55 protein-coding genes and 1 tRNA gene (1 of these 56 running past the window's edge) are annotated in these 55,429 nt (G+C 65.8%); 28 read left to right on the top strand and 28 right to left on the bottom strand.

Going from position 1 to position 55,429, the window contains the following annotated elements; all coding sequences use genetic code 11:
- Positions 1-8: 8 nt before the first annotated feature.
- From NMQ09_RS06555 to NMQ09_RS06535, 5 genes are all read right to left on the bottom strand, one after another.
- Positions 9-884, bottom strand: a complete 876-nt coding sequence (locus NMQ09_RS06555) for an aminotransferase class IV (protein WP_255193721.1) — start codon at positions 882-884, stop codon at positions 9-11.
- Positions 881-1,528 (bottom strand): anthranilate synthase component II, encoded by a 648-nt coding sequence (locus tag NMQ09_RS06550; protein ID WP_255193719.1) that lies wholly within the window; start codon positions 1,526-1,528, stop codon positions 881-883. The genes NMQ09_RS06555 and NMQ09_RS06550 overlap by 4 nt, the downstream gene beginning before the upstream one ends.
- Complete coding sequence (gene pabB, locus NMQ09_RS06545; RefSeq protein ID WP_255193717.1) at positions 1,521-3,137, bottom strand: aminodeoxychorismate synthase, component I; 1,617 nt, start codon at positions 3,135-3,137, stop codon at positions 1,521-1,523. The genes NMQ09_RS06550 and pabB overlap by 8 nt, the downstream gene beginning before the upstream one ends.
- 90 nt (positions 3,138-3,227) lie before the next feature.
- The gene (locus NMQ09_RS06540) at positions 3,228-3,872 is read right to left on the bottom strand and encodes a helix-hairpin-helix domain-containing protein (RefSeq protein WP_255193715.1); all 645 of its coding nucleotides are present in this window, start codon (positions 3,870-3,872) and stop codon (positions 3,228-3,230) included.
- 103 nt (positions 3,873-3,975) lie between these two features.
- A complete protein-coding gene (locus tag NMQ09_RS06535; protein WP_255193712.1) occupies positions 3,976-4,776 on the bottom strand; it encodes a shikimate dehydrogenase in 801 nt (266 codons plus the stop codon).
- Positions 4,777-5,006: 230 nt separating this feature from the next.
- Here NMQ09_RS06535 and NMQ09_RS06530 point away from each other — a divergent pair, with 230 nt between their 5' ends.
- On the top strand, positions 5,007-5,951 hold the full coding sequence (locus NMQ09_RS06530) for a calcium/sodium antiporter (protein WP_255194563.1): 945 nt from the start codon (positions 5,007-5,009) through the stop codon (positions 5,949-5,951).
- 44 nt (positions 5,952-5,995) lie between these two features.
- On the opposite strand, the gene NMQ09_RS06525 is transcribed toward NMQ09_RS06530, so the two are convergent.
- Both NMQ09_RS06525 and NMQ09_RS06520 read right to left on the bottom strand, forming a co-directional pair.
- Positions 5,996-6,514: an HTH domain-containing protein gene (locus NMQ09_RS06525; protein WP_255193710.1), complete on the bottom strand. Its 519-nt coding sequence runs from the start codon at positions 6,512-6,514 to the stop codon at positions 5,996-5,998.
- A 3-nt stretch (positions 6,515-6,517) separates the two neighbouring features.
- Positions 6,518-6,745 (bottom strand): helix-turn-helix domain-containing protein, encoded by a 228-nt coding sequence (locus NMQ09_RS06520; RefSeq protein ID WP_255193708.1) that lies wholly within the window; start codon positions 6,743-6,745, stop codon positions 6,518-6,520.
- A gap of 291 nt (positions 6,746-7,036) precedes the next feature.
- Between NMQ09_RS06520 and NMQ09_RS06515 the strand changes: the two genes are divergently transcribed.
- Entirely contained in the window at positions 7,037-8,356 is a 1,320-nt protein-coding gene (locus NMQ09_RS06515) for a D-aminoacyl-tRNA deacylase (RefSeq protein ID WP_255193706.1), read from the top strand.
- Between the two features lie 155 nt (positions 8,357-8,511).
- A complete protein-coding gene (gene ftsZ / locus NMQ09_RS06510; RefSeq protein ID WP_255193704.1) occupies positions 8,512-9,642 on the top strand; it encodes a cell division protein FtsZ in 1,131 nt (376 codons plus the stop codon).
- A 148-nt stretch (positions 9,643-9,790) separates the two neighbouring features.
- Here the strand turns inward: ftsZ and NMQ09_RS06505 are convergent, their stop codons facing one another.
- Both NMQ09_RS06505 and NMQ09_RS06500 read right to left on the bottom strand, forming a co-directional pair.
- Positions 9,791-10,126, bottom strand: coding sequence for a 2Fe-2S iron-sulfur cluster-binding protein (locus NMQ09_RS06505; protein WP_255193702.1), 336 nt, complete (start codon positions 10,124-10,126; stop codon positions 9,791-9,793).
- 115 nt (positions 10,127-10,241) lie between these two features.
- Positions 10,242-10,811: a hypothetical protein gene (locus tag NMQ09_RS06500; RefSeq protein ID WP_255193700.1), complete on the bottom strand. Its 570-nt coding sequence runs from the start codon at positions 10,809-10,811 to the stop codon at positions 10,242-10,244.
- Between the two features lie 327 nt (positions 10,812-11,138).
- On the opposite strand from NMQ09_RS06500, the gene NMQ09_RS06495 reads away from it, so the two are divergent.
- The gene (locus tag NMQ09_RS06495) at positions 11,139-11,807 is read left to right on the top strand and encodes a hypothetical protein (RefSeq protein ID WP_255193698.1); all 669 of its coding nucleotides are present in this window, start codon (positions 11,139-11,141) and stop codon (positions 11,805-11,807) included.
- A 114-nt stretch (positions 11,808-11,921) separates the two neighbouring features.
- Here NMQ09_RS06495 and NMQ09_RS06490 read toward each other — a convergent pair whose 3' ends face one another.
- Positions 11,922-12,530: an NADPH-dependent FMN reductase gene (locus NMQ09_RS06490; RefSeq protein WP_255193696.1), complete on the bottom strand. Its 609-nt coding sequence runs from the start codon at positions 12,528-12,530 to the stop codon at positions 11,922-11,924.
- Positions 12,531-12,570: 40 nt separating this feature from the next.
- Positions 12,571-13,494 (bottom strand): HhH-GPD family protein, encoded by a 924-nt coding sequence (locus tag NMQ09_RS06485; protein ID WP_255193694.1) that lies wholly within the window; start codon positions 13,492-13,494, stop codon positions 12,571-12,573.
- 248 nt (positions 13,495-13,742) lie between these two features.
- Here NMQ09_RS06485 and NMQ09_RS06480 point away from each other — a divergent pair, with 248 nt between their 5' ends.
- Positions 13,743-14,462: a hypothetical protein gene (locus tag NMQ09_RS06480; RefSeq protein WP_255193692.1), complete on the top strand. Its 720-nt coding sequence runs from the start codon at positions 13,743-13,745 to the stop codon at positions 14,460-14,462.
- 13 nt (positions 14,463-14,475) lie between these two features.
- Here the strand turns inward: NMQ09_RS06480 and NMQ09_RS06475 are convergent, their stop codons facing one another.
- Complete coding sequence (locus NMQ09_RS06475; RefSeq protein WP_255193690.1) at positions 14,476-15,102, bottom strand: RAD55 family ATPase; 627 nt, start codon at positions 15,100-15,102, stop codon at positions 14,476-14,478.
- Positions 15,103-15,409: 307 nt separating this feature from the next.
- On the opposite strand from NMQ09_RS06475, the gene pyrB reads away from it, so the two are divergent.
- From pyrB to NMQ09_RS06460, 3 genes are all read left to right on the top strand, one after another.
- Positions 15,410-16,324 carry an aspartate carbamoyltransferase gene (gene pyrB, locus NMQ09_RS06470; RefSeq protein WP_255193688.1) on the top strand — a complete coding sequence of 305 codons (915 nt, stop codon included), beginning with the start codon at positions 15,410-15,412 and terminating at the stop codon, positions 16,322-16,324.
- Positions 16,321-16,782, top strand: coding sequence for an aspartate carbamoyltransferase regulatory subunit (gene pyrI / locus NMQ09_RS06465; RefSeq protein WP_255193686.1), 462 nt, complete (start codon positions 16,321-16,323; stop codon positions 16,780-16,782). Before pyrB ends, pyrI begins: the two co-directional genes overlap by 4 nt.
- Before the next feature lie 276 nt (positions 16,783-17,058).
- The gene (locus NMQ09_RS06460) at positions 17,059-17,898 is read left to right on the top strand and encodes a hypothetical protein (RefSeq protein WP_255193683.1); all 840 of its coding nucleotides are present in this window, start codon (positions 17,059-17,061) and stop codon (positions 17,896-17,898) included.
- A 39-nt stretch (positions 17,899-17,937) separates the two neighbouring features.
- Here the strand turns inward: NMQ09_RS06460 and NMQ09_RS06455 are convergent, their stop codons facing one another.
- Positions 17,938-18,495, bottom strand: coding sequence for an NUDIX hydrolase (locus tag NMQ09_RS06455; RefSeq protein WP_255193681.1), 558 nt, complete (start codon positions 18,493-18,495; stop codon positions 17,938-17,940).
- Positions 18,496-18,710: 215 nt separating this feature from the next.
- Between NMQ09_RS06455 and NMQ09_RS06450 the strand changes: the two genes are divergently transcribed.
- Positions 18,711-19,148 carry a universal stress protein gene (locus tag NMQ09_RS06450; RefSeq protein ID WP_255193679.1) on the top strand — a complete coding sequence of 146 codons (438 nt, stop codon included), beginning with the start codon at positions 18,711-18,713 and terminating at the stop codon, positions 19,146-19,148.
- A 58-nt stretch (positions 19,149-19,206) separates the two neighbouring features.
- Here NMQ09_RS06450 and NMQ09_RS06445 read toward each other — a convergent pair whose 3' ends face one another.
- Positions 19,207-19,653 carry a universal stress protein gene (locus NMQ09_RS06445; RefSeq protein ID WP_255193677.1) on the bottom strand — a complete coding sequence of 149 codons (447 nt, stop codon included), beginning with the start codon at positions 19,651-19,653 and terminating at the stop codon, positions 19,207-19,209.
- Between the two features lie 116 nt (positions 19,654-19,769).
- On the opposite strand from NMQ09_RS06445, the gene NMQ09_RS06440 reads away from it, so the two are divergent.
- Together NMQ09_RS06440 and NMQ09_RS06435 are read left to right on the top strand one after the other, a co-directional pair.
- Positions 19,770-20,768 (top strand): CapA family protein, encoded by a 999-nt coding sequence (locus NMQ09_RS06440; protein ID WP_255193676.1) that lies wholly within the window; start codon positions 19,770-19,772, stop codon positions 20,766-20,768.
- Positions 20,769-20,818: 50 nt separating this feature from the next.
- Complete coding sequence (locus NMQ09_RS06435) at positions 20,819-21,697, top strand: amidohydrolase family protein (protein ID WP_255193674.1); 879 nt, start codon at positions 20,819-20,821, stop codon at positions 21,695-21,697.
- Between the two features lie 121 nt (positions 21,698-21,818).
- On the opposite strand, the gene NMQ09_RS06430 is transcribed toward NMQ09_RS06435, so the two are convergent.
- The 4 genes from NMQ09_RS06430 to nth form a co-directional block, all read right to left on the bottom strand.
- A complete protein-coding gene (locus NMQ09_RS06430; protein ID WP_255193672.1) occupies positions 21,819-22,481 on the bottom strand; it encodes a hypothetical protein in 663 nt (220 codons plus the stop codon).
- A gap of 103 nt (positions 22,482-22,584) precedes the next feature.
- Positions 22,585-23,349 (bottom strand): enoyl-CoA hydratase/isomerase family protein, encoded by a 765-nt coding sequence (locus NMQ09_RS06425; RefSeq protein WP_255193670.1) that lies wholly within the window; start codon positions 23,347-23,349, stop codon positions 22,585-22,587.
- A gap of 141 nt (positions 23,350-23,490) precedes the next feature.
- Positions 23,491-23,733 carry a hypothetical protein gene (locus NMQ09_RS06420; protein WP_255193668.1) on the bottom strand — a complete coding sequence of 81 codons (243 nt, stop codon included), beginning with the start codon at positions 23,731-23,733 and terminating at the stop codon, positions 23,491-23,493.
- A 78-nt stretch (positions 23,734-23,811) separates the two neighbouring features.
- The gene (gene nth / locus NMQ09_RS06415; RefSeq protein ID WP_255193666.1) at positions 23,812-24,495 is read right to left on the bottom strand and encodes an endonuclease III; all 684 of its coding nucleotides are present in this window, start codon (positions 24,493-24,495) and stop codon (positions 23,812-23,814) included.
- Positions 24,496-24,627: 132 nt separating this feature from the next.
- On the opposite strand from nth, the gene mvaD reads away from it, so the two are divergent.
- Positions 24,628-25,614, top strand: a complete 987-nt coding sequence (gene mvaD / locus NMQ09_RS06410; RefSeq protein ID WP_255193665.1) for a phosphomevalonate decarboxylase MvaD — start codon at positions 24,628-24,630, stop codon at positions 25,612-25,614.
- Positions 25,615-25,906: 292 nt separating this feature from the next.
- On the opposite strand, the gene NMQ09_RS06405 is transcribed toward mvaD, so the two are convergent.
- Together NMQ09_RS06405 and NMQ09_RS06400 are read right to left on the bottom strand one after the other, a co-directional pair.
- Positions 25,907-26,326 (bottom strand): DUF371 domain-containing protein, encoded by a 420-nt coding sequence (locus tag NMQ09_RS06405; RefSeq protein WP_255193663.1) that lies wholly within the window; start codon positions 26,324-26,326, stop codon positions 25,907-25,909.
- A 2-nt stretch (positions 26,327-26,328) separates the two neighbouring features.
- Positions 26,329-28,815, bottom strand: a complete 2,487-nt coding sequence (locus tag NMQ09_RS06400; RefSeq protein WP_255193661.1) for a DNA topoisomerase I — start codon at positions 28,813-28,815, stop codon at positions 26,329-26,331.
- A gap of 684 nt (positions 28,816-29,499) precedes the next feature.
- On the opposite strand from NMQ09_RS06400, the gene NMQ09_RS06395 reads away from it, so the two are divergent.
- The 9 genes from NMQ09_RS06395 (at position 29,500) to NMQ09_RS06355 (ending at position 41,456) form a co-directional block, all read left to right on the top strand.
- Positions 29,500-30,486, top strand: coding sequence for a Gfo/Idh/MocA family protein (locus NMQ09_RS06395; protein ID WP_255193660.1), 987 nt, complete (start codon positions 29,500-29,502; stop codon positions 30,484-30,486).
- Complete coding sequence (locus NMQ09_RS06390) at positions 30,479-31,924, top strand: nucleotide sugar dehydrogenase (RefSeq protein ID WP_255193657.1); 1,446 nt, start codon at positions 30,479-30,481, stop codon at positions 31,922-31,924. Before NMQ09_RS06395 ends, NMQ09_RS06390 begins: the two co-directional genes overlap by 8 nt.
- Entirely contained in the window at positions 31,917-32,939 is a 1,023-nt protein-coding gene (locus NMQ09_RS06385; RefSeq protein WP_255193655.1) for a glycosyltransferase family 2 protein, read from the top strand. The genes NMQ09_RS06390 and NMQ09_RS06385 overlap by 8 nt, the downstream gene beginning before the upstream one ends.
- Positions 32,932-33,705: a polysaccharide deacetylase family protein gene (locus tag NMQ09_RS06380; protein WP_255193654.1), complete on the top strand. Its 774-nt coding sequence runs from the start codon at positions 32,932-32,934 to the stop codon at positions 33,703-33,705. The genes NMQ09_RS06385 and NMQ09_RS06380 overlap by 8 nt, the downstream gene beginning before the upstream one ends.
- Before the next feature lies 1 nt (position 33,706).
- Entirely contained in the window at positions 33,707-35,266 is a 1,560-nt protein-coding gene (locus NMQ09_RS06375) for an alkaline phosphatase family protein (RefSeq protein WP_255193652.1), read from the top strand.
- A 3-nt stretch (positions 35,267-35,269) separates the two neighbouring features.
- Positions 35,270-36,307 (top strand): DUF354 domain-containing protein, encoded by a 1,038-nt coding sequence (locus tag NMQ09_RS06370; RefSeq protein ID WP_255193651.1) that lies wholly within the window; start codon positions 35,270-35,272, stop codon positions 36,305-36,307.
- A gap of 388 nt (positions 36,308-36,695) precedes the next feature.
- Positions 36,696-37,628 carry a heparin lyase I family protein gene (locus tag NMQ09_RS06365; protein ID WP_255193649.1) on the top strand — a complete coding sequence of 311 codons (933 nt, stop codon included), beginning with the start codon at positions 36,696-36,698 and terminating at the stop codon, positions 37,626-37,628.
- Between the two features lie 222 nt (positions 37,629-37,850).
- Entirely contained in the window at positions 37,851-39,260 is a 1,410-nt protein-coding gene (locus NMQ09_RS06360; RefSeq protein ID WP_255193648.1) for a hypothetical protein, read from the top strand.
- 366 nt (positions 39,261-39,626) lie between these two features.
- The gene (locus tag NMQ09_RS06355; protein WP_255193646.1) at positions 39,627-41,456 is read left to right on the top strand and encodes a hypothetical protein; all 1,830 of its coding nucleotides are present in this window, start codon (positions 39,627-39,629) and stop codon (positions 41,454-41,456) included.
- 178 nt (positions 41,457-41,634) lie between these two features.
- On the opposite strand, the gene NMQ09_RS06350 is transcribed toward NMQ09_RS06355, so the two are convergent.
- Together NMQ09_RS06350 and NMQ09_RS06345 are read right to left on the bottom strand one after the other, a co-directional pair.
- Positions 41,635-41,705, bottom strand: a tRNA-Gly gene (locus NMQ09_RS06350).
- 132 nt (positions 41,706-41,837) lie between these two features.
- Positions 41,838-42,473 carry a class I SAM-dependent methyltransferase gene (locus tag NMQ09_RS06345; RefSeq protein WP_255193644.1) on the bottom strand — a complete coding sequence of 212 codons (636 nt, stop codon included), beginning with the start codon at positions 42,471-42,473 and terminating at the stop codon, positions 41,838-41,840.
- Positions 42,474-42,567: 94 nt separating this feature from the next.
- Between NMQ09_RS06345 and NMQ09_RS06340 the strand changes: the two genes are divergently transcribed.
- The 4 genes from NMQ09_RS06340 (at position 42,568) to NMQ09_RS06325 (ending at position 47,417) form a co-directional block, all read left to right on the top strand.
- A complete protein-coding gene (locus NMQ09_RS06340; protein WP_255193642.1) occupies positions 42,568-43,038 on the top strand; it encodes a DUF5793 family protein in 471 nt (156 codons plus the stop codon).
- An 80-nt stretch (positions 43,039-43,118) separates the two neighbouring features.
- A complete protein-coding gene (locus NMQ09_RS06335; RefSeq protein ID WP_255193639.1) occupies positions 43,119-44,279 on the top strand; it encodes an ABC transporter ATP-binding protein in 1,161 nt (386 codons plus the stop codon).
- A gap of 528 nt (positions 44,280-44,807) precedes the next feature.
- Positions 44,808-45,518, top strand: coding sequence for a hypothetical protein (locus NMQ09_RS06330; protein ID WP_255193637.1), 711 nt, complete (start codon positions 44,808-44,810; stop codon positions 45,516-45,518).
- A 72-nt stretch (positions 45,519-45,590) separates the two neighbouring features.
- Positions 45,591-47,417, top strand: coding sequence for a MutS-related protein (locus tag NMQ09_RS06325; protein ID WP_255193635.1), 1,827 nt, complete (start codon positions 45,591-45,593; stop codon positions 47,415-47,417).
- Positions 47,418-47,426: 9 nt separating this feature from the next.
- Here NMQ09_RS06325 and NMQ09_RS06320 read toward each other — a convergent pair whose 3' ends face one another.
- On the bottom strand, positions 47,427-47,966 hold the full coding sequence (locus NMQ09_RS06320; protein WP_255193634.1) for a DUF6735 family protein: 540 nt from the start codon (positions 47,964-47,966) through the stop codon (positions 47,427-47,429).
- 127 nt (positions 47,967-48,093) lie between these two features.
- A complete protein-coding gene (locus NMQ09_RS06315) occupies positions 48,094-48,465 on the bottom strand; it encodes a rhodanese-like domain-containing protein (protein ID WP_255193632.1) in 372 nt (123 codons plus the stop codon).
- 301 nt (positions 48,466-48,766) lie between these two features.
- Here NMQ09_RS06315 and NMQ09_RS06310 point away from each other — a divergent pair, with 301 nt between their 5' ends.
- The 3 genes from NMQ09_RS06310 (at position 48,767) to NMQ09_RS06300 (ending at position 52,057) form a co-directional block, all read left to right on the top strand.
- Positions 48,767-49,909 carry an ABC transporter substrate-binding protein gene (locus NMQ09_RS06310; protein ID WP_255193630.1) on the top strand — a complete coding sequence of 381 codons (1,143 nt, stop codon included), beginning with the start codon at positions 48,767-48,769 and terminating at the stop codon, positions 49,907-49,909.
- Positions 49,906-51,030 (top strand): FecCD family ABC transporter permease, encoded by a 1,125-nt coding sequence (locus tag NMQ09_RS06305; RefSeq protein WP_255193627.1) that lies wholly within the window; start codon positions 49,906-49,908, stop codon positions 51,028-51,030. Before NMQ09_RS06310 ends, NMQ09_RS06305 begins: the two co-directional genes overlap by 4 nt.
- A gap of 211 nt (positions 51,031-51,241) precedes the next feature.
- A complete protein-coding gene (locus NMQ09_RS06300) occupies positions 51,242-52,057 on the top strand; it encodes an ABC transporter ATP-binding protein (RefSeq protein WP_255193625.1) in 816 nt (271 codons plus the stop codon).
- Between the two features lie 100 nt (positions 52,058-52,157).
- Here the strand turns inward: NMQ09_RS06300 and NMQ09_RS06295 are convergent, their stop codons facing one another.
- The 4 genes in view from NMQ09_RS06295 to NMQ09_RS06280 are tightly spaced (at most 21 nt apart) and all read right to left on the bottom strand, a layout consistent with a single transcriptional unit that may run on beyond the window.
- Positions 52,158-52,424 (bottom strand): hypothetical protein, encoded by a 267-nt coding sequence (locus tag NMQ09_RS06295; RefSeq protein ID WP_255193622.1) that lies wholly within the window; start codon positions 52,422-52,424, stop codon positions 52,158-52,160.
- Between the two features lie 21 nt (positions 52,425-52,445).
- Entirely contained in the window at positions 52,446-53,393 is a 948-nt protein-coding gene (locus NMQ09_RS06290) for an acyl-CoA dehydratase activase (RefSeq protein WP_255193620.1), read from the bottom strand.
- A complete protein-coding gene (locus tag NMQ09_RS06285; protein WP_255193619.1) occupies positions 53,386-54,318 on the bottom strand; it encodes a BadF/BadG/BcrA/BcrD ATPase family protein in 933 nt (310 codons plus the stop codon). Before NMQ09_RS06285 ends, NMQ09_RS06290 begins: the two co-directional genes overlap by 8 nt.
- Positions 54,318-55,429: the 3' portion of a 2-hydroxyacyl-CoA dehydratase subunit D gene (locus NMQ09_RS06280; protein ID WP_255193617.1), read on the bottom strand. Its footprint extends 223 nt past the window's final position; 1,112 of the gene's 1,335 nt are visible here — the last part of the coding sequence; the start codon falls outside the window, past its right edge; its stop codon occupies positions 54,318-54,320. Before NMQ09_RS06280 ends, NMQ09_RS06285 begins: the two co-directional genes overlap by 1 nt.

Raw genomic sequence — 55,429 nt, 5'->3', positions numbered from 1 at the left:
ACCCCGTTTCAGTTGTTACTGTAGCTCTCGGCTTCGACCCGTTCGTCGAACCGTTCTGCCAGCAGCGACGTCACCGGACCGCCGCCGATCGCGTGCCCGTCGATCGACGCGACGGGACGAAGTTCCCACGTCGTGTTCGTGAGGAACGCCTCGTCGGCCGTGCGAACGTCGGCCGGTTCGTACCAGCCCTCGTGCGTCGAAATGTCCGCGTCGGCTGCGAGTTCGAGCACTACCCGGCGCGTGATCCCCGGCAGCACCGGCCCCTCGAGCGTCGGGGTGTGTAACTCGCCGTCGACGACGAAACAGAGGTTGCTGGTCGCCCCCTCGGCGACGCGCCCCTCGAGGTCACAGAGCAGCGCCTCGTCGGCGTCGGGCGAGAGTTCCGTTCGCGCGAGGATGCCGTTGAGGTAGTTGTGCGTCTTCGCCGCGGCCGGGAGCGCCGCGTCGGGAATCCGGCGCGTCTCGACCGTCTCGACCGTCGCCGGGCCGTCCCAGACCGACTCGCCCTCGAGCCCACCACGCGGGAGCGGCTTCACGTAGACGACGACGGTTGGATCGACCTCGGGCTGTGGCGTGAGTTTGCCCGGCTGGACGCCGCGGGTGATCGAGAGCCGGACGTAGGCGTCCACGAGGTCGTTCGCCGCCAGCGTCTCGTCCATTCGGGCCCGGAGGTCCGCCCGCGAGCAGCCGTGCTCGAGATGGAGATGCTCGCAGGTTCGCTCGAGTCGCTCGGCGTGGGCGTCCCACTCGAAGATCGTCCCGCCGTAGGCCCGCAGGGTCTCGAACGCGCCGTCGCCGTAGCGAAAGCCGCGGTCGTCGACCGAGACCGTCGCCGCCGAGGCGGGGACGAGGTCGCCGTCGACGTGGTACTGCAACTCGCTCATCGGTCGTCTGCGTGTGCGGCCGCCAGCGCACAGAAGTTTCGGATCATGCGTTTGCCCACCGCGAGCGAGATCGCACCACCGTCCTCCCCGGCGCCCGACTCGCGGGTCAGGATGCTCTCGGGGTGAAACTGGACACCGAGGTGGGGTTTCTCGCGGTGGCGGACGGCCATCAGGACCTCGCGTTCGTCGGCCGTCGTCGCCGTCTCGAGCAAGCTCTCGGGCAGGTCGTCGCGTTCGACGGCCAGGGAGTGATAGCGCCCGACCTGGAAACGGTCGGGGAGGCCCGCGAAGAGCCCCTCGCCGTCGTGGTCGACGACGGAGGGCTTGCCGTGGACGACCTCCGGGGCGTGAACCACGGGCGCGCCGTTGGCGGCACACAGCGCCTGGTGGCCGAGACAGACCCCGAGGATCGGGTAGTCGGTCTCCTCGAAGAGGGGGATCGAGATGCCTGCCTCCTGGGGTGTCCCCGGCCCCGGCGAGACGACGATCCCCGTGGGGTCGAGGTCGTGTACGTCAGAGATGGAGAGCGCGTCGTTTCGCCGGACGAGCACCTCGTCGGCGACCTCGCCCACGTACTGGACGAGGTTGTACGCGAACGAGTCGTAGTTGTCGATCACGATGATTCGGGTGTCGCCGTCACTCATCGGCCGACGCACCTCCGTCGGTCTCGACGGTCATCGCCGCCCGTTCGCCCAGGGCCTCGTCGACGGCGGTCACGAGCGCCCGGGCCTTGTCGAGGGTCTCGTCGTACTCGCGAGCCGGATCGGAGTCGTGAACGATCCCCGCGCCGACGCGCAGGTGGTGCTCCTCAGCGTGGCGAACGAGCGTCCGGATGACGATGTTCAGAGTGGCGCGCCCGTCGAAGCCGAAGATCCCCACGCTGCCCGTGTACGGCCCCCGGCGGGTCGCCTCGAGTTCGTCGATTATCTCCATCGTCCGCGGTTTGGGCGCACCGGTGATCGTCCCCCCGGGGAACACCGCTGCGATCGCGTCCGCGAGCGTTACGTCGTCGCGGAGTGTCCCCGTCACGTTCGAGACGAGGTGCATCACCTCCGAGTAGCGATCCACCCGGCGATACTCGTCGACCTCGACGGTGCCGTACGCACAGACCTTCCCGAGATCGTTTCGCTCGAGGTCGACCAGCATCGCGTGTTCGGCCCGTTCTTTCTCGTCGGTCAGCAGGTCCGCCTCGAGGTCGGCGTCCTCCTCCGAGGTCGCCCCCCGCGGGCGGGTCCCCGCGATCGGCTCCGTCCGGACGAAGTCCCCATCGCGCTCTCGCGGACTCCGTTCGCTCGAGCAATCCGAGGTGCGTGGCACCTCGCGCTCGAGTAGCAGTTCGGGGCTCGCGCTCACGAGGTCCGCGGCTCGAAACTCGAGCAGGCCGGAGTACGGCGCGGGGTTCACCCGACGGAGGGCGTCGTAGGCGGCGACGGGATGGACGGCCGCGGGCGCGACGAGTCGCTGGGAGATGTTCGTCTGGAAGGTGTCACCGTCGCGGACGTACGCCTTGACGCGGCGAACCCGGTCGGCGAACGCCTCCCGGCCGCAGTCGCTCTCGAAGGTCGCCGTCGTCGCCTCGACCGGCGGGGGACCGACCGACGGATCGCCCGCCTCGATCCGATGGGCGAGTTCGAGCGCCCGGTCGCGTCCGCGTTCGTAGGCCGCGTCGGGATCGTCACCGACGCGTGGACAGGCGGTGATCCGGAGCGTGGTTCGGTCGCCGTCGCGTGGCTCCTCCCAGGCGGCGAGTCGGTCGTAGACGCAGAGCTCGAGTCGCGGCAGTCCGCGGTCGTCCGCCGCCGTTCCCGGGAGCGCCTCGAGTTCGCGGGCGACGTCGTAGGAGAGCCAGCCGATCGCCCCGCCGGGAAACGGGACGTCACAATCACCCCGGGAGAGGGCCTCGGTGGAGAGGAGGCCCTCGAGTGCCGCGAGCGTCGGCGACTCACCGTCGCGAGAAACCGCGTCGGGACCGACGGTGAGCCGGTCGATCGGGTCGACGCCGAAGTATCCCCAGCCGGCCTGCCCGCCGGTCGTCTCGAGGAACGCGCCCCCGTCGCTTCCGGCCGGACGTGCGCGTCGGTACGCGAGAAACGGATCGTCAACGGTGAGCCTGACCTCGACGGGGATCCGCACGCCAGCGGAACCGACGTCCGTTCCCGACGATCGACTCGCCGTCGTCCCACACCCACCGGCGACACCTGCAGCGGTGCGCCTGAACGCGTCGATCGTCGTGACGACGTACGGATCGCTCATGACCAGGAAATAGACGCGCTGGAGTAACTGTTTTGCGGTATGAAAGGAACCCGAAGCGGGCTCGCCGGTCGGGCTCGAGGGCGGCCGCAGCTATCGGACGCTCGCCCGATCGATCCAGCCCTGGATGCGCTTTTCCGAGAGGCCAGTTTCGGCCGCGAGGGCCTCGGCGTCGGCCGCGGCGAGGTCGGCGACGGTCTCGACGTCGGCGCCGGCGAGCCGGTCGGCGTACGCCGGTCCGATCCCCTTGATCACGTCGACCGGTTCAGCGTCCACTGACGTCGCTTCCTCGGCCGGTTCAGCGTCGCCCTCACTCGAGTCGTCGGCCGGTTCAGCGTCCACTGACGTCGCGTCGTCGCTCGAGGCCGCGTCCGTTTCGTCGGGCGCTGCTGCCTCCGGCGCCTCCTCGGTCGGTTCGGACGGTTTCTCGGTCGTCGGTGCGGCATCTGTTTCGGTCGGCCCCGTCGCTTCCGCGGGCTCGGCTGCCCGTTCCGAACGCTCACGTGGCTCCGTCATCGAGCCGGTGGAACTCGAGGCGGTCGTGCCGGCAGCGGCCGCCTCGTCGGCGGCGCCGGTGGCATCGACGTCGCTCGTTCCGGGCTCGTCGACGCGGTCGTCTGGATCGGCCCGCTCGCGACGTTCCCGCTCGACGGTCACGCCGACGTCCCGCTCTCGCGCAGCGTCCGACGGCGAGTCGCCGACCCCGAGCAGCGACTTCAGCTTCTGGAGGATTCCCATTACCCTGAAGTATCGGTTACTGCACCTAAAGTCGTTTGATCCGGTAGTGTCAATTCTCGCAAGCGCGCACTCGAACCGGGTCGAAGAGTCGATCGAAGCGCGCTCAGAGGGTCGATCGAAGCGCGTCGTTCATCGCCTCGACCGGTGCCGCCTCGCCCGTCCAGCGCTCGAGTGCCTCGACGCCCTGGTAGAGCAACATCCACGCGCCGTCGATCGTCGTCGCCCCGGCGTCGGCCGCCTCACGTAAGAGCCGCGTCTCGAGCGGGCTGTAGACGGCGTCCATCACCACGAGGTCGGCGTGGAGCGCACCGGCCGGAACGGGCGAGACATCTTCGTCCATCCCGACGCTCGTCGCGTTGACGAGCACGTCGGCGTCGGCGAGCAGGTCCGGGAGCGACTCGAGGCCGTGTCCCGTCGCGTTCGGGACCGCCGCGGCGAGGTCGTGCGCCGTCGACTCGGTACGGTTTGCGATCGCGACCGCCGCGCCCGCATCAGCGAGGGCGAACGCGATCGCCCGGCCCGCGCCGCCGGCGCCGACGAGCACCGCCCGCGCGCCCTCGAGATCGGCGTCGCCGCGCTCGAGCGCCCGCAACGCGCCGGCGGCGTCGGTGTTGTGGCCCGTCGGGTGCTCGCCGCCGAAGTCGATCGTGTTCACCGCGCCGATCCGTTTCGCGAGGTCGTCGGGCTCGACGTACTCGAGGACGTCTCGCTTGAACGGGATGGTGACGTTCAGGCCGCAGATCCCCAGGGCGTCGGCGCCGCGGATGGCCGACTCGAGGTCCGCGGACTCCGGTTCGAACGTGACGTAGCGGGCCTCGAGGCCGAGTTCGTCGTACGCTGCCTCGTGCATCGGCGGCGAGAGCGAGTGGCCGACCGGGTTGCCAATGAGACCGAAGACGTGCATAAGCGTTCTTCGTGGTGGCGAACCCTTAATCGGTCTGATCCGACGGCTCGCAGGCCGGCTACGGTCAGCCACGCCGAAGCGGACAACGGCGAAGACGACGGAGTCGAGCCCCAGCAGGACGGAACCCCCAGGTCGTGAAACGGGCTGGTGCTACCAGACAGCGGTGCGTCTGCGCCGTTGATCCCGGTTCCGCACGGCTTATACGCGAATCGGGACTAGTCAACCGTATGATCCTCGAGGGAACCGCCCTCTTTCTCCTCTTGCTCGCGGGCGGGATCGTGGCGCTCTACGTCGGCGCGGAGTTGCTCGTCGCCGGAGCCGCGCGAGTGGCCCTCGGCGTCGGCCTCCGGGCGGCGACCGTCGGAGTGACCGTGGTCGCGCTCGTGACCACCGCGCCGGAGCTGTTCGTCGCGACGATCGGCGCGCTCGACGTCTCGGGGGACATCGGCCTCGGAACGGTCGTCGGCTCGAACGTCGCCAACATCGGACTCGTGCTGGGACTCGCAGCGTTGATTCGTCCGCTCCCGATCAGCCCACTCGTACTCCGCCGGCACGTCCCGTTCATGGTGCTGGCTGCGTTCTTGCTGCTCGTCCTGAGCGTCGACGGAACGATCGGTCGACTCGAGGGAGCGGTCCTCCTCACCGTCCTCGTGGGCTTTACCGGCTATCTGCTGTACTACGTCAACGCCGATCCCGCGCCGGTATCGGCCGAGCCCGGATCGGGTGAAGGGATCACGCTCCGGACCGTACTGCTCGTCGTCGGTGGGTTACTCGCGCTCGTGATCGGCTCTCGGTGGCTCATCTCGGGCGGGCGGGGCCTGCTCGCCGCGATGGGGTTTTCGGACCTGTTCATCGGACTCACCGTCCTCGCACTCGGCACCTCGTTACCCGAGCTCGCGGCCTCGGTCGTCGGCGCGATCCGTGGCGAGACGGCGTTCTCGATCGGGAACGTCGTGGGATCGAACATCTACAACGTTCTCGCCGTGATCGGGATCGTCGCGCTGATCGTCCCGATCTCCGTCTCGCCGAGTACCCTGCGCTTCGAACTCCCGGCACTGGTCGCGTTCACGCTCGTCCTCGTCGGAATGATGGCCCACGGCGACGAGTTGAGTCGCGTCGACGGGGCGATCCTCGTCGTCGGCTACGTCGGCTTCGTCTTTCTCTTATTCCCGTGATACGCGTCACCAGGGTCGCGAGCTGAACGCCGGCGGCTGCGCCGTCACGCCGGATGGACCTGTCGCTCGGCGCTCTCGACGTCGCCCACCGAATCCGAGTCGAGCGACTCGGCGACCAGGTCGGGCGCGCCGCCCTCGAGCGCGGCCAGACAGTCGTCGACGGTGCAGACCGCTGCTCCGTTCGAACACGGAGCCACGCACTCGAGTTCTTCGCCGTCGTAGACGGCGATCGTCACGAACGGGACGACGAGTTTCGTGTAGGACGTCTCCGAGACCATCGAGGAGACCTCGCGTCGGCAGAACGCCGGCTCGAGCGTGTGGCCGGCGTTGTCGGCCCACGAGCGATAGGCCTCGACGACGGCCGCCGTCGGCGCTTCGACGGCTTCGGCCGGCCGGAGCTGTCGACACCCCCAGCTCTCGAGAGCGTACTCGGCGATCTGATCGTCGTCCTCGAGCCGTCGCAACCGGGAGGCGATTCGGTCGGCTGTCTCGAGGACTGGCGTCGGCGTATCGTCTCGAACGCGCAATTCGACTCGTCGGGAGGTGGTTGGCTCGGTCGTCATGGATCACGCAGGGACGTAGTTGCCGCCGGTTCGCTGGACGAGACCGCGCGAAGCGAGGGAGTTCAGAACACTCAGGACCGTGATCTTTTTCAGCGAAAGCGTCTTCTGAAGTTCGGTTGCCGTCGCACCGTCCGTAAGTAAGAGCGAGAGGTACACGAGTTTGCCCTGTGACGATTCGATCTCGTCCGGAATCGGCGTCAGGCGCTGGTCTTCGATAGCTTCGACAGGCATGTTCGGGTGAGCAGGTGCGACCGATTCGTATTGGTATACGCCGTCTACTGGGGTGGAAATCGAAGATTTACCCGGCAGACAGTCGGCTGAAACGATGTGTGTCAATTATCCACACTAGTAGAATACTGATTGGGTCGTAGCATACCAACGGGCGGACCGGGCCGGTGTCTCGGACCGGCGTCTCGGACCGGTCTCCGCCGTCGGTTGCGGACCGGCCGAGCGGAACGTCGATCGCGGGTCGACCGAGCGGAAAACGGAGCGTATTCAGGCCCCCGTCCCGCATCGACTCGTGTGATCGCGATCGTCGAAAGTCGCGCCGACCGCGCCTCCGTCCACGTCTGTGATTACCTCCGTGAGCTCGTCGACTGGGAGCGACGCGGGGACGACACCCGGCCCGACGGCGAAGGCGGCAGCACCTGGTACCGGACCGACGGGGCGGAGCTCCGGTCGTTCGACGACCTCCACATCGAACTCGAGCGACCGGCCGACGCCTTCGAGGGAGACCCCGACCTGCTGGTGTTCGCCTCCCGACACTCGGGCGGCACCGGCCCGCTACTGACCGGCCACTTCACGGGTAACTTCGGCCCGGCCGAGTTCGGCGGCGACGATGGCGAGCTCGCCGCGACGTGCCCGAACGCACTCGCGACGCTGCTCGAGTCGTTCGACGAGTACGCCCCTGCGGACTACGACGTCGGGATGGAGTGTACCCACCACGGCCCGACCGACGTCGGCGTCCCCTCGCTGTTCGCCGAACTCGGAAGCGACGACGAGCAGTGGAACGATCCCGCAGGCGCCGAGGCCGTCGCGCGCGCTATTCTCGACCTCCGAGACGTCGCCCCTCACCGCGACGAACAGGTCGTCGGCTTCGGCGGCAACCACTACGCCCCCCGCTTTACGCGGATCGTCCGCGAGACCCCGTGGGCCGTCGGCCACGTCGCCGCCGACTGGGCGCTCGAGGCGATGGCCCACCCCGAGACCGAACGCGACGTGCTCGCGGCGGCGTTCGAGGAAAGCGACGCCGACTGCGCCGTCATCGACGGCGAGTATCCCACTCTCGAGCGAGTACTCGACGCTCTCGGCTACGAGGTCGTGAGCGAGACCTGGCTGCGCGAGGTCGGCGATCGCCCTCGCTCGCTCGTGACGGCGATCGAAGACGAACTCGGCACCGTCGACGACGGCGTTCGGTTCGGCAGCGAGCGATCGGAGCCGTTCACCGTCGTCGACTTACCGGTGAAACTGGTCGAGACGGCCGAGGGAATCGATCCGGACGAGGTATGGGCAATCCTCGAGAACCGGACCGTCGCCTTCACGACCAGAAACGGTGCGAGCCGCGTCGGCGATCGGGCCGCCGTCCCGGGCGAGGAGGTGCTCCAGGGGGTCGTCGCCGACCTCGCGGCGATCCTCGAGTGCAAGTACGACACGGTGGCCATCGAGGACGACGCCGTCGTCGTGTCGGAGACGGCGTTCGACCCGAAACGGGCGCGTGAGCTGGGCGTCAGCGAGGGACCGGCGTTCGGTCGGCTGACGAGCGGTGACACCGTCACCGTCGACGGCAGAACGGTCGCTCCCGAAGACGTTCACGTCGACCGAACGCATCGGTTCCCGGTTTAGTTCTAGAGAGGAGTGAGTAAAACGACATCTACGCTCGAGTACGTCTGTTCTCAATTGCCGTACTTTCGACCCATAAGTAATCAGTACGGTGTCAGACGGTCGTCTGACGTCTAGGGGAAAGGTAATTACACTCCATCTTCTATACCGGCCAAGGAATGGACTCCATCATCGAAGACGCTATCGACGAGGCCGAGGACGAGAGCCCGGAGGAGTTCGACGCCGAGGCCGACCTCGAAGCCGAAAACGCGAGCGGGACGATGACCGACGAGGAGTTAGCCGACGTACTACAGGACCTCCAGACGGATATCACGGTCGTCGGCTGTGGTGGCGCGGGCGGAAACACCGTCAACCGGATGACCGAGGAGGGGATCCACGGTGCGAAACTCGTCGCCGCTAACACGGACGTTCAGCACCTCGTCGAGATCGACGCCGACACGAAGATCCTGATGGGCGAACAGAAGACCGGCGGCCGCGGCGCGGGCTCGCTCCCGCAGGTCGGCGAGGAAGCCGCCCTCGAGAGCCAGCAGGACATCTACGACGCCATCGAGGGCTCTGACATGGTGTTCGTCACTGCCGGACTCGGCGGCGGTACTGGCACGGGCTCTGCCCCCGTCGTCGCCAAGGCCGCCCGCGAGACCGGCGCACTCACCATCTCGATCGTCACGACCCCCTTCACCGCGGAAGGCGAAGTCCGGCGAACGAACGCGGAGGCCGGCCTCGAGCGCCTGCGCGACGTCTCCGACACCGTCATCGTCGTCCCGAACGACCGCCTGCTCGACTCGGTCGGCAAACTCCCCGTTCGACAAGCGTTCAAGGTGTCCGACGAGGTGTTGATGCGGTCGGTCAAAGGCATCACCGAACTCATCACGAAGCCCGGGCTCGTCAACCTCGACTTCGCCGACGTCCGCACCGTCATGGAACGTGGTGGCGTCGCGATGATCGGGCTCGGCGAGGCCGATTCGGAAGCGAAAGCCGAAGATTCCGTCAAGACGGCACTGCGATCACCCCTGCTCGACGTCGACATCTCCAGCGCGAACTCCGCGCTCGTCAACGTCACCGGCGGCAACGACATGTCCATCGAGGAAGCAGAAGGCGTCGTCGAGGAGATCTACGACCGGATCGACCCCGACGCACGCATCATCTGGGGGACCTCGATCGACGAGAGCCTCGAGGGCAGCATGCGGACGATGATCGTCGTCACCGGCGTCGACTCGCCACAGATCTACGGCCGTCCCGAAACCGAAGCGGTCGGACCGGGCGCGAACGACATCGATTTCGTCGAGTGAGCGGTCATAACCTGCCACAGGGAGTCCATTTTCGCGTCGACGCGCACACTCGAGTAGCCGATCAGCACGCAGCCGTATCAGTACCGCCGTCCGGCAATTTCGATCCATCCGACGCACGGTCGCGGTTGCGCCGGTTACTCGGTACGGTTCAGTCGTCGGCCGTCGCCGGATCGCTCGAAGCGTCGGCGTCGACGTCGTCCTCGATGCTCGGCGGGTACTTTCCGCGCTCGAGTTTGAGGTCCGACTGGGGGCGAGCCATGCAGGTCAGGGCGTAGCGGTCGGCCTCCGCCTCCGTGAGTCCGCGGGCGGCTGGCTGGGTCACGTCACCCTCGAGGATCTCAGCCGAACACGCCAGGCACATCCCGACGCGACAGGAGTACTCCTGGGCGATGCCTTCCTCGAGACAGCGACTGAGAATCGTCTCTTTGTCCGAGCACGTGATCGTCTCGCCGGTGCCGACGAACTCCACGGTGTACTCCGTCATGAGCCTGAATACGACCAGTCCTGACTTTACTGTTTATCTTGACCATCGCCCAGGGCGATCAGTCGGATTTCTGATTAGAACTCGCGGGACCCAGCACACCGAGGGTCCAGACGACTCACTCTTCGGTTTCGTCGTCCAACGACGGCGTCGGCTCCTCGTCGACGTCCGCTTCCGACTCGTCGGGATCGCTCGGTTCGTCGATGTCCACCGCGGGCTCGAACTCTTCGATCGGCTCCCACTCCTCTTCCGCTGACGAAGAGAAACGACGCCGCAGGAGGGCAATCGCGCCGACGATCGCCAGCACGATCCCGATCCGGCGAAGCCGACTCCCACCGGACTCCTCGTCGGCGTCGACCTCGACGTCGTCGTCAGCCGTCTCGATTTCGGGCGATTCCACGTCTTCGGCCACCTCGGTGATGGCATCCGGCGTCTCGAAGTCCTCGATCGATAGCGCCTCCGAATCGAGGTGCTCGCGTTTCGTCCCGACGAGATAGCCCACCGCTGCACCGAGTGCGAGGAGCGCTCCTGCGAGCGGCAACCGACGCCCGCCCGACGATGGTCCCCCGTCTGCCTCCTCGACGGCCTCGAGGATCGGTTCCCGCATCGGCGTCTCCATACCGACGCTCACCGCTTCTTTTACGACGCGCTCTGAAAGCCGCTCGTCCTGTTGCTCCGAATCGGGCATATTGCGCTCGACGACATCACTGTAAATAGTTCTGTCCAACGTTTCGAGTAGTTCACTCGAGCGGGCGTCGGTTACGCACGACTTACGACCGTGCTTCCGGCCAGACAATACGACCCTAACTGATGGTCGACGGCCCGAGATCGCGTGAGACTGTGGCCGGGGAGAGACGCGGACACGATGGGCGCGTGGGCGCGTGGACGACTGGCGCGGCGCTCAGGACCTCTCGGGCAGCCAGCGCACAGTCTCGGCGCTCGAACAACACAATTTCCGTTCGCCACCGAGGAGAAGGGTTCCCATAACGAAGCCGATGGAACCCGTTCGTCCGGTATGAGCGTCTTTCGCCAGCCGAGCGTCCTCGGCCAGACCACGCGGCGTCGGCTGGTCGGCGTGACGGCCGCTCTCTCCTCGGCGACGGTCGAGACGACGGCGGTGGGGGCGTGGTTCGTCCTCGTCGCCGTCGAGGCGCGGACGCTCTCGACTGCCATGGCCGGGCTGGGGATCCTCTTCTGTGGCTCGCTACTCAGAACCGGCGTCTTCGGCGTGGCGACGAGCGACCTCGTCGACTTGCTCCGCCCACGGCGGCTCCTCACCACGATGGTCCTCACGGGGAGCTGGATCGTCTGGCTGCTGATCGCCGAATCGGTCGGTGGTAAACGGGGCGTCGCCGTCGCTGGTCTCTCGCTCGCGCTCGTCCTCACCGGCCAGTTCGCCCTCGAGCGACGTATCTTCCATATCGACGCGGACGACGACCGATCGGCCTCGAGGAGCGTCCCCTCGCCCCCGGGAGTCGTCCCGGCGATCCTCGTCGCACTCGGGGCGTCGGCGCTACTCGCGACGACGTGGTTCACCGACTGGTCGTTCAGGACGACGCTGTTTACCGTTGAGGGGACGAGTCTCTTCGTCGAGTTCCCCGCGTTCTACTTCGGCGTGTTCTCGTTCTGGCTCTGTTCGTTTATCGCCCAGCAGCGCCGCCTCTACCGAACCCTCGATCCGTGACACGCCCTCGGCCGCGTCGTGGCCGATCTCCGCGACGCCCGTCACCGAGCTATAGTAGCCACTGAACGTCAGTGCACACCTGCTCGTAGTGTGTAACCCGTTTCAGTTGTCACTCTACCGCGCGCCGACGTTCTGATCGCTCTCGAAGGAGTCCGGGTCGGGTTCGATTCGTGCGTACTGGACCGCCCGCCGGCCGAGCGTCGCCACCCGGTTCTCGAGTGACTCGTCGACGAACTCGCCGTCGTCGACGGCACGGCGGGCGTTCGCCACCGCCACCTGGTGTGGGATCACCCACGCGTTGAGCGACCGACAGACCGATCGCAGGTGCTCGAGCGCCGTCACCGGGAACGCCCCGCCGGCGACCGCGAGCAGGCCGACCGTCTTGTCTTCGAACTCCTCGAACCCACAGTAGTCGAGCGCGGTCTTCAGCGGCGAGGAGAACGAGCCGTGATACATCGGCGTCCCCAGCAGGACCGCGTCGGCCTCGCGCACCCGGGCAGCCAGTTCCGCGGCGTCGCCAGCGCTCGCTCGGTCGACGTCGGCGTCGAACGCCGGCAGGTCCCACTCCCGAAGATCGAGTAGCTCCGTCTCGACGCCCCCACGTTCGGCTTCCTCGAGCGCGCGCCGGAGCGCCAGGCGGGTGTAGCTGTCCTCGCGGAGGCTCCCACAGATCGCTACGACGCGGATCGGATCGGTGCTGTCGGCGTCGCCGTCGGCCGTCATACCCTCGAGTCGTCGCCGACGGGGAAAAAGCTCAGGCCGATCAGCGCCGAAGCCGCGCGACCGGCTCGCCATCGCGCGTCTCGAGCGTGACCAGGCCGTCGGTCTCGAGGTCGGCGAGCAGTTCCAGCAGCCACGCTCGGCCGTGCTCGCCCTGGGGGTTGTAATCGACTCGAATCCGGGGACCGAGGACATCCAGCTCGAGTTCGTCGTACTCCCGAAGGGTGCGGACGATCCGGCCGCGAAACTGGCGGCGGCTCCCGTCGAAACTGGGCTGGGTGGGCACGTCAGGGGCCGTGAAGTCGCCGCTCGCGTAGGCGCCACACCACTCCCGCCAGGGACAGCCGGCCTCGTCACAGCGCGGCGTCTGGGTGCAGGCCACACCCCCGAGCTCCATGATCGCGTTGTTCCACGCCCGTGAGCGACCGTCGGGCATGAGCGCGGTCGCCGCCCGTTCGAACGCCGCGTCGTCGTCGGGGACGTCGAACGCCCGGTAACAGACCCGTTTGACGTTCGTGTCGACGACCGCGTCGCCCTCGTTGAACGCGAAACTCGCCACCGCGTTGGCCGTGTAGGGGCCGACGCCCATCAGCTCCTGGAGCTCGTCGGGCTCGCGGGGAAACGCACCGTCGTACTCCGCTTCGACTTGACTCGCCGCCTCGTGGAGGTACTTCGCCCGGTTGTTGTAGCCCAGCCGGTGTCCACTCCAGAAGCCCACCACGTCGGCCCGATCGGCCGCGGCGAGATCGGCCGTCGTCGGCCAGCGCTCGAGGAACGCCTCCCAGGCGTCGACCACCCGGTCGAGCTGGGTCTGCTGGCTCATCACCTCACAGACGAGGATCGCGTACGGATCGTCGGTCTCCCGCCAGGGAAACGGCCGATGGTCCGCCTCGTACCACTCGAGCAGCGCCTCGCGGACGGCCTCGAGGTCGAGATCCGCTGGCAACTCGACGGCGTCGTCGGTCATCGACAGGCGTTGGAAGGCCCGACGGTTAGGGGTTTCTCCTCGCCGGTCGGCGGCTCGCTTCGCTCGCTCGTTGAGGAAGGGGCCTTAGCGCCTCAATGCAGGTGAATTCGGCAAGTCACAGAAGTGCAAGGAGGAAGCCCACGACGTTAGTCGGGGGAGGAATCCGACTATCGATGGAGCATGAGGATTCGTTGCTCGTGATCCTGGGAAATAGAATGTCATATATACGTCTAGTTAACATAGTATTCATGCGACAATCAACGCGGCGTCAGCTGCTCGCACTCTGTGGATCGGCCACGGCGATTGGCTTTGCAGGCTGTCTTGGAAACGGCGACGATACCGACGATACCGAGACCGGTGGCGGTAACGGTGGAAACGGCGACGATACCGACGATACCGAGACCGGTGGCGGTAACGGTGGAAACGGCTCCGTGGCGGGCTTGACGCTTGCAGATACGCCCCATACTGGTCGATACGAGTTCGAGGTCACGAACCTGACTATCGAACGGTTCGTCTGGGACGTTCGAGACATAGACGGCGACGAGGCAACCGTCGATGTCACGATCGACGAAGCGGGCTTCGTGGAAGAAGAGACGATTACGGTGACGCCAATTATTCCGGACAGCTTTTCTGATGGCCGGCCGCTCAACGAGGATCTCGATATCGACGACCTCACAAACGCCCGGGTTGGCGATTTGTGGTATCCGATCAACGATTTCGCAAACGTTGATTTATCCACCCTTTCGGTCGGTGATACCTGGGAAGAAACGGCCGGGCTCAATTATGAAGTGACGGGCACCGACAGTCATGCAGGGCTTGATTGTCTGGTTGTTGAGCGTCGAATTTTCGATGAGTTGAGTTTCAAATACTGTGTCTCGACTGAGCACGCGATGATTCTGTCCAGTGCTGATTTTGACGAAACAGGTGCACTACTGCACGAACTGACGCTCACCTCCTACGACGGGTAGTCGATTTCTCTATTCAGGCGATGTCGCGACTCGTGTCGATCTCGACCCGCTCTGAGAGCTGGAGCTTGATCGTCTCGGTGGGTGCGCCGCCGTGACGATACTTGGGAATCGTAAGGAAGTTCTCGAGTTCCGTCGCACCGACCCGCGTCTGGAGGTTGAAGACGGCGTCAGCGACGTGCTCGGTCGTCGACCGGTTCGCGGGCTGATCGTCGGCTTTCAGGCAGTGCAAGATCGCGATGCTCCGGGTTTCGAGCATCCGGTCTTTGAGGGCGTTGAGAAAGTCCACGTACGCCTCCCGGTCCGTGCGCTCGAGGGGGTCCATCGGATCGACGATGAGGTTCGCCCCCTCCGGGAGCGCGCCGATCAGTCGCGTGGCTTCCTCGAGCGGATTCTGGCTGTCGATCCGTCTGACGGTTGGCGTCCCGACTCGGGCCATCGACGAGTCGACCGCGTGTCGGATGGACTGATCGGAGCGCTCGGTCGAGATGTAAAGCGTCCCCCGGGCGGCCGTGAGTTCGTACAGGAGTAGCTCAGACTGGCTGGCCGGCGCTGCGGTGTACGCCACGACACAACCTGGTGGCAGACCGCCGTCGAGTTTCCGGTCTAACACGTCGATTCCGGTGTGCAGCCGACCCTCCATCGATTGTGTGGTATTACCGTACTCCACTGATAACTCTTTACCTTGGCTTCAGATCGGGGCCCGTTCGACTCGCCGTGCGGGGCCAGCAGTCGACGCCGTGAGACGGCCGCCGGAAACGCTCGTCGGCTCATCGCAACCAGTCGTAGAATCGTCGGTCGGAGCCGATCTTCGTTCGACCGATGGATCCGAAATCGGCGTCCCGACGCGGTGACGAGCCGTCCAGCCTGTCAGCACGGCTCACGTCGTGGCTGGCTGTGGCCACCCGAATGGAGAGATTCAAGGGGCACCGGAGAGCCGTAACGAACGGATGCGCCACGATCACCTCATCACGAGCAAGCAACTCGCTCGCGAGGACGTCGAGCTCGTCCTCGATCGCGCCGCCGAGATCGACGCCGATCCGGCTGCCGTCGCGGAGCGACACGCGGGGAAGTTGCTCGGCCTCCTCTTTTTCGAGCCGAGCACGCGAACGAAGATGAGCTTCGAGACGGCGATGAAGCGCCTGGGTGGCGACGTCGTCGACATGGGCTCGATCGAGTCCTCGAGCGTCAAGAAAGGCGAGAGCCTCGCCGACACCGTCCGGGTCATCGAGGGCTACGCCGACGCGCTCGTCCTGCGTCACCCGCGAGAGGGAGCGGCGAAGATGGCCAGCGAGTACGTCGACGTGCCGCTTTTGAACGCCGGCGACGGGGCGGGACAGCACCCGACCCAGACCTTACTCGACCTCTACACGATCCGCCAGAACGCCGGCCTCGAGGACCTCACCATCGGCGTCATGGGCGATCTGAAGTACGGCCGGACGGTTCACTCGCTCGCGTACACCCTGACGAACTTCGACGCCCAGCAACACTTCATCAGCCCCGAAAGCCTCCAGTTGCCCCGAGAGGTCATCTACGACCTCCACCAGGAGGGCGCGACGGTCAGGGAACACGACGGGCTCGAGGCGGTCCTCCCGAACCTCGACGTCCTCTACGTCACCCGGATCCAGCGCGAGCGGTTCCCCGACGAGTCCGAGTACCGGCAGGTCGCCGGCGAGTACCAGATCGATCTCGAGACGCTCGAGGACGCAGCCGACGACCTGACCGTGATGCACCCGCTCCCGCGCGTCGACGAGATTTCGCCGGCCGTCGACGGCACCGACCACGCGGCGTACTTCGAACAGGCACACAACGGCGTGCCGGTTCGCATGGCGCTGCTCGACCTCCTCCTGGGTGATTCGCCATGAGCGACGACCACGAACTCCGCGTCAGCAAGATCCGCGATGGAACCGTCATCGACCACATCCGCGGCGGGCAGTCGCTCAACGTCCTCGCGATCCTCGGCATCGACGGGAGTAGAGGCGAGGAGGTCTCCGTCGGCATGAACGTCCCGTCCGACCGGCTCGCGCGCAAAGACATCGTCAAGGTCGAAGGCCACGAACTGAGCCAGGACGAAGTCGACGTCCTCTCGCTGATCGCGCCCGACGCGTCGATCAATATCGTCCGCGACTACGAGGTCGTCGAAAAATCGCGCGTCGAACGGCCCGACGTCGTCGAAGCCGTCCTCGAGTGCCCCAACCCCGGCTGTATCACGAACGCCGACGAGCCGGTCACGACGACCTTCGAGGTGCTCGAGGACGGCGTTCGGTGTGCGTACTGTGGAACGATCGTGCGTGAGCACATCGCCAGCCACATCCAGGAGTGAGACGAGCGATCGCTCACCCGCTGTGGCTCGACGCGCGGCCCGGTTTGCCAGCGATGACTTCTCCCATGCAACCGAACCTCTAGAAAAATCTAAGTGCGTGCCGGTCGACGATACTGACGTACATGTCGCGAGCCATTAAAATCCTGATCGCCCTGGTCGTAATCGCCCTCGTCTGGAAAGTCGTCTTCAGCAGTTCGACGGACCCCGAGATCGAGTACGACCCAGTCGAATAACTGAGACCGAACGCCTTACTCTCTCCAGGCCCTCCGGTCGGGTATGTATGGAGTCGTCACCCGGAACGCCGAAGAGGTGACCTGGGACGCGTTCGATCGCGGTTTCTACGAAGTCAAAGACGTCACCGGCAGGTCCGCCGAACCGCTCCCCGAGGCCGTCAACATGGTCTCCTGTTTCGGGGACAACGCCGCCGCCGACGCCGACCCCTCGCTCGTCCCCGTCGACGACGAGGGCAACCGCGCCACTCGCGAGCAGCCCTACTTCGACTGGGCGTACGTCTGCCCGACCCGCGAGGAGTACCGCGAGGGGCTACTCGAGATCGTCGACGACTGCGTCGCCGCGAACGCGGACGTCCGCCTCGACGACGTCGGCTTTCCGCGCGCGGAGTACTGCCACTGCGATCGCTGCGCCGAAGCGTTCGCCGCGAGCGAGTTCGACGACCGCCTCGAGTGGCGAGCGAGCGTCATCACCGACTTCGTCTCCGAGGCCGCCGATCGAATCCCAGGTCGCGTCTACCTGACGCTCTACCCGGACCCGTACCCCGGCCACCTCTACGAACGCGCCGGCCTCGACCTTCCGGCGCTCGCAGCACACGTCGACGAGTTCGTCGTCCCGCTCTACGATACACACTACGGGACGACCTACTGGCTCGAGACCATCGCGAAGGGCTTCCAGAGCGCACTCGAGACGCCGTTCAGCATCGAACTCTACGCCGTGAACGTCGACGTCGATAACCTGATCCACGCGACCGAGGTCGCCGACGCCTACGGGAAGGACGTCTTCTTCGGCTACGACGCGGCGAACGCCCAGGCAGCGCTCCGTCGGCTGTCAGCCGAGGCGCGCGAGGGTGTCACCCACGGAGAGCCCGCCACGGAAGAGTGACCTGACGGCAGGTTCCGTCGTCGCGGCCAGCGCAGGTCGTCACTCGAGCATTCGCCGCCGCCAGGCGAGCAGTTCGTCGCGGTCGCGCGTGTCCTCCGGGAGTTCCTCGAACCAGCGCGCCATGGATATCTCTCCGTCGGGATCGGTCACGTCGAGTTCGAGCGTCTCCGCGCTGGCGGCGAAGATCGGGAGGACGCCCCAGGTCCGGTAGCCGCCGGTGGCGAGTTCGATCCGGGTGAGCATCGCGAGTCCGTCGTATCGCGCCTCGACGCCTGCCTCCTCGGCGAGTTCGCGGCGGGCCGCCTCGAGCAACGATTCGTCGCCGTCGATCCCCCCGCCGGGGAGCACCCATCGGTCGACCCCCTCGTGGCGAACCAGCAGGAGTTCGCCGGAGTCCCGGTAGACGATCGTATGGACGCCGTACGGAAGCCCCGTACGTCTGATCCGCTCGAGGAGCGTGCTGAATCGATGTCGTGAGATGCGGCGCGTCCGCTCGCGAGGGAGAAACTCGTCGTACCGGTTCTCGAGGCGCCGGTAGAGCTCCGCCGACCGACGGGCCGCCTCGTCGGCGCGCAGGGTCAGTTCGTCGACCGACATCGAACCCTGGTGACGTTCGGGTCGTCGGCAACTGATACGAGGGGCGCGGTGAACGGCGAGGGCACTGTCATTGTCGACGATTCACCGGCGTACGGGAATAACGCTTCGGTACCCGAAACCCGTCCGGGCCGAGTGCACACCCCGTCCGGCCGACCGAGACCGACACGAGCCGTTCGGGGCACACTGTTTTGCCCGTTGGTCTCCTCTTCGGAGGCATGTACCGGCGAATCCTCCTCCCGACTGACGGCGGCGAGGCGACCGACGACGCACTCGAGCACGCCGTCGACCTCGCTGGGCAGTACGACGCCGAGTTACACGTCCTCTACGTCGTCGACGCGAGCGTCGTCACGGGTGACATCGAGGTCGGAACGATCGTCGAGGAATTCGAGTCCGCGGGCGAGCACATCCTCGAGGACGTCGCCGAACGGGCCCACGAGGCTGGCCTCGAACGGGATCGAATCACCACGAAACTCGCGCGCGGGACGCCACACCGGACGATCCTCGAGTACACTGCGGACCAGGACGTCGACCTGATCGTCATGGGAACCCACGGCCGGACGGGGATCGGTCGCTATCTCCTCGGGAGCGTCACGGAGCGAGTCGTCAGGCTCGCTGACGTCCCGGTGGTCACCGTTCGGCGAGCGAACTCCTGAGGCTGACGGGGACGAGACGAGCCCAGTCGTCCGGCCGACCCCGGCCGGGCCGACGGCCTCACCTGACGACCGTGACCGGCACGGGTGCCCGACGGATGAGTTCACTCGCGGTGCTCCCGAGCAGCGACTCGGCCCGACCGGACAGTCCCCGGTGGCCGACGACGAGAACGTCGTGGACGTCGGGGTCGGCGTACTCGACGATGGTCTCGACGGGACTACCGTACAGCAACTCGGTGTCGACGTCGACCCCCGCCTCCGAGACCGTCTCGGCGGCGCGCTCGAGGATCGCTTCCCCGCGAGCTTCCGCCTCCTCGACGTTCTCGACGATCAGTCGGCGCTCGGCGTCGGAGAGCGACCGGGTCGGCTCGAGGCCACCCGACCGGATCCGCGGCTGGACGGCGTTGACCACGGTCAGGCGCGCACCCGCGGCGGCGGCGAGGTCGATCGCGTGCTCGAGTGCCTCCTCGCTCTCCGTGGAGCCGTCGGTTGCAACGAGAAAGTGCATTGGGTTCACCTCGGTTACACGCAGCCTCGAGAAGCATATAGTTCTGTGGGCACCTCGACAGCGACAGCCGATTTCGGGTTTTCCTTTATCACCGTGCGAGCCGTACTCGACCGACTATGGCCACCTCCCTTCGGCTCGGGTTGACCGGCGACGTCATGCTCGGTCGACTCGTCGACGAGCGTCACCGGAACCGATCCGTCGGCGCCGTCTGGGGCGACCTCCGCGAGCACCTTCGCTCGCTCGACGCGCTGGCGATCAACCTCGAGTGTGCGCTCTCGACGCGAGGCCAGCCGTGGACCCTGACGCATCGTCCGTTTCACTTCCGCGCCGATCCCGACTGGGCCGTCCCCGCCCTCGAGGACGTCGACGTCTCGTTCGCCGCACTGGCGAACAACCACGTCCTCGACTTCGAAGAGCCCGCCCTCTACGACACGCTTTCGGAACTCGAGGACGCCGGCATCGCTCACACGGGCGCGGGCAGAGACGAGACCGAGGCGTTCGAACCAGCGACGATCACCGTGGGCGACCTGCGGGTGACGTTCGTCTCGTTCACCGACAACACGCCCGAGTACGCCGCAGCGGGGGACGAGCCGGGAACGGCGTTCCTCCCGATCGAGGACGACGAGGAGGCGGCTCGAGAACGAGCCCGCGAGGCGCTGCTGGCCGCGCGGGACGAGCGGTCGGACCTGCTCGTCGCCTCGCTGCACTGGGGACCGAACATGGTCGAAGAACCCGCACCGGCCCACCGCCGGTTCGCTCGCTTTCTCGTCGAGGAGGGCGTCGACCTGATCCACGGCCACAGCGCACACGTCTTCCAGGGGATCGAGGTGATCGACGGCGTCCCCGTCTGCTACGACTGCGGCGACTTCGTCGACGACTACGCGATCGATCGTCGGCTGCACAACGATCGGAGCTTCCTCTTCGAGGCCCGGCTCGAGCCTGACACGGGCGAGATCGGCGAGCTGCGCCTCTTCCCCACCCGGATCGACAACTGCGCCGTCTACCGGGCGACCGAACCCGCCGCCTCCTGGTCGCGCGACCGGATGCGCGAGCGCTCCGAGCCGTTCGGCACGAGCTTCGAGCGAGACGGGGAGGAGCTCGTCCTCGAGCTGTGATCGGGCCAAAATCGTGGCAGCTTTTAGCGCGTCGGCACGCACCCACCAGTATGGCACTCCCGACAGCGCTCGAGGCGGCCGACGGGCCGCGAGCGATCGACACGCACGCACACCAGCCCACCAGCGAGTTCCTCCACGACGCGGGCGGCCAGATGATGAAAGACGCCGCCGACCGCTTCGGTACCGACCTCGAGACCGATACCTACGAGCACATGATCGAGGAGTACCACGAGGTCGGCGTCGGCCGTGCCGTCCTGCTGGGGTGGGACGCCGAGACCAACACGGGCAACCCACCGGTGCCCAACGACTACGTCGCGGAGGTGCGCGACGAGTACGACGACTTCTTCATCGGCTTTGGCTCCGTCGACCCCCTCAAAGACGACTGCGTCGAGGAGGCGATCCGCTGCGTCGAGGACCTCGACCTCGTCGGCTTCAAGTTCCAGCAGATCGCCCAGGGATTCGACCCCTCCGCGCCCGAACACCGAGAGCTGTGGGCGACGATCGAGGGCCTCGAGGTTCCGGTGGTCTTCCACGGCGGCAACTCCACGCTCGGCGCCTGTTCGCCCGGTGGACGCGGCCTGAAGATCAAGTACGGCAACCCGATGCTGATCGACGACGTCGCCGCGGAGTTCCCCGAGCTCCAGATCCTCATTGCCCATCCCGCCTACCCCTGGGAGAAAGAACAGCTCGCCATCTGCCAGCAGAAGGGCAACGTCTACATGGACCTCTCGGGCTGGATGCCCAGGTACATCGACGACCAGGTGCTCCACTACGCGAAAACCCTGCTCAAGGACAAGGTCATGTTCGGCACTGACTACCCCATGCTCGAGCCCAAGCCGTGGCTCGAGCAGTTCGCCGAGCTCGAGTTCCCCGAGGAGATTCAGCGAAAGATCCTCTGGGAGACCGCCGAGGAGTTCCTCGGATTGTAGCGCCCGACGGGCCAGTCGGCGGCCGACTCGAGTTCGACGGGCCGCGGGCTACGGAAGCTGAAATAGCGAAACCGATCGGTGCAACCGAACCGATTCTCCGGAACCGTGCTCGAGTCGCCGATCAGACGACGTCGTCGCGGTCGCGATCACGGTCGCGGTCGTCGTCGCCGAGGAGTTCGTCGTCGTCGTCGTCACCGATCAGGTCGTCATCGTCGTCGCCGATCAGGCCCTCGTCGTCATCACCGATCAGATCGTCGTCGTCTCTCATGCCGGTGTCGTCTCTCGTCCCGGTTCCACCTCTCGTCCCGGTGTCGTCGTCGCCGATCAGGTCGTCGTCACCGTCTCCCATGAGACCTTCGTCGTCGTCGCCGATCAGGTCGTCGTCATCGTCGCCCATGATGCCCTCGTCGTCTCTCATGCCGGTGTCGTCGCCGATCAGGTCGTCATCGTCGTCTCTAACGCCCGTGTCGGTTCTCGTCCCGGTGTCGGTGCCTGCTCCCGACCCCATCTCGGTGTCGGTCCCCGTCGATCCACCGGCGCCCGAGAGGTCGCCCTCGAGCCGAATGTGATCGTCGGTGATCTCGGCCACGGCCGTCTCCTGCAGTGGGTAACTGTCGTCTCCCGACCCTTCCCAGCCGAGTTTGGCCTTGATGGTCTCGAACATCCCTGGATCGGGCTCGACGTGGGCGGTGCCGTGCTCGATGGCCGCGACGATCCCCACGTCCTCGCCGTTCGCGTTGACCACTGTCTTGCCGACGTCGTCGTCAGTGAACTGTGCGGACATAACGGTATAGCGAAGGGCCCGTCGCGGGAAGTCGGTGATGCTTTCGCATGCCTGTCGTGCGAGCGTCGATCGAACACCCTGCACCCACTCGATTCCGTTCCCGTCAGTTGAAGTCGGGTTTCCGTCCCTCGAGGAAGGCGCTGACGCCTTCCTCGTGGTCGTCGGAGCTGTAGGCTTGCACCTGAAGCAGGTTCTCGTAGTCGAGCGCCTCGGACCAGCTCCGGCCGAGGTTCTCGTGCATCGCCTGCTTCGTCAGCCCGATGGTGAGCGTCGGCCGCCGGGAGAGCGTCTCGACGAGCTCGTCGACGCGGTCGTCGAGGTCGTCGGCCGCGACGGCCTCGTTGATCAGGTCGAGGTCGGCAGCCCGCTCGGCGTCGAAGAACTCGCCGGTGAACGCGAGCTGTTTCGCGGTTCGCAGCCCCACGAGTTCGGGCAGGATGAACGTTCCACCCGTGTCGGGGATGAGGCCGACGCGAACGAACGCACAGGAAAAACGGGCATCAGGAACGGCGTAGGCGAAATCCGAGAGCGCCGTGATAGCGAGCCCCGCCCCCACCGCGTCGCCGTTGACCTTCGCCACGATCGGCACCGGACACTCGAGCATCTCCTCGACGATCCGGCCGAAGGTCTCACAGATTCGCTCGTAGGCGTCCTGTGGCGTCTCGCGTCGCTCGGCCATCGCCTCGATGTCCCCGCCGGCGCTGAAGGCGTCGCCCTCACCCGTGACGACGACGGCGTGGTGGTCGTCGGGATCGGCACTCGCGACGTGCTCGGCGAACTCGACCGCTGTCTCCATCGAAAACGCGTTCAGGACGCCGGGCCGGTCGAACGTGATCCGTAACACTCCGTCAGCTTCGTCGACGTGCATGACTCGAGGGTGCTCGTCGCGAACCTTAACTGTGCCCGTCTCGGCGACGGGGTGACTCGCCGGCGGGACTCGAGTCAGTCGTGGCGGCCGTGATCGAAACTGGCGTTCCAGACGACGAAGGAGACGCGGCGTCGACGCACGCTAGCTGTTGTACGGCTCTTCGTCCCGGTGGTGGTCGGGATTTACGTTCTCGAGGGCGTCGTTCTCGCGCTCGTCGGACTGGTGTTCGATGTCCTGGCGGCGCTGTTCTTCCCGTTGCTCGCGTCGGGCCTCCTGCTGGGCCTCGGTGAGTTCCTCCTCGTCGATCTCCTCGGCTTCCTCGGCCTCGGGATCCTCTCGCTCGAGTTCGACGTCGCGGCCGTGGTCGGTGGATTCATTGGACATAGTGCTCACGCCCGTGGCGGTAGCGCAGTGAGGTGAAAAGCGGTTGGCCTTGCGAGCACAGCGTCGGGTCCGACTCGGCTACCAGGGCTCGCCCGAGGCGAGATCGATCTCGCTGTCACCGCGTTCTGCGGGGCAGACGTCCGCGAGCACGCACTCCTCACAGGACGGGTTCCGAGCCGTGCAGACCGCCCGACCGTGGTCGATGCAGAGGTGGGTGAACTGCTGCCAGTAGCCCTCGGGGACGACGCCCATCAGGTCCGCCTCGATCGGCTCGGGATACTGTTCCTCGGTCAGCCCCAGCCGACGCGAGAGTCGTTGCACGTGGGTGTCGACGACGATGCCCTCGACGACGTCGTGGCCGTGCTGGAGGACGACGTTCGCCGTCTTTCGCCCCACGCCGGGGAGGTCGGTCAACTCGGTCATCGTGTCGGGCACCTCGCCGTCGTGTTCCTCGAGGATTTTCGCACACGCCTCGCGGATGTATTTCGCCTTGTTGTTGTAGTAGGTGATCGAGTTCAGGTCCTCGGCGAGTTCCTCCTGGGGAGCGTTCGCGTAGTCCGCCGGCCCGTCGTACTTCGAGAAGAGGTGCTCGGTCTCCTGGTTCACCCGCGCGTCCGTACACTGCGCCGAGAGGATGACGGCAATCAGCAACTCGAGGCGATTCGCGTACCGAAGCGAGATCGTCGAGTCGGGGTAGGCCTCCTCGAGTCGCTCGATGACTACATCGGCCTGTTCCTCACGAGTACCGCACGGCGTTCCCATATGGGTGGGGTGGGAGGCCCGTCGTTTGAGCGTTCGGGTTCGCTCCCGGCCTCGAGCCGGCGACCGACGGCAGGTTCGACCGACGTTCGTCGAGTCGTGACCTTTATGCACCCATCAGACACCTGTCTGGGTATGAAAGCGACGGCCATGGCCCACCCGATCCAGGGGCTGGTCAAGTACCACGGGATGCGCGACGACATCGAACGGCTGCCCTACCACGACAGCATCAGCGTCTGTACGGCCCCGAGCCACACCCGGACGACCGTCGAGTTCTCGATGGACTACGACGACGACGTCTACGTCGTCGACGGCGAGGAACTCGAGGGTCGCGCGTTCGAACGCCTCGAGGCCGTCGTCGACAAGGCGCGCGGGATGTCCGACGCCGCCCACACGGTGTACCCGGTTCGGATCGAGAGCGAGAACAGCTTCCCGTCGAACGTCGGGCTGGGCTCATCCTCGTCGGGCTTCGCTGCGGCCGCAGTGGCGCTGGCCGAGGCGGCCGAACTCGACGTCACCCGCCAGGAGATCTCGACGATCGCCCGCGTCGGCTCAGCGTCGGCCGCCCGCGCGGTGACGGGTGCGTTCTCCCAGCTCTACACCGGGCTCAACGACGAGGACTGCGTCTCCCGACGCGTTCCGACGAACCTCCACGAGGAGCTGCGAACGATCGTCGCGCTCGTCCCCTACCACAAACACACCGAGTCGGCACATCGGGAGGCCGCCGACAGCCACATGTTCGAGGCGCGGATGGCCCACGTCCACGGCCAGATCGCCGAGATGCGTGACGCCCTCCGAACGGACGACTTCGAGCGGGCGTTCGAACTCGCCGAGCACGACTCGCTTTCCCTCGCCGCGACGACGATGACCGGACCCTCCGGCTGGGTCTACTGGCAGCCTGCCACCCTCGCCGTCTTCAACCGCGTGCGCGAACTCCGCGAAGAGGAGGAGATTCCGGTGTACTTCTCGACGGACACCGGCGCGAGCGTCTACGTCAACACCACCGAGGAACACGCCGAGTACGTCGAAGCGGAAATCTCCGACTGCGGCGTCTCGACGACGACGTGGAACGTCGGCGGCCCGGCCCGGCTGCTCGAGGACGAGTCGGACCACCTGTTCTAGCCGGCACCGGGCGACTCGGGCACCGCGTTCCCACCTCGATCACGCAAGGCCGTACTCGAGTGCCAGCTACGTCACGCAAGGCCGTACTCGAGTGCCAGCTACGTCACGCAAGGCCGTACTCGAGTGTCGGCTACGTCACGCAAGGCCGTACTCGAGTGTCGGCTACGTCACGCAAGGCCGTACTCGAGTGCCAGCTACGTCACGCAAGGCCGTACTCGAGTGTCGGCTACGTCGGTGCCGCGAGGTGAGCTTCGCTCGCGGCCGTAAAAATGGATCAGCCGCCCTCGCGTGGTTACTCGACGGCGAACGTCACCGTCGCCTCGGCACCGCCTGCGAGCGCGTCGACGAGGTCGCGGTCGAATCCTTCGGCGGCGAACTCGGCGCCGACCATCACGGTCCGGTCGTCGACGTACTCACTCGTCCGGCCGACCGCGCTGCGTTCGTTCGTGAACTCGAGTGCTGGATCGCCCCGCCCCGTGACCGTCTCCTCGTGACCGCCCGCGGCGATCGTCATCGTTATCGTCGCGTCCGGATCACGACACGCCTCGACGAACGCGGGGTCGAAGTCGGCGGGCGCGCGGTCGGCCTCGATCGCGAGGATGCAGTCGCCGGCGGGCGTGAGGTAATCGTCGGTCGTCACCTCGAACGTGCTCGCGTGGGCGGCGCGGACGTGTTCGTGTCCCCGCGCGTGGATGTGTTCTTCGAGCACCATCGCTAGGCCTTCGCCTGCCAGCTTCGGACGCGGTCGGCGCTGACGCCCTCGACCTCGCCGGCGACGTCGTCGGGGTCGGCGGCTGTCAGGTCGTCGAGACTTTCGATACCGGCGTCGGCGAGCTTTTCGGCCGTCTTCGCGCCGATCCCCTCGAGGGACTCGAGGTCCGAACCCGACTCGCTCTCGCGGGCCTGAAACTCGCGATAGTTACAGATGGGACAGCCCAGCTCCCAGGGCTCGTCGCCGTTGTGGATCACGAGCTCGGGCAGGTCGTGTTCGTCGCAGTACTCGTCGGTGACCTCGATCTCGCCCCGGCGGGGCAACGGCAGGGAGTACTCACAGTCGGGGTAGCGGGTGCAGCCCACCAGCCGAGAGCCGCTCTGGAGGGTCTTGATGGCGAGTTCGCCGCCGTGTTCGGCTCCGCAGTCGGGGCAGTCGCCGATGATCGGCCCTTCGCCGGCCTCCTCGGCCTTACAGAGCGGACAGCCGTGGACGAACGTCCCCCGGCCGGCGAGCATCTTGACGTGGTGGAGGTCGTGTTCCTCGCAGGTCTCCTCTAAGATCAGCGGCTTGCCCGTCGACGGCAGCGGGAGGGTGAACTCGCAGTCGGGGTAGCCGTCACAGCCGACGAAATACGAGCCGTAGCGGCTCCGGCGAACGAGTAAGTCCTCGCCACACTCCGGACAGGGGCCGAGGCGTTTGTCGGCTTTGAGCGACTTCCGGAGGTGGTCGCCGATCTCCTCTCTGGAGTCGACGAGGTCGTCGAAGATCGTCTCGAGCATCTCGCGGGATTCGGCGGTGACGTCGTCGAGGGTGGCCTCGCCGGAGGCGATCGCGTCCATGTCGGCCTCGAGCTGGGCCGTCATCTCCTCGCTGACCACGCGGTCGGCGTAGTTCTCGGCGGCGTCGACGACCGCCATCGCGAGCTGGGTGGGTCGGGGCGGATCGCTCTCGATGTAGCCACGGTCGTATAATTTTTCTAAGGTATTGTGTCTCGTACTTTTCGTGCCGATCCCCATCGCCTCCATGGTCTCGATGAGTCGCGACTGGCCGTACCGCCGGGGCGGCTGCGTCTCTTTCTCCTCGAGGTCGACCTCGCTGACGGCGAGTTCTTCTCCCTCCTCGACGGCGGGGACGTAGTTTTCGCTCGTGCTGTAGTACGGGTAGACGGCGTGGTATCCCGGCTCGACGAGGCGCTTGCCGTTGGCCTTCAGCCGGCGGTCGGCGGCCTCGGCGACGACCTTGAGGTGTTCCCACCTCGCGGGTTCGGCGACCGTCGCGTAGAAGCGCCGGACGACGAGTTCGTACACCTTCCACTCGTCCTCGTTGACGTCGCCCCCGCGAGTGGGAATCTCGCCGGTCGGGTGGATCGGCGGGTGGTCGGTCGTCTCCTCGTCGCCCTCGGTCGGGACGAGGTCGTGATCGGACTCGAGCAGCGACTCGGCTGACTCGCCGAGGACGGCGTGGCCCACGAATTCGTCGAGCAGCGTTTCGGGGTCGAGGTCGTCGGGGTAGACGGTGTTGTCCGTCCGGGGGTAGGTGATGTAGCCGGCGGTGTAGAGGTCCTCGGCGATGGACATCGCCCGTTTGGCCGAGAAACCGATCGCGCCAGCGGCGCGGATGAACTGCGTGGTGTTGAACGGCGCCGGGGGTCGGTCAGTTCGCGTGCGACGGGTGACGTCGACGACCGTCGCCGCGTCGGCACTCGAGAGCGCCTCGTAGGCCGCCTCGGCGTCGGGCGCTTCCCAGACGCGCTCGGCCTCGTTGCCGTCCTCGTCACGGTAGAAGTACTGCGCCTCGAAGGGCTCGTCGTCCTTGGTGAGGTCGGCGAACAGTTCCCAGTACGTCTCGGGGTCGAACGCCTCGATCTCGCGTTCGCGGTCGACGATCAGCTTGAGCGTGGGCGACTGGACTCGGCCGACGGAGACGAAGTCGTTGCCGAGTTGGCCCGACGAGAGCGAGAGAAACCGGGTCAGCGAGGCGCCCCAGATCAGATCGATGATCTGGCGAGCCTCGCCGGCGGCGGCGAGGTCGAAGTCGAGGTCGTCCGGCTGGTCGAACGCCGACTGCACCTCGTTCTCGGTGATCGAGGAGAAGCGCACGCGCCGGATCGGGACGTCCTCGTTGACGTCGCGGACGATCTCGTAGGCCTCCTTGCCGATGAGTTCGCCCTCGCGGTCGTAGTCGGTCGCGATCGTCACGAGCTCGGCCTGTCGGGCGAGGATGCGTAACGTGGCGACGATGTTCTCTTTCGTCGGCGTCTTCTCGATCGATGCGTCGACGAGCTCGACGGGTTCGACGTCTCGCCAGTCTGCGTACTCCGGTGGAAAATCGACGCCGACGACGTGGCCCGAGAGCCCCACGCAGCGCTTGCCGCCCCACTCGTAGACGTTGACGCCGCGTTCCCTGGTGGACTCCATCGAGCCGCCGCTGAGAATGTCGGCGATCCGCCGTGCAGCGTTGTCCTTCTCGGTAATAATCAGCTCCACGGCGGTTCACCTCCCGGTACGAGAGCCTCGGTCATCGTCGCCCGGTACGTCCGACCGTCGGATAACCCTTTCGGGCGAAATCGGCGGACAGCGCGGACGTACAGGCGTCCTGCGGCCGTTCGAAGTCGGAAACTACCGGTCCGCGGATACTGCTGATCGATGGTAGCTGGCGGTCTCGAGGGAGGAGTCGATGCTGAGCGGACGGGAGCGGAGGTCGTCGTCGTCGGTTTGACCCCGCCTAGAGGACGAAATGTCGGCGATCGATCCACTGGACGTCCGAAGGGGCAGTCGACCCGCCCGTGTCGGGCTGGCTCGAGAAAGTGCTGCCTAGCCGAGTAAGGTGACGGTATTCGTGTCCATCAGCCCCCACAATACGTACAGACGATGGATTAACGACTGGAACGGTGGCTTTCGCTTATGTCAGTCGATTCCGATTTCGAGCCACTATGGACGACGGAGCGACTGTGGGCGACGACGGTGGGGGTGGCGAACCGACCGCAGAGGGTGCTGTACCCGAGTCGCCAGTCTCGTATCCCGACGGTGGGTGCCACCGGTTTCGGTGGAGTTGTGACCGATCCGTGACCGACCCGAATTCCGCGACCGAGCCCAACGACCAGCCGGCAGCGGTGACGGAGCTGCTGTCGACGCTCGAGCAAGGCCACGTCACGGGGGTGCACGTCGGCGATGGCGCGTGAGCGGAGCCCGATCGACGTCGGCGTGATCGGCGTCGGAACGATGGGGAACCATCACGCACGGGTGTACGACGCCCTCCCGACGGCGAACCTGGTAGGCGTCTCCGACGTCGACGAGCGACGGGCGAGGCGGGTCGCTCAGAAGTACGAGACGAGCCCGATGGCGTTCGACCGACTCCTGCGCTCGGTCGACGCCGTCTCCGTCGCCGTCCCGACGGCACACCACTACGACGTCACGACGGCGTGTCTCGACGCAGGCGTCGCCCCGCTCGTGGAGAAACCGATCGCCAGCGACCTCGAGGAGGGACGGCGCCTTCGAGCGGCGGCGGCTCGAGCGGACGTCCCCGTCCAGGTCGGCCACGTCGAGCGATTCAACCCGGCGGTGACCACGCTCGAGGAGATCGTCTCCGACCTCTCGATCGTCAGCGTCGCGGCCGAACGGCTCGGGCCACCACCCGACCGACGGATCGACGACAGTGCGGTGCTCGATCTGATGATCCACGACATCGACGTCGTCTGCTCGCTGCTCGGGGAGACGCCCGAGACGATCGAGAGTGCCGGCGTTCGCGACAACCGGTACGCGTCGGCGCTCCTCTCGTTCGACTCGGGTCGAGTGGCCTCGCTGACGGCGAGCCGGCTGACACAGCGCAAGGTCAGACGCCTGCGACTCACCGCCAGGCAGTGTCTCGTCGAACTCGACTACACCGACCAGTCGATCGAGATCCACCGCCGATCGTACCCCGAGTACGTCGAGCGAAACGGCGACGTTCGGTACAGACACGAGAGCATCGTCGAGCGCCCGCAAGTGTCGAACGACGAACCGCTCCGGCGGCAACTCGAGTCGTTTCTCGAGGCCGTGGCGACGAACGACACGCCAGCGGTGACGATCGACGACGGAGTGGCTGCACTCGAGATCGCACACGCGATCGACGAGAACGCCCGCCGTGAACAGCGTCGGACGGAGATCATCGATGACTGATACGAGGGCCGAAAGAACGCACCGACAGCTGTACGGCGTCGAGCACTCGGATGAGTTACGCGAGTCGCTGACGTCGGGGGCGATTCCCGTCGCCGTCTACGGCCTCGGAAAGATGGGGCTTCCGCTGGCGGCGACCCTCGCCGAGACGACGGGGAACGTCGTCGGTGCGGACGTCGATCCGGCCGTCGTCGACGCCGTCAACGCCGGGGAGTCCCACGTGAAGCGGGAACCGGGGCTGGACGAGCTCGTAGCCGAAACCGTCGCCGAGGGCGCGCTCACGGCCACGGCAGATCCACGAGAGGCGGCGGCGGCCGGCGCGGTTCACGTCGTGATCGTCCCGACGCCGATCACCGACGACCACGAGCCCGATTACTCGATCCTCGACGACGTCGTCGCCGACGTCGCCACGGGGCTCGAGCCGGGTGACCTCGTGATCGTCGAGTGTACGGTCCCGCCGCGAACGGCCGCCGACCGCGTTCGCCCCGCGCTCGAGGAGGCGTCGGGGCTCGAACGCGGCGAGTTCGGCGTGGCGGTCTGTCCGGAACGAACGTCCAGCGGGCGGGCACTCGAGGACATCCGGGGCGCCTATCCGAAAGTCGTCGGCGGTGTGGACGAGGAGAGTACCCGCGCAGCGGCGATCCTCTACGAGGCGCTCACCAACGCGGCGGTTATCCGGGTCTCCGACGCGACGACTGCGGAGGCGGTGAAGGTGTTCGAGGGCGTCTACCGTGACGTCAACATCGGCCTCGCGAACGAGCTCGCGCGATTCACCGACGACCTCGAGATCGACGTTCGGGAAGCCATCGAGGTCGCGAACACCCTGCCGTACTGTGACATTCACGAACCCGGGCCCGGCGTCGGCGGTCACTGCATTCCGTTCTATCCGTACTTCCTGATCGACCCCTTCGAGACCGACGCCCCGCTGCTCGAGGCGGCCCGTACGGTGAACGATTCGATGCCGGCGTTCACGGTGGCGAAGCTCCGCGAAGAGTTCGCCGCCGAAGGCGTCGACCTGTCGGAGACGTCGATTCTGTTGCTCGGGTTGACGTACCGTCCCGGCGTCGAGGAGATTCGAGCGTCACCCTCGCTCGCGATCGCCGAGCAGCTCTCCGGGGCGGGAGCGACCGTCTACGGCGTCGATCCGCTGCTCGACTCGTTCGAGACGTTCGATCTCGAGGCGCTCGCGCTCGAGGCGGTCTACGACAGCCCGTTCGACGGCGTCGTGCTCGTCACGCCACACGAGGAGTTCCAGTCGATCCGGTGGGCGGACCTCGAGCGGGAGTCGGGGACGCTCGTCGTCGTCGACGGACGGGACGCACTCGAGACCGAGGCGGTCGCGGGGGCGGGCCATCGCGTGTACACACTCGGAAGCGATGCGTCCGGCGGCGATCGTGAGGATGCTTCAGGCGGCGATTACGGGGGTGGACGCGGTGTATAGGGGGCACACGGTTGGCGTCGTGGTCCCCGCGTACAACGAAGCGGGGTTCGTCGGTGAGGTGATCGAGACGATGCCCGAGTACGTCGATCGGGTGTACGTGATCGACGACGGGTCGACCGACGGCACCTGGTCGGAGATCGACGCCGCAGCGCAGAAAGCGAACGATGAGTACGGAAACGACCGGGCGGCGCTTGCCGCGACCGATGGCGGGTCGCCGTTCGAGACGCGCGTCGTTCCGATCCGACACGAACGCAATCGCGGCGTCGGCGCAGCACTCAAGACCGGCTACCTGGCGGCGCTCGAGGACGACCTCGACGTCACGGCCGTCATGGGCGGTGACGGACAGATGGATCCCGACATCCTGCCGCGGTTTCTCGACCCGATCATCGACGGCAAAGCCGATTACACGAAAGGAAACCGACTGCTGTACAAGGAGTTCCGGCAGGGGATGCCGAAGTGGCGTTTTCTCGGCAACGCGATCCTGACGTTCCTGACGAAGATCGCGAGCGGCTACTGGAAGATGATGGACCCGCAGAACGGCTACACGGCGATCTCACACCACGCCCTCGAGAACGTCGGCATCGAGTCGATGTACGAGTACTACGGCTACTGTAACGACCTGCTGGTGCGGCTGAACGCGAAGGGGATGCGCGTCGCCGACGTCGCGATGCCCGCCGTCTACGGCGACGAGGAGTCGAGCATCAGGTACGCCACCTACATTCGAAAGGTCTCGAGCCTGCTGCTCCGTGACTTCCTCTGGCGGCTGAAAGTCCGCTACCTCGTGCTCGACTTTCACCCCCTCGCGCTGTTTTACGTCATCGGGGCAGTCACGGCGCTTCTCGGCACGGCCGGCGGACTCTGGTCGCTGTACGCCTGGACGATGTACGGCCACTCGCTGTTCGTCCGTGGCTCGCTGAGCATGCTGTTGCTCATCACGGGGAGTATGTTCCTCATGTTCGCGATGCTGTTCGACATGCAGGCGAACGAGGCCCGAGAGGTGCAGATCCATGACTAGAGACTTCACGTTCGAGATGTACGAACGGCTGTTAGACACCGGCCTCGAGGCCGGCTACGACCACCTCACCGTCCGGGAGTACCTCTCCCGGGACGAGCCGCCGGATCGGTTCGTCGTTCACCGACACGACGTCGACAGAAAGCCGGAGAACGCACTGGCGATGGCCGAACTGGAAGCCGAGTACGGAATCTCGAGTACGTACTACTTCCGGACGATCGAGAAGACGTTCGAGCCGTCGCTGATCGAACGGATCGAATCGCTCGGCCACGAGGTCGGCTACCACTACGAGGATCTGGACCGAGCCGAGGGCGACCTCGAGCGAGCCCACCGATCGTTCACGTACGAACTCGAGCGCCTCCGGGACGTCGCGACGGTCGAGACGGTCTGTATGCACGGCAACCCGCTGACGAAACACGACAATCGGGAGCTGTGGGCCGGCCGGTACGCCGTCGACGACTACGACCTGCACGGCGAGGCGTACCTCTCGATGGATTTCACCGACGTCACGTACTTTTCCGATACGGGGCGGACGTGGGAAGACGGGGCGTTGAAGATCAAAGATCACCCCGTCGGCCGAGCGTCGAAATCCGTCCAGGTGGCCGACACCGACGAGTTGATCGCGCTCCTTGCCGCCCGATCGATCCCCGCGGTGTGCGTGCTCAGCCACCCGAACCGGTGGGCGCGAACGACCCCGGAGCTCGTCGCCGAGACGGCGAAAGACCTCGCGGTCAACGTCGCGAAACGCGGACTCAACGTGGTGAGATAAAGTGGCGACGATCGCGATCGGACTGGACGGCGCGAACTGGACGTTACTCGAGGAGTGGCTCGCCGAGGGCGCGTTGCCGAACCTCGAGCGCCTGATCGAAACCGGGATCGGCGGCACGAGCGAGAGCTGTTTGCCGCCGTTGACGGTCCCAAACTGGAAGTGCTATGCGACGGGGAAAAATCCCGGGAAGCTCGGCGTCTTCCGATTCGACAGGATCGACACCGAGTCACAGACGCACACGTTCCACGACGCCACTGACTTCCAGAGTGCGGAACTGTGGGACTACCTCAACGACGACGGTTACACGACCGGAATCGTGAACAAACCGTCGACGTATCCACCGAAATCCGTCGACGGCTTCGTCGTCGCCGGCGGGCCGGACGCGTCGGAATCGGAGTATCGGTCGCTCGAAACCGGCTTCACCCACCCACCCGATCTCGCAGACTCGCTGCGGGAGGAACTCGACTACTCAGTTCACCCGTCTCCGATGATCTCGCCGTCCGAGAAGGGAGCACAGGAAGTCGACGCGATACTCGAGCTCATCGAGTCGCGGTTCGAAGCTGCCGAGTGGCTGCTCCAGCGCGAACAGCCCGACTTCCTTCACCTGACCGTCTTCTACAATATGGCCCTCCAGCACTACTTCTGGCGGGACGAGCCGGTGTTTCGAGCCTGGAAGGTGATCGACAGAAACCTGGCCCGGTTCATGGACGACGGCCACGATCTGATTCTCCTCTCCGATCACGGCACCTGTCACGTCGAAACGGTGTTTTACGTCAACGTGTGGCTCGAGGAGCACGGCTACCTGACGACGACGGCGAGCCTCGATCGGTGGCTCGGACGGGCCGGGGTGACCAGAGAGCGTGCGCTGTCGCTCGCCAAGCGGTTCGGAATGGTCGACGTGCTCAGCACCGTGGTTCCAGAGCGCGTGCAGAAGATCGTCCCGTGGGAGGAAGGCGTAAAGCGCGATCGGGTACTGTCGGCGATCGACTGGGAGGAGACGCGTGCCGTTGCCAGTACCCAGGGGCCACTCTACCTGACGCTCGAGCCCGATTCGCCCGCCTACGAGCAGACGCGGGAAGAACTCATCGACGAGCTTCGGGGGCTGACCCACCCCGAGACGGGCGACCCGATCATCACCGACGTCCATCGTGGCGAAGAGTACTACCGGGGGCCGTACGCCGAATCGGCACCCGACTTGCTCCTCGAGCAGGGGCCGAACGTCCACACGAGCGACGCGATCGGCCCGCAGTCGTGGCACGCGTCGACCGGCGTCTGGAAGGGCGGAAACATGCCGAACGGACTCTTCCTGCTGAACGGCCCACGGTTCCGTGAGGGAGGGCTCGACGGCCACGCCCGGATCGTCGACCTCGCGCCGACGATCCTCTACGCGATGGACGTGGCGATCCCGATCGACGTGGATGGCACCGTCCTCGACGTGTTTCCCGAACGCGTAGACGACCACCTCGAGTATCGCCAGCCACTTTCGGGCTCGAGCGGCGACGGGCGAGACGCGACCGAAGAGATCGAAGAACGGCTCACGGACCTCGGCTACCTCGAGTGAGCGATGCGGGTCCTGTTCGACGTCACGCATCCGGCACACGTCCACCTCTTCCGAAACGTCATCGACGAGCTACAGGCGCTCGGCCACGACACGGTCGTCACCTCGAGGGAGAAAGACGTCACCGTCGACCTGCTCGACCACTATCGTATCCAGCACCGGGTCATCTCCGCTCAGTCGAGCGGTGTGCCGGGCACAGCCGTCGAGTGGCTCCGTCGTAGTGTCCGGCTCTTGCAGATCGCAAGGTCGGTCGACCCGGACGTCGTCGTGAGTCGATTCAATCCGGCGTCGACTGCGGTCGCGTCGGCGCTCGGCTGTCCGTGCCTGCTGTTCGACGATACGGAGCACAAACCGGCGGCGCTCAAACGGATCACGTATCCGCTCTCAGATCGCGTCTACACCCCGACCAGTTTCGACCTCGAACTCGGCGCCAACCAGGTCAGGTACGACGGCTACCACGAACTCGCGTACCTGCACCCGGATCGCTTCGAACCAGATCCGACGGTCCTGGCCGACGTCGGCGTCGACGAAACGGACCAGCTCGTCGTGGTACGACTCGTCTCGTGGCTCGCACCACACGACGTCGGCCAGAGCGGGTTCGACGACGTCCTCGACGCCGTTACGACGCTCGAGGCCGCCGGCGCAACGGTCGTCATCACCGCGGAAGCGGACGTCCCCGACCGACTCGAGCGCTACCGCGCGCCGGTGGCGGTCCACGAGATTCACGACCTGCTGTACTACGCCGACCTCTTCATCGGAGAGAGCGGGACGATGACTATCGAAAGCGCCACCCTCGGCACGCCGGCGATCTTCGTCTCGTCGATCGAACTCGGCGTGATCGAGGAACTGCAGGAGGAGTATGGACTCGTATTCAGTTACCGAGACGGCACGAAACACCGGCTGGGACTCGAGAAGGCGGTCGAGATACTGACCCACGGTGACGAAAGCCAGTGGGGGCGACGACGGGAACGGCTGCTGCAGGAGAAGATCGACACGACCGAGTTCGTGGTGAACGAGATCCGCCGTTACGATCGCGACCGATAATTCGTTCCGTCCCCCACTTTGAGGACGGGCTTTCGAGCACAATCCCTCGTTTCTTCACTCGGCATACGGACCGCTGTACGTCATCACCGGCGTAACCGCAGGACGGTCGCGGTTGCGCCGGTACATCGGTACAGCAATCCGTCTCATAAGGACCATTGTAGTTACGTACCGCCGATCGCCAGCGGTGGGATCGTCGGTAAATAGTTACAACACTCCCTATCAGCCCCCGGTCACCCCACCCGCCGACTGATTCGAAGCGATCCGTCGATCCTCCCGTTCGGGTGAGTCTCCGTTCGCACACACAGTTCTATTACTTACTAGGACAAGATATCTTAACCATGGTGGGAAGTAAAAGTTTATGTTCGTATGATGGGCTTACTCGAGTCACATGGCACGTAATCGTTCGATGCCTGACGGTGAACACCCGGTTAACGTCGATTCGCGGACTCCGAAGCCGATCGGACGGCGGTCGTTTCTGAACCTGGCGGGCGGCGCGGTAGCTGCCACCGTGGGAGCGGCGGGAGCGAACCCGGTCTCGGCCAGCGACGGCGACGACGTCGACGTCGTCGAGATCGATTACGACCGGCATCGTCGGCCGTCGGACGTCTATCGCGTCTGGACGTGCGAGGCGGGTCAAGCCTCGTTTACCAGCGACCTCGCCTACGACGGGGAGCAGGCGCTCGAGATCGCCCTCGAGGCGGGCGGGAGCTGCGGGACGAACACGCATTTCGATATCGCAGCCGAGTTCGGCTACCAGCCCCAGGAGATCTATGATAGCTTTATGATTAGATTATCGGACGACTGGACGATGGCGCCGGACGATCAATGTAAGATTTCGCGAGCGGCGCTGTCGTACTCGGCCGGCGACGGCCACTCGGGTGGCGGGCTACCGAACGGCGCGAACGGATGGTCTTCGGGACTCGTGATCGCCAACCGAGGGGCCAGGCCGAACGGCCAGTACAACCTCGCCTCGTACGTCTACCACATGGACGGCGGTCGCGAGAACTCCGGGCCGTGGGAGACGACGAGAATCACGCCGGGTCGGTGGCACCGCATCGAACAGTACCTCAAAGTAAACTCGACCGACGGGAACGGCGCTGCGACGAACGACGGCGTCTATCGCGTCTGGGTGGACGGTGAGCTCGGATTCGAGCGAACGAACTACCGGTGGACGACCGACACTACCGCCAACGCGATCGAGTACTGCGGGCCGTACATCCGCTACGGCGGCGGCGAGACGGCACCGCAGAATATGGCCGCTTACTACGACGATCACGCGATGGTCTTCGGAACTGACCTCGACCTCGAGCAGCTGCGCTGAGTGGTCCGCGGGACTGTCCCCGTTCTCCTGCTCTCGCCACGACGACGCTCCACTGATCGCAACGTCGATCGCCGCCGTCGTTTCACCTCCACAATCATAAATAAGAGATACCAATTTTGAAAATTATAAATAATATAGCTAGTAATATAATTATAGTACGGAAAAATCAATAGTCATTGAATCCAAAAGTTTATGGCGGCCTGATTGTCTTACTCGAGTTGCATGGCACGCAACCGACCGGTACTGGATAGCGACCAGTATTCCAGCGCGGGCGAACGGAGCGGGGCGCTCAATCGGCGTTCGTACCTGAAACTAACAGGGGGTGCAGCAGCCGCAGCAGTGGCGAGCACCGCCATCCCCAGCGTATCGGCGAGCGACGACGATCTCGACGTCATTTCGATCGATTACGAGCAATACAATCAACCGTCCGACGTCTACCGCGTCTGGACGTGCAACCCACGTCAGGCGTCGTTCACGAGTGAGCAGGCACACTCCGGCTCACGAAGCCTCGAGATCGCTCTCAGCGCGGGTGGAAGCTGTGGAACGAACACACACTTCAACGTGGAGAACGAGCTCGGCTACCAGCCTCGAGAGCTCTACGACAGCTTCATGTTCAAACTCTCGGACAACTGGCGGATGGCCGACCGGGACCAGTGTAAGATCTCTCGAGCGGCGATGTCGTACTCCGCAGGGGACGGTCACTCGGGTGGCGACTCGGCGACGGGGACCAACGGCTGGTCCGCGGGGTTAGTTCTCGCGAACCGCGGCGCCGGGGCACGAAACGGTGGGCCGTACAATCTCGCTGCGTACGTCTACCACCTGGACTCCCGTGCACAGGACAACTCCGGACCCTGGGAGACGGCGATGATCGAACCCGGCCGGTGGTACCACATCGAACAGTACGTGCGGCTGAACACCGTCGATTCGAACGGCAATCCGAACCGGGACGGCGTCTACCGCGTCTGGGTCGACGGCGACCTGGCGTTCGAACGAAACTATCGGTGGACGACCGACCTTACTAACAACGCGATCGAGTACTGCGGGCCGTACATCCGCTACGGCGGCGGCGAGACGGCACCGCGGAACATGGCCGCCTACTACGACGATCACACGATGTACATCGGCGGCATGCCCGACTCCAACGAGCGGTCCCCCGACGCCGGCGATCGCCCGGACGACGACCCCGATCCGCTCGAGGAGTACGACGAGCGACTCACGTACAGGGATCCGGAACAGGAATCGGACTATCGCCTCTACGTCGACGGCGAGATCATCCAGCACGACTGGAGTCAGGCGACGTTGAACGACACCGTCGAGATCACCGAAGAAGGCGGCTACCAGGTCGTCACCGCGACGTCGCCGGCGGAGAACGTCGACGGCTACGTGTTCAACGGCGACGTGGTCGCCATCGCCTCGGAGTACGAGCCCATGATGTGGATCTCCGGCGAGCGGATCTACGCGGACGATTACCCGGACGTCCCCGCAGATCTCGAGGAAAACGTCGACGACGAGGGGCCGTCCGAGGACGAGCCTGAATCGCCGGACGACGACTCCGCCAGCGACGACCGAGAGTCCACTCGGCTCACGCTTCGGGAGTACCTCGAGTGGCTCCGCCAGCAAAACTGGTTGTAAGGAATCGTACCCGGCCGATCGGGTTCGCGTCGGTCGCAGTCGTCCCGGAGCGTGATCGTGGCGGGGCACGCTCGAGTCGCGGCTCGTGACCGTCTCTTGGTCTGTACAGTCCGTTGCTTGGTTCAAGCACGGCTGTTTCGGCCATATTATACCTCACCGACACCTTTTTCGGACTCGTATCGTAGGGACGCGCATATGTACGTCGCCAGTATCCGCCGTTCGTTCCCGTCGATCGGTTCGGTCAGCGACTCGAGGCGACGGAGGCGACGCTCGAGGACGAACGGAACGCGTCCCGCCGGTCGGGCCGCGAGGCGAGGCGAGTGGATCGTCGCCACGGGCCGACCGAACGCGGTGGCGTGACGCCCGATGGGACTCACCGTGCGCGACCGCTGGGGAGTCGGGGTCCTCTACAAAGTCGCCATCGTTGGACTGCCGGTGCTCGCACTCGCCGGCGTGCTCGGGCCGCTGTGGCTCGGGGAGCCGAACCTCTCGGTCCTCGGTAGCTACCTGGCCGTTCCGATGGTGCTCGCGTCGATCGTCGTCGTGCTGGTTCGCACGCCGAGACGGGCGTCGGTTCGACGCGAGGTCGACTGGCGACTCCCCTCGATCCTGTTTCACCTCTCGGTGAGTGCGCTCGTGATACTGGTGACCGTCTCCGAGGTTCGACCGACGGTCTTCTACGTCGGCGTCGCGTTCACGTACGTCCTCGTCTTCGTCCTGGTCGTGACGTCGCCGACGGGGAGTGCAGGACGGGCGATCTGCCTGTACCACGCGTCGGTCGCGGTGTTACTCGTAATCTTCAGCGTCACGCTGAACTACGAGCTGTTCGTCGGTCGAACCGATCTGACGGGCCACCTCTCGTTTACGACCGCGATCATCGAAACCGGACGGACGCGGATTCTCTCGCGGACGTACGAGCCGTTCCTGCTGTGGCACGTCTTTATTGCCGGAACGTACCGGCTCTTCGGCGGCTGGGTGAGCCCACACACGACCACGTTTCTGCTCGGTGGCCTCACCTTCAGCGCGGGCGTCCCCGCGATGTACGCCCTGACCCGTCGCATCTATCCGAACGAACGCGCCGCCTTGCTCTCCTGTCTGATGATGATTAGCTTCCCGCTATACATTTTCTACGGCATGTACTCGATCCCCCGGAGCGTGACGTCGATCCTGTTTCTCATCCTCTTGCTCACGCTCACGATCCTGCCGACGGCCCAGACGAGGATCGTCAGCCTCGCACTCGTCTCGGGCATCGTGATCTACCACCCAGTGTCGATCCCGTTCGTGGCGGTAATCCTCTCGATCCTGTACGTCGCCGAGCGAGCGATCGGAACGCGAGCGCGGATCGTCGACGGGTTCGTCCTCGGCGCGACGGCCCTGATCACGTGTCTCTACTGGCTGTATCGAGCGGACTTTCTCACCGCTCGATTGCTCTCGACGGCAGTCGAGGTGTTCACCGGACCGGCGCCAGCGACGGCCCCATCGGGCGTCATCACCGATCCCTGGGTCGAGGTCGCAAACTACGTCCCCTACTCGTTTCTGTTGTTCTTCGCGCTGCTCGGCTTCCTGTTCTGGTTTCGGGACGAGCGGTCGGCTGCCTCCCCGTTCGCCGCGGTCGGCGTCGTGACACTGGCGCTGGTTCCGCTCGTCCTCCCGGGCCCCACCCTCCTGCTCGACTCGCTGGCCGGCGTCAACGTCGGCCGGTTCGGTCACTACGGATTCATGTTCATCGCGCTGACCGCCGGTGTCGGCGTGTCCGAGGTGGGACAGCGCGGCGGGCTCGTGGTGTTCTTGCTCCTGCTCGTGCTCACGTCCGGGCTCGCGTTCACCGCCGTCTCCAACGACTTCGTCGCGTCGGACAACCCGGTCGTCGAACGACCCTTCTACACGTACTACCTCTCGGAGAACGAACGACAGTCGTTCTCGACGATCGACGACGACTACGACGGCCTCATCGGATCCGACCGGGTCTCCTGTCGCTACCTCTCAGAGCTGCAGGACTCGAGTTGTAACATGGTGCTCGTGGAACCGGGCGAGGAACTGTTCGCCCCGTACGGGGGCGTCCTCATTCGCGACGGCGAGCGCGAGAAGCGACCGCTCCAGTTCTCCCAGTACGTCTCCGACGACGAGTTCCCCAGTGACGAACTGGCGGCGCGAAACACGGTGTACGACTCTGGGGACGTCTCGTTTCATACGTGAGCGTTCGGACTCGTCGACGTGGCGCAGTCGCTCGTCACGTCCGTTCATCGCAACATGCGCCGGCCGGGATTTGAACCACCTGAAGACGGTCCTCGCTCACTGGCGTTCGCTCGGCTGCGTCTTCCGTAATTCAAATCCTGCGACCGCAGTCGCGACTCACGAATTGTTCGTCGCGACATGCGCCGGCCGGGATTTGAACCCGGGCCATGAGCTTGGAAGGCTCAGGTCCTGCCACTAGACCACCGGCGCTCGCTTCGTTCGAAGCGCATCTCTCTCTTTTCGGCGTTCGTTTAAGGGCGTTTCCTTTTCGGTCTCGAGTTGCGTCACGCTCGAGCACACCACGCCCATACACCACGACTACGCCGGGGGCACCGGCTCGAGTCACGCACGGCCTGCGACCTCGGCGTAGCAGTTTCCGCTCGAGACCTCCCACTCCCGGACCACGAGGTCGCTTTCCTCGAGGTCGGCTTCGAACTCCTCGGGGGCGTAGATGTGGTAGAAGCGGTCGACGGGTTCGCCACCGGGGAGAGTCCACTCGACGGTCGTGTCGAACCCCTCCTCGGCGTCGAAGCGGTCGTGGGCGGTCGACCAGGCGCTGACGAGCGCGCGGCCGTCCGGAGTGAGGACGCGCGCGAGTTCGTCGAGACTCGCCAGTCGACTCTCGCGCGTGGGGAGGTGGTGGAGCGTCGCGACGTACACCGCGAGGTCGACGGTATCGGTCCGGAGGGGGAGGGTGGCGGCGTCTCCCTGGACGAGGTCGACCGCGAACGCCCGGTCGGTCGCCCGTTCGCGGCCGGTTTCGAGGAGGCCGCGGCTGACGTCGAGGCCGATCGTCCGGTCGACGCGGTCGGCGAGGAGTTCGGCGTGGCGACAGTTTCCACAGCCGACGTCGAGGCCGACGCGCCCGGTGGCGTCGGCGACGAACGATTCGACCTCGGGCCAGGCGTACTCGCGGGTGGCGGCGAAGTGGGTCGCGATGCGGTCGTAGGTGTCCCTGACGTCGGCCCGACGATCCATACTGCCCGTGGTCCGGGACGGCTCAAAAGCGTGGCGACCCGCCACCGTCTGGGCGTTACGTTCATACCCCGTCAGTCCCAAGCGGACGTACGGAATGAGGCGCGAGCACTTCACGCTGGACGTCAGCAACGTCGACTGGGTCGAAACCGGCGGAGAACCGCAGAAACCGTCGGTATCGATCGATTTTACGGGTCCAGCGACGACACTTCGCGAGCGCCTCACTGGCCTCGACGGCGAGCCGCTCGAGGCCGGCGAAACCGACGTCGCCCTCCGACTGCAAGAGCCCCTCGACGACGACGCAGCGGGCGTCGTCAGCGTGACCGATCGGCTCACGGGTGATTTCGTGCTCGAGCTCAACGAGGACGCCGAGAACGTCCTCACGTTCATCCGGGCGGCCCGCAACTACGGCGAGTCGGCGAGCGACGACGAGGGTCGCTACGAGGTGTCCATCACGATCGACGGCGAGGAGTTCGTCACGTACGACAAACGAACGTTTCTCGTCTACGACGACCAGGGCAACCTGTTGCGCGGGCACAGCCTGATCCCCAGCGGCGTCGAACTCTGAGCCGGCCGTTCCTCGACGTGGAACGAACCGGTATCTATAAGTGTTTTAGGCCCGCCTAAATCGAACAGAGAGAATCGACGATGTCGCAATCGAAACTCGCGCGGAGGGCGGCCCAGACGACGGTCGACGAGCCGTCTGCCGGGACGAGCGCTACCGTTCTCGAACTCGAGGGCGTCGAGAAATGGTACGGCGAGGAGTGTGTGATCTCTGACCTGTCGCTCTCGGTTCGCGACGGCGAAATCCTCACGTTGCTCGGTCCCTCCGGCTGTGGGAAGACCACGACGCTTCGGCTCATCGCTGGCCTCGAGCGGCCCGACGGCGGCGAGGTCCGGCTTCGGGGCGACTCCGTCGCCGGCAACGGCTCGTTCGTCCCGCCCGAAGAGCGCGGCGTCGGCGTGGTCTTCCAGGACTTCGCGCTGTTCCCTCACCTCACCGCCCACGAGAACGTCGCGTTCGGGTTGAAAGACTGGCCCCGCGAGGAGCGCGAGGCCCGCGTCGCGGAGCTGCTCGAGCTGGTCGGCCTCGAGTCCCAGGGCGAGGCGTATCCGGAAGAGCTCTCCGGCGGCCAGCAACAGCGGATCGCTCTCGCCAGGTCGCTCGCGCCCGAACCGGAGATGCTGTTGCTCGACGAGCCGTTCTCGAGTCTCGACGTCGACCTCCGGGTCGAGATGCGCGAGGAGGTCCGCCAGATCATCAAGGAGACCGGCGTGACGGCGATCTCGGTCACCCACGACCAGGAGGAAGCGCTGTCGATCTCCGATCGGGTCGCGGTGATGAACGATGGGTCGCTCGAGCAGCTGGGCCGCCCAGAGCAGGTTTTCCAGCAACCGAAGTCACGGTTCGTCGCTGGCTTTCTCGGTCACGCCAGCTTCCTCTCGGGACGGGTCCGCGGCGACCACGTCGACACCGCTCTCGGACGCGTCCTTCGCGACGACGTCAACGGACTCGCCGAAGAGTACGACGGCACGACCATCGACCTGCTCGTCCGTCCCGACGACGTAACCGCCTCCCCCACCAACGGCGCCGAGGCCGACGGAGCCGTCGTCTACCGACGGTATCTCGGACCGACCGTCCTCTACCGCGTCGAGCTCGACGATGGCGACGTTATCGAGTGCATGCACAACCACTCCGATCGGATCGAACTCGACGAGCGCGTCGCCGTCCGCGTCACCGCAGACCACGAACTCGCCTGGTTCCCCGCAGACCAGCGCGAGAGCGACGACTCGGTCGTCGCCGACTGACCGGCGTCAGTCACCGTTCGACCACGGTCGCCCCCTGGGGTAGGATCACCCTCCGCTCGAGTAGCCAGTCACTATCGAGCGGCGTCGAATCGGACGGCGCTGTAGCCGGCCGTTAGACGTGCTGTAGCGTCGCTCTGGGGCAGTTTTCATCCGGCTACTGGACCACCAGCGAACGCATAACAAAGGGTGGCGCTCGGTTCGACTCACGTGCGGGGATCGACGACCCCGCTGGGTACACGCTCGAATCAGACCACGACGCGCCTACTGGCCGATCATCGTGCGTTCGTGCCCGGACGCTCGGACGTGGACTCGCCCCCGCGTCGAGTGCGCTCATGTCTCTCATGCCAGGGCGGACTCCCCACCGCCGCCCTGTCACACGCTCCACGGACGAGGAGCCAGTTGCCACGCCGCTCACCCTATCGACAGGCACGAGTCGCATCCCTGGAACCACGTGGACGCCCCGGCCACGGTGAAATCTTCGTTTCACCATCCCTCGGATATATCTGGGTCGTCTACCTGACAGTAGGTATGGGCGTGACACGGAGACGGATGGTTGTCGGCGCATCGCTGGTCGGGACTGCGACGCTCGCCGGTTGTCTCGACGACGACGCAGCTGCCACACCGGGCGAGCCCGACGGCGGTGATGGAAGTGACCACGGTGAGGAGCCGAACGGCGACGACGGGCAAGCCGACGCGAGTGCTGACGACGATGGAACGGAGACCGGCGACGGTCACGAAAAAGCGACCGACGGTGGTGACGACGAGAACGGCGATGGTGGCGAGGAGGACGGTGACGGGTACACGCTCGTCGAGTACGAGACGATCTCGTACTCGATCAACGTCGGCGAACCCCACGTCGAGGCGCTATCCTCGGCGACCGAGGCCGAGGAGGCGATCGAAGACGCGAGGACGAACGGCGAGCTCGAGGCGTTCGTCGACGAGACCGACTTCGACCGGTCGACGCTCGTCCTCGTCCAGGCTCGAGGGCCGAACCTCTGTTACGACGTCGAACTCGAGACGATCGACGTGGGTCCTGCCGGCCTGGTCGTCGACGCACGCGTCGTCGACACGTCGGCGCCGGACGAGCTATGTGCACAGCAACTCCACTATCCCACGCTCCTCGTTCGTGCGGTGTTCGAGAACGAGGTTCCAACGTGTGGGTCAGTAACGGTCACCGGAGCAGACGGAAGCAGCCACGACTTCGAATACGGTGTCGACGGCGACGACGGGGCCGAGTGAGCCGCCCACTAGAGACGACGCCCCTCGAGACGATCTCACAGTGTTTACGGTCCCGGCCTCGAATCGACGGACATGCGACTCGAGGAGTACTGGGGAGTCGGGCCGAAGACGCGCGAGACGCTCGTCGAGGAACTCGGCGTCGAGCGGGCGGTCCGGGCGATCGAGAGCGGCGACGTTCGCACGCTGTCGGAGGCCGGTCTCCCGCGCGGCCGGGCGACGCAGATCCTCCGTCGAGCCACCGGCGGCGACGGCATGGAGATACTGGCGACGAGCGACGCCCGCGCCGCCTACAAGGAGCTGCTCGACCTCGCCGTCGAACGGGCGGTCACCGAGCGCGCGGCCGACCGCATCCGCGTGCTCACGCCGTGTTCGACCCGCGAGGAGATGGACGATCGACTCGACGCCGTCCTCGAAGCGCGGGATGCCTGGACCAACTTGCCCGAGGACGACCGGGAAACCGTCCTCGAAGCCTACAAGCGATACGACGAGCGCGACGAGAGCGAACTCGCAGCCGTCGAGGCCGCCCTCGCCCTGCTCGAGGCCGAGATTGACGCCGGCCCCTTCGAAGCGATCGCCGATCTCGAGCGGGAGGCGCTCGAGGAGGCGGCGGCCGCGCTGTCGGCGCTCGAGGGTGGCCGCGTCCGCGAGGGGACCGACGACGAACTTGACCGGGTACGGACCGCGTTAGGGGCCGTCGAGGACCTGGACGCGAACGCACTCGAGCTGATCGACGAGCTCCGGTCAGAAGGCGTCCGCGACGTCGACCGGTTCAGGGAGGCGTTCGAGGATCGAGTGCTTCGCGAGACAGACGTCACGATCGACCAGGTTCGAGCGGCGATGCCGACCGACGCGGCCGACGCGACGGACTTCGTCGGCGGGACCCTCCGGAACCTGCGCACGTCGTTGACCGAAGCGGTCGACGAACGCGAGGCGGCGGTGACACGCGACCTCGAGGCGTCGATCGCCGACGCCCGCGCGGAGATCGATCGGGCCGTCTCGGCGGTCGACGAGATCGCACTCGAGCTCTCGCTCGCTCGCTTCGCGCTCGCCTACGACTGTACGCGGCCGACGTTCGTCGGCGACGAAGCGCCACGCGCCTCGGACCGGGCGAGCGCGGGATCGACGCGAGACGACGGGGCTGGCGCCGTCTCGGTCGTGAACGCACGAAACCTCACGCTTGCGGCGGCCGACGAGGCGTCGGTCCAGCCCGTGACCTACGCGCTCGGGAGCCACACGGTCGGTGCCAAGGAGGTGCCCGAGGCGGCCGACTCGACGCCCGGCGACGAGCGCGTCGCGGTGCTCACCGGCGCGAACAGCGGCGGGAAGACGACGCTGCTCGAGACGCTCTGCCAGGTGGTCTTGCTCGCCTCGATGGGGCTGCCGGTGCCCGCCGACCGCGCCGAGGTGACACCCGTCGACGCGCTGGTCTTTCACCGCCGTCACGCCAGTTTCAACGCGGGCGTGCTCGAGTCGACGCTGCGCTCGGTCGTCCCGCCGCTTTCCGGCGGTGGCCGGACGCTCATGCTCGTCGACGAGTTCGAGGCGATCACCGAGCCCGGCAGCGCCGCCGACCTGCTCCACGGCCTCGTGACGCTCACGGTCGAGCGCGACGCGTTAGGGGTGTTCGTCACCCACCTCGCCGAGGATCTCGAACCACTTCCCACGGAAGCGCGCGTCGACGGCATCTTTGCCGAGGGGTTGAGTCCGGAGCTCGAGTTGCTCGTCGACTACCAGCCCCGCTTCGGGACGGTCGGCCGGTCGACGCCCGAGTTCATCGTCTCGCGGCTGGTCGCGAACGCCAGCGATCGATCCGAGCGCGCCGGGTTCGAGACGCTCGCGGCGGCGGTCGGTCACGAAGCCGTCCAGCGGACGCTGGCAGACGCCCGCTGGCGGGAGTGAGACCGCCGATCACCCCTGCTCTTCGAACCATCGGTCGACGGCCGCGTCGTGACGGACTCCGTCGGCTGCGTCGCCATAGGTGTAGACGTGTCCATCCTCGTCCTCGTAGACGCGCGCCTCGAGGTACGAACTCGCGGCCCGCCTCGGGAAGATGCCCATCGCCACGACGTCGGCGAGCGTGGTCTTGATCGCGCGAAACCAGGTCCGGACCTCGCGGTCGCGCTCGCCGGGTGCCGTGGCGACGATCGCGCCCCGCCCGGACTCGCGGCCGTCACTCCACTCGAGCCAGCAGACGCGGTAGGCGGTCACTGCGAACTCGGGCGAGACGAGGTAGAGCGCCTCGTAGACGCACGGATCGAGGTAGTCGGTGAGCACGCGCTCGAGGGCGACGGCGTCGGCGAGCAGCGACGAATCGACGGCCCCGCGGGCCAGCGGCGCGTCCCGGGAGAGCTCGTCGACGAGGGCGAGCCCGTCGCCGCCCCAGTGGCTGTACCGGACGTCGTAGAGGTAGTCGGGTCGCCGGTAGGCGACGAGCGCTCTATGTCCCATCGCCTCGCGTGGGGCGACCGGTCGCGGTCGGTGCGGCCTCGAGCGTCGGTTCGGCGTCCATCGACGGCTCTGGCCGCCCGTTCACACTTGAACCTCCGGACGGAGCGACGACCCGGCTCGAGCCCGTTCAGGGAACCAGTCGACGGAGCACCGACGAAATGCGGTAGCCGATCGTCCCGTTCCGATAGCCGTTCCAGCCCCGCATGCCCCCGGCGAGCGTCGTCGCGTCGTAGCCCTCCTCCTCGAGGGTTGCCGTCGCCCGTCGCGCCACGACGCCGGCCTTACAGACCGTCACGACCGGGACGTCCGCGGGGATCTCCTCGAGGCGGTCGCGGAGGGCGTCGACGTCGCCGCGGCGCAGGTCGTCGTAGACGGGGACGTTGTGGCTCCCCTCGATGTGGCCTCGCTGGTAGGCCTGACGGGGTCGCACGTCGAGGACGAACAGTGCCTCGCCGTTCGACAGCTTCTCGTCGACGTCCGGTGGACTGATCTTGCTCATTACACCCAATTCTGAGCCGAGTACAGAAGTCCGTTACGGCGTCTCCCTGCACGAGATCGCGGTCGCAGACGAGCACTGGGGCTCTCGAACGCGACGCGACTTGCGGTTTGAATCGAAACTGGAGTCGAACTCACGAGTTCGGCTCGCGGCCACGATCGGTTCGTCAGAGGCAACCGTTTCGAGAGCCGATCAAAGCCGGGATAGCAGAACGTTCGATCTGCATACTAGTTGCCACGCGGGGTATTCTTACAACGTTTGAACTACAACCACCTTAGCTGATTGCCAAGATGGTCTTCTTGGGATGGATCCAGAGACGAACGACGCTGGCGAGCAGCGAGTCGAGCAACCAACAGTGACGCGCCGCCGGTTGCTCGCGACTGGTGGTGCAACGCTCGGTGCGGGAATCGGTATCGCCGGTTGTGTCGGGCTCGACGACGCGGCTGACGAGTCACGGACGGCTAGCCACGAGACGATCACCGTGACCGATCACGTTGGACGGACGGTCACAGTCTCACAGCCGGTCGAGGAGTTAGTCCTGTTGAACACTCGCCTGTACTGGGCGGCGACGCTGCTGGGAATCGAGGACCGTGTGCTCGCGACGACCGGTGAAACGGAGGAGTTCCCGTCGCTCGCCGACAAGCCGGGTGCAGGCTGGTGGCGGGACCCGAACGTCGAGCAGATTATCGAGCTCGATCCAGAAGTTCTCGTGACTCGCTGGACCGGTGAAGGAGCCAGAGAGGAAATCGACGCCCTCGCGTCGAAACTGGAGCCGTTCGACATCGACGTCGTCGCGATCGAACTCGACGGCCTACAGTTAGATGGCGCACGACTGTTCGGACAGCTGGTCGGGAAGGCGGACGAACTCGACGACTTCCTCGAGTGGACACACACGCAGGTACACCAGGTCAAGAACCGGCTCGAGGAGATTCCCGCGACCGACCGGCCGCTCGTCTACTGTGAGAATCAACACGGCGATTGGGAGGGCGTGTACGCTGGCACGGTCCACATCGCAGGTGGTCGGAATCTCCTCGAGTCGGTAGTCGACGACCTCCACGAGCTGCGCATCGGTACGACGAAGACGCTCGACCGCGAGTACGTCATCGAGCAGGACCCCGAATTCGTTCTGATCGACGACTCCGGCGGCCCGCCGGTCACGACGGGGTACGAAGTCGACGACCCGGCTGACGCACTCGCCCTCCGCGAGGAGTTCATGCAGCGCAGTGGAACCGAACACCTCAGTGCCGTCCAGACCGACGAGGTGCACACGGTCGAGTTCAAGACACTCCGAGGCGAGAAGGCCTGGCTCGGCGTCCTCTATCTGGCGAAGCTGTTTCACCCCGACCGGTTCGACGACCTCGATCCAGTGTCGGTCCACCGCGAGTACCTCGAAGAGTGGCTCGGCGTCCCACATCGGGGCGTCTACCTGGCGCCGGCGTACCTATGACGGTCCGAACGGACGAATCGCGCCCCGCCCGAAAGGGCGTCCACTCTGGCGACGACGGCCTCGAGGGCGATCGAGCGGCGTACGTCGACTCGGTACGACGGAAGCTACTCGTCATCGGGTTGCTCGCGGGATCCCTGACAGTTGTTGGCACCGTGTCGCTAACGATCGGCGCCGCAACGGTCGACCACTGGGACGTCGTCGGGCTCTTCCTCTCCGTGTACACGTCGGCGTACGCTCCGGGTGAAACGGCGACGATGATTATCCTCGAGCTCCGGCTCCCCCGGGTACTCATGGCGATGGTGGCCGGCGGTGGACTCGCCCTGGCCGGCGTGTTGCTCCAGGCGCTGCTGAAGAATCCCCTCGCCAGCCCCTACACGCTCGGGATCGGCAGCGGGGCGGGGTTCGGTGCGTCACTCGCCATCGTTCTCGGCGTCGGCGTGACCGGCGCCTCGGTCGTCCCCGGTCGCTGGATGGTCGCTCTCAACGCCTTCGTGTTCTCGCTCGTTCCCGCGATCGCCATCCTCGCGCTGGTTCGACTCAAGAACGCCTCGTCTGCGACCATGATTTTAGCCGGGATCGCGATGTCGTACTTTTTCTCGGCGTCGACCTCGCTGCTCCAGTACCTGGGCTCGGACGAGGAAGTCGCCTCCGTCGTCTACTGGATGTTCGGCAGCCTCTCCCGAGCGAGCTGGGACAACCTCCCGATCGTCGCGATGACGACGATTCCACTGGCGATCGTCGCGCTCCGATGGTCCTGGGACTTCAACGCCTTGCTCCAGGGCGAGGACGTCGCGACCAGTCTCGGCGTCCAGGTAGAACGCATCCGCGAACTGGGGATGATCGTCGCGTCCCTGATCACCGGCGTCACCGTCGCGTTCCTCGGAACGATCGGGTTCGTCGGGCTGGTCGCCCCCCACCTCGCCAGGATGATCCTCGGTAGCGACCACCGCTATCTGATTCCGGCCGCAGTCCTGCTCGGAGCGATCTTACTCGTTAGCGCGGACGCAGTGGGCCGACTCGTCATCGCCCCCGAAGTCCTTCCAGTGGGCATCGTCACGTCGTTCGTGGGCGTTCCGCTATTCTTGTATCTGATCCTCAGCCGACAACGCGAATACTGGTAACTATGAGCGAGACACACACGAGATCGGACGAACCGAATAGACCGTACAGAGCGCGAGAACCGATGCATACTGCCCACGATCACGACGCGACACCGATCGTCGGCGGGTCGTCTAGTGCTTTGGCAAGCCTGCTCTGCAGGGTCGAACCCGTCGCCGAAGGCCGGTTCGACCCCGCAATCGACGCTTGGCGGAGTACTAGAGGAGGCCACCTATGAAACTCGAAGTCAACGACGTATCGTTCACGTACGGGAGCGTCGAAGCGCTCACCGGCGTGTCGGTTTCCGTTGACGCCGGACAGTTCGTCGCCATCGTGGGCCCGAACGGGGCGGGGAAGAGCACACTCGTCCGCTGTATCAACCGGATCCTGACTCCCGATTCCGGGACCGTCTTCCTCGAGGACAGCGCCGTCTGTGACCTGTCGCGAACGGAGCGAGCCCAAACGCTCGGCTACGTTCCACAGGAGCGGGGCGAACGGTTCCCGACGACCGTCTTCGACGTCGTACTGATGGGGAGAAAACCATACATGGACTGGAACCCCTCAGACGAAGACCTCGAACTCGTCTGGGACGTCCTCGAGGAACTCGAACTCGCTGGCGTTGCGAACCGCGATTTCAGCGGCCTCAGCGGCGGGCAACGACAGAAAGTCGCCATGGCCAGGGCGCTCGCACAGGACCCAGAGGTGTTGTTGCTCGACGAACCGACGAGCAACCTCGACCTCAAACATCAGTTACAGGTGCTCGACATCGCGAGCCAGCAGACGGACGATGGCGTCTCCGTGATCGTCGTTATCCACGACCTGAACCTCGCAGCCAGATACGCCGACAAGGTCCTCCTGCTCAATCGAGAGGGGGCCGTCCACGCCGCCGGTGGCGTCGACGTCCTCCGTGCAGAGCACATCGAACCCGTCTACGACGTCACCGTCCGCGTCGAGCGCAACGGACCTCACCGCTACATTATTCCCGAATCGGTCGGTCACCGTCCGACGACGGCCGACGCCGACCGAGCGGATCCGCCGCTGGTCGAGTAACGTTCTCAGACACGGGGATGTGGATTGTAGCCGTCGTCCCAGCGTGACCTGAAATGCAGGTCACAGCAACGGCCGTGGCCGTCGACAGCCTCCGTCGCCGTCAGTCGTAGACGAGCCTGCTATCCGCACTTGTCGACGCGTCACTGCTCGAGGAACCCGAATCCGCGCGTCTCGTTACCACGACGACCGACTCCTCGAGGCAGGTCGAACAGTCGGTGCCATCGTCCGTGATCGAGTGGTATCGGACGTCAAAGCCCGCTCGCCGATAGTCGGCCGCCAGCCGTCGAGCACGGTGCTCGTCCGCAATGAACCGGATCTCCCACTCGTCGTCGATCCCCAGGAACGCTCGAACGGCAGACTCATCCACGGCAATCACCTCGCGATCGGCTCACGTCGACTCACCCTGCTGTTCGTAGAGGCCAGCGCCGAAGAAGGCGGCGCCGGTCGCGCCGGCGATCTGGGTGTCGAAGGCAGGCGTTATCGCCTCGACGCCCAGGGTATCCTCGAGACGCGTGACGATGCCGGGATTCTTCGCGATGCCGCCCGTGATCGCGAACTCGGGTTCGACGCCGACGCGTTCGATCAGCGTCACGATGTTGTCGATGACCGCCTCGTGATAGGCGGCGGCGACCGCTTCGACGGACCAGCCGTCGCGTAAGCGGTCGGTCACCTCGTCTCTCGCGAACACGACGCACGTGCTGTGGACGGGCTCTGGACTGTCCTCGAGCGACAGCGACAGCGGCCCAAGCTCGGTCAGGTCGACCTCGAGCAGTTCGGCCATCGACTCGAGGCCGCGGCCCGTTCCGGCGGCGCACTTATCGTTCATGAGGAAGTCCTCGACTTTCCCCTTCTCGTCGATCTGGATGGTCTTGAGGTCCTGGCCGCCCATGTCGAGGACCGTTCGCACGTCGCCCCCGTAGAGGTAGTTTGCCCCCTTGCCGTGGCACGTAATCTCGGTCAACGTCTCGTCGACGTCGAGAGAGACGCGGCCGTACCCCGTCCCGACGGTGAAGTCGATCCCGTCGACGTCGAACTCGTCGGCCCGGTCCGCGATCGCCTCGAGCGCCCGGTCGGCACTCTCGTTGGGGGTGCCCATCGTTCGCACGGTACTGTAGGCGACGAGTTCGCGATCGACCATGAGGACGACCTGCGAACTCGTCGAGCCGACGTCGATGCCCATCGTGAGCACGCCATCGTCGGACCAGTGGTCGTCCCGGACCCAGACGGACGTCGGCCACTCCCACGGCTCGCGGCCATGGGGCGAGTGATCGTACCAGAGTCCGTCGACCCCTGCGACAGACCGGGGCTCGCCATCGACGGTCGCGGCGTCACTCATCGGCCGACACCTCGTATGCCACGAGCGTGGCCCCGAACGCCGGGACGTACGCCGGGTGTGCCGGCGTCAGGACGGTGGGTTCGATCTCCCGTGAGAGCGCGTCGATGAACGCCGCGTTCCGCCCCACGCCGCCGATCACCAGCACGCGGTCTTCGGCCTTGACTCGACGGAGGAGCGCAGCGTTTCGACGAGCGATCGAGTCGACGATGGTCCGGACGATTTTCGCCGGCGGAACTCCGTCGTGAACGAGACTGATCACCTCGGATTCGGCAAACACCGAACACTGGGCGTTCACCTCGTCAGCGCCACCTTCGACGGTCCTGGCGTCCTCGATCAGGGTGTCGAGGTCACGGTCGAGGTACTTCGGAAGGTCGTCGATGAACCGGCCGACGCCAGCCGCGCATTTGCCGTTTTCGACCGTCCGGTCGACAGTGCCGTCGGCAGCGAGACGGTACGCCGTGACGTTCTTCGCCCCCATCAAGAGCACGTACCGAACGTCGAGGTCGAGCTGGTCGACGGCTGCTGCGACCGCGTCGTTCGGCTCGACCACGTGATCGATCGCGGGCGTCCCCACGGCATCGAGCGACGCGACGGGGACGTCCAGGGCGGCGTCCTCGGCACCCTCCTCGTCCAGCGCCGCGAACGCGTCCGAGATCGTGTCGCTGGCGGCAGCCTGGAGATCGAAGCCGGTCTGTCGTTCGGCCGTGGAAACGAGCTGTCGGTCCCGCACAACGACGGCTTTCGTGTAGTCCGTCCCGACGTCCAGTCCGACCACAGTGTCGCCGTTCGTCACCGACTCGAGGTCGTCGTCGACGTCCCCCTGCGTCCGCGCGGTGGCATGGTCGTGGGGCCGTGGTCCGTCGTCGCCTGCCATCACCACGTTGTCCGTCTCGCGTGTCGGTTCGGCCGTGGACGGGTCGGTCATCAATACAATCCCTCCATCGATGGGGTCGTGATCTCCTCGACGAACGCCTCGACGCGAGTCTTCAACTGTCCCGGTGGCACTCGCCCCTTCTCGGCGACGACGGTCAGTGTTGGAACGTCGAGTTCTTCTTCGAAGAGGTTCGTCTCGTGAGGGATGTCTCGAAGGTGGATATCACATCGCTCTTCGAGCACGATCAGCACCCCATCGACGTCGTACTCGGAGACGAGCGACCGAAGGTGCTCACGCCGGTTGTCCCACTGCTTGCTCGGGTACGGCGGCCGGTCCAGATACCGTCGAGCGATGGCCTTCAGTGGGTCGTCGTCTTTCGCAGGCGGACCCCGAGACGGTTCCGAGACGGGTCGGTAGAAGTCGGTGGTGCCGACCGAGGAGTCCTCGACGACGATCGTCGCGTCGTACTCCAGTTCCCGTTCGACAGTCCGGTACAGCGTTCGATCGTCCCCAACCGCCGTGACGACCATCAGTCGCGCGTCGACGGCTCTCGGCTCTCCAGCACCGTCCTCGAGCTGTGCGAGCGCCGACTCGAGGACGTCGACGTACTCGTGCGGGTCCATCAGCTGGCCGGCCGTGACCAGCGCTGTAGCGTCCGTTCCCGACAGTCGTGGTTCGGGCTCGGCTCGGTAGGCGTAGATGTCGCGTAACAGTTTCCGAGACCGGTCGTACACGTTGATCGCTGCCTCGAGATCGTCGTCAGTCAGTGGCGCGCCGGTGAACGACTCGAGTTCCGCTCGCAGGCGATCGAACTTGGTCGTGAGATACGCTGCCGGTGCGTGGGGACAGGTCCCCCCGTCGGGCGCAGAGGCGTAGTCGACGCCGTGGCGTTTTACCGGAAGAAACTCGTCGCCGGTTTCAGCTGGCGTTCCGTGAGGCATCGCAATGTAGTGGGTGAAGTCCTCCTCGCTTGCGACCTCCTGGACCCAGGCGTCGAACGTCTGGCGTAAGTGCAGACAGACGCTGGCGAGAACGATCCCGTCCGTGTAGTCGTACCGTCCCAACAACCCCTGTGCGAGGACGTCACGGGAGAACGGACAGAACAGCCTCCTGTTGTGGTGTTCGTCTCCCACGGTCACGTCCTCGGGGCGCCGACTTCCGA

It is taken from the genome of Natronobeatus ordinarius (assembly GCF_024362485.1).
GTDB classification, from domain to species: domain Archaea; phylum Halobacteriota; class Halobacteria; order Halobacteriales; family Natrialbaceae; genus Natronobeatus; species Natronobeatus ordinarius.
The sequence above is the reverse complement of the archived record's forward strand: the minus strand, read 5'-3'. Positions and strand labels throughout refer to the sequence as shown.

Excerpts from the sequence above, each read along its gene's own strand:
- NMQ09_RS06555 (WP_255193721.1), bottom strand. The coding sequence starts at position 884 with ATGAGCGAGTTGCAGTACCACGTCGACGGCGACCTCGTCCCCGCCTCG.
- NMQ09_RS06550 (WP_255193719.1), bottom strand. The coding sequence starts at position 1,528 with ATGAGTGACGGCGACACCCGAATCATCGTGATCGACAACTACGACTCG.
- pabB (WP_255193717.1), bottom strand. The coding sequence starts at position 3,137 with ATGAGCGATCCGTACGTCGTCACGACGATCGACGCGTTCAGGCGCACC.
- NMQ09_RS06540 (WP_255193715.1), bottom strand. The coding sequence starts at position 3,872 with ATGGGAATCCTCCAGAAGCTGAAGTCGCTGCTCGGGGTCGGCGACTCG.
- NMQ09_RS06535 (WP_255193712.1), bottom strand. The coding sequence starts at position 4,776 with ATGCACGTCTTCGGTCTCATTGGCAACCCGGTCGGCCACTCGCTCTCG.
- NMQ09_RS06525 (WP_255193710.1), bottom strand. The coding sequence starts at position 6,514 with ATGACGACCGAGCCAACCACCTCCCGACGAGTCGAATTGCGCGTTCGA.
- NMQ09_RS06520 (WP_255193708.1), bottom strand. The coding sequence starts at position 6,745 with ATGCCTGTCGAAGCTATCGAAGACCAGCGCCTGACGCCGATTCCGGAC.
- ftsZ (WP_255193704.1), top strand. The coding sequence starts at position 8,512 with ATGGACTCCATCATCGAAGACGCTATCGACGAGGCCGAGGACGAGAGC.
- NMQ09_RS06505 (WP_255193702.1), bottom strand. The coding sequence starts at position 10,126 with ATGACGGAGTACACCGTGGAGTTCGTCGGCACCGGCGAGACGATCACG.
- NMQ09_RS06500 (WP_255193700.1), bottom strand. The coding sequence starts at position 10,811 with ATGCCCGATTCGGAGCAACAGGACGAGCGGCTTTCAGAGCGCGTCGTA.
- NMQ09_RS06495 (WP_255193698.1), top strand. The coding sequence starts at position 11,139 with ATGAGCGTCTTTCGCCAGCCGAGCGTCCTCGGCCAGACCACGCGGCGT.
- NMQ09_RS06490 (WP_255193696.1), bottom strand. The coding sequence starts at position 12,530 with ATGACGGCCGACGGCGACGCCGACAGCACCGATCCGATCCGCGTCGTA.
- NMQ09_RS06485 (WP_255193694.1), bottom strand. The coding sequence starts at position 13,494 with ATGACCGACGACGCCGTCGAGTTGCCAGCGGATCTCGACCTCGAGGCC.
- NMQ09_RS06480 (WP_255193692.1), top strand. The coding sequence starts at position 13,743 with ATGCGACAATCAACGCGGCGTCAGCTGCTCGCACTCTGTGGATCGGCC.
- NMQ09_RS06475 (WP_255193690.1), bottom strand. The coding sequence starts at position 15,102 with ATGGAGGGTCGGCTGCACACCGGAATCGACGTGTTAGACCGGAAACTC.
- pyrB (WP_255193688.1), top strand. The coding sequence starts at position 15,410 with ATGCGCCACGATCACCTCATCACGAGCAAGCAACTCGCTCGCGAGGAC.
- pyrI (WP_255193686.1), top strand. The coding sequence starts at position 16,321 with ATGAGCGACGACCACGAACTCCGCGTCAGCAAGATCCGCGATGGAACC.
- NMQ09_RS06460 (WP_255193683.1), top strand. The coding sequence starts at position 17,059 with ATGTATGGAGTCGTCACCCGGAACGCCGAAGAGGTGACCTGGGACGCG.
- NMQ09_RS06455 (WP_255193681.1), bottom strand. The coding sequence starts at position 18,495 with ATGTCGGTCGACGAACTGACCCTGCGCGCCGACGAGGCGGCCCGTCGG.
- NMQ09_RS06450 (WP_255193679.1), top strand. The coding sequence starts at position 18,711 with ATGTACCGGCGAATCCTCCTCCCGACTGACGGCGGCGAGGCGACCGAC.
- NMQ09_RS06445 (WP_255193677.1), bottom strand. The coding sequence starts at position 19,653 with ATGCACTTTCTCGTTGCAACCGACGGCTCCACGGAGAGCGAGGAGGCA.
- NMQ09_RS06440 (WP_255193676.1), top strand. The coding sequence starts at position 19,770 with ATGGCCACCTCCCTTCGGCTCGGGTTGACCGGCGACGTCATGCTCGGT.
- NMQ09_RS06435 (WP_255193674.1), top strand. The coding sequence starts at position 20,819 with ATGGCACTCCCGACAGCGCTCGAGGCGGCCGACGGGCCGCGAGCGATC.
- NMQ09_RS06430 (WP_255193672.1), bottom strand. The coding sequence starts at position 22,481 with ATGTCCGCACAGTTCACTGACGACGACGTCGGCAAGACAGTGGTCAAC.
- NMQ09_RS06425 (WP_255193670.1), bottom strand. The coding sequence starts at position 23,349 with ATGCACGTCGACGAAGCTGACGGAGTGTTACGGATCACGTTCGACCGG.
- NMQ09_RS06420 (WP_255193668.1), bottom strand. The coding sequence starts at position 23,733 with ATGTCCAATGAATCCACCGACCACGGCCGCGACGTCGAACTCGAGCGA.
- nth (WP_255193666.1), bottom strand. The coding sequence starts at position 24,495 with ATGGGAACGCCGTGCGGTACTCGTGAGGAACAGGCCGATGTAGTCATC.
- mvaD (WP_255193665.1), top strand. The coding sequence starts at position 24,628 with ATGAAAGCGACGGCCATGGCCCACCCGATCCAGGGGCTGGTCAAGTAC.
- NMQ09_RS06405 (WP_255193663.1), bottom strand. The coding sequence starts at position 26,326 with ATGGTGCTCGAAGAACACATCCACGCGCGGGGACACGAACACGTCCGC.
- NMQ09_RS06395 (WP_255193660.1), top strand. The coding sequence starts at position 29,500 with ATGGCGCGTGAGCGGAGCCCGATCGACGTCGGCGTGATCGGCGTCGGA.
- NMQ09_RS06390 (WP_255193657.1), top strand. The coding sequence starts at position 30,479 with ATGACTGATACGAGGGCCGAAAGAACGCACCGACAGCTGTACGGCGTC.
- NMQ09_RS06380 (WP_255193654.1), top strand. The coding sequence starts at position 32,932 with ATGACTAGAGACTTCACGTTCGAGATGTACGAACGGCTGTTAGACACC.
- NMQ09_RS06370 (WP_255193651.1), top strand. The coding sequence starts at position 35,270 with ATGCGGGTCCTGTTCGACGTCACGCATCCGGCACACGTCCACCTCTTC.
- NMQ09_RS06365 (WP_255193649.1), top strand. The coding sequence starts at position 36,696 with ATGGCACGTAATCGTTCGATGCCTGACGGTGAACACCCGGTTAACGTC.
- NMQ09_RS06360 (WP_255193648.1), top strand. The coding sequence starts at position 37,851 with ATGGCACGCAACCGACCGGTACTGGATAGCGACCAGTATTCCAGCGCG.
- NMQ09_RS06355 (WP_255193646.1), top strand. The coding sequence starts at position 39,627 with ATGGGACTCACCGTGCGCGACCGCTGGGGAGTCGGGGTCCTCTACAAA.
- NMQ09_RS06345 (WP_255193644.1), bottom strand. The coding sequence starts at position 42,473 with ATGGATCGTCGGGCCGACGTCAGGGACACCTACGACCGCATCGCGACC.
- NMQ09_RS06340 (WP_255193642.1), top strand. The coding sequence starts at position 42,568 with ATGAGGCGCGAGCACTTCACGCTGGACGTCAGCAACGTCGACTGGGTC.
- NMQ09_RS06335 (WP_255193639.1), top strand. The coding sequence starts at position 43,119 with ATGTCGCAATCGAAACTCGCGCGGAGGGCGGCCCAGACGACGGTCGAC.
- NMQ09_RS06330 (WP_255193637.1), top strand. The coding sequence starts at position 44,808 with ATGGGCGTGACACGGAGACGGATGGTTGTCGGCGCATCGCTGGTCGGG.
- NMQ09_RS06325 (WP_255193635.1), top strand. The coding sequence starts at position 45,591 with ATGCGACTCGAGGAGTACTGGGGAGTCGGGCCGAAGACGCGCGAGACG.
- NMQ09_RS06320 (WP_255193634.1), bottom strand. The coding sequence starts at position 47,966 with ATGGGACATAGAGCGCTCGTCGCCTACCGGCGACCCGACTACCTCTAC.
- NMQ09_RS06315 (WP_255193632.1), bottom strand. The coding sequence starts at position 48,465 with ATGAGCAAGATCAGTCCACCGGACGTCGACGAGAAGCTGTCGAACGGC.
- NMQ09_RS06310 (WP_255193630.1), top strand. The coding sequence starts at position 48,767 with ATGGATCCAGAGACGAACGACGCTGGCGAGCAGCGAGTCGAGCAACCA.
- NMQ09_RS06305 (WP_255193627.1), top strand. The coding sequence starts at position 49,906 with ATGACGGTCCGAACGGACGAATCGCGCCCCGCCCGAAAGGGCGTCCAC.
- NMQ09_RS06300 (WP_255193625.1), top strand. The coding sequence starts at position 51,242 with ATGAAACTCGAAGTCAACGACGTATCGTTCACGTACGGGAGCGTCGAA.
- NMQ09_RS06290 (WP_255193620.1), bottom strand. The coding sequence starts at position 53,393 with ATGAGTGACGCCGCGACCGTCGATGGCGAGCCCCGGTCTGTCGCAGGG.
- NMQ09_RS06285 (WP_255193619.1), bottom strand. The coding sequence starts at position 54,318 with ATGACCGACCCGTCCACGGCCGAACCGACACGCGAGACGGACAACGTG.